47 protein-coding genes, 1 tRNA gene and 1 pseudogene (2 of these 49 cut by a window edge) are annotated in these 57,671 nt (G+C 56.8%); 22 read left to right on the plus strand and 27 right to left on the minus strand.

Annotated elements, in window-relative coordinates:
• The 4 genes from IEI95_RS16510 to IEI95_RS16525 all read left to right on the plus strand — a co-directional run.
• A protein-coding gene (locus tag IEI95_RS16510; RefSeq protein WP_194416777.1) for an L-serine ammonia-lyase crosses the window boundary here: on the plus strand, positions 1-1,148 show its 3' portion. The gene continues 256 nt to the left of window position 1, outside the view; 1,148 of the gene's 1,404 nt are visible here — the last part of the coding sequence; its start codon lies off the left edge, out of view; it ends in the stop codon at positions 1,146-1,148.
• 45 nt (positions 1,149-1,193) lie between these two features.
• Positions 1,194-1,631 carry a DUF1489 family protein gene (locus IEI95_RS16515; protein ID WP_194416778.1) on the plus strand — a complete coding sequence of 146 codons (438 nt, stop codon included), beginning with the start codon at positions 1,194-1,196 and terminating at the stop codon, positions 1,629-1,631.
• A gap of 515 nt (positions 1,632-2,146) precedes the next feature.
• Positions 2,147-2,620, plus strand: a complete 474-nt coding sequence (locus tag IEI95_RS16520; protein WP_015916294.1) for a chemotaxis protein CheW — start codon at positions 2,147-2,149, stop codon at positions 2,618-2,620.
• Positions 2,621-3,039: 419 nt separating this feature from the next.
• Positions 3,040-3,124, plus strand: a tRNA-Leu gene (locus tag IEI95_RS16525).
• Positions 3,125-3,413: 289 nt separating this feature from the next.
• On the opposite strand, the gene IEI95_RS16530 is transcribed toward IEI95_RS16525, so the two are convergent.
• Complete coding sequence (locus IEI95_RS16530) at positions 3,414-4,055, minus strand: LexA family transcriptional regulator (RefSeq protein WP_194416779.1); 642 nt, start codon at positions 4,053-4,055, stop codon at positions 3,414-3,416.
• Between the two features lie 681 nt (positions 4,056-4,736).
• On the opposite strand from IEI95_RS16530, the gene IEI95_RS16535 reads away from it, so the two are divergent.
• The 5 genes and pseudogenes from IEI95_RS16535 (at position 4,737) to IEI95_RS16555 (ending at position 10,444) form a co-directional block, all read left to right on the plus strand.
• Positions 4,737-6,701, plus strand: a complete 1,965-nt coding sequence (locus IEI95_RS16535) for a methyl-accepting chemotaxis protein (protein WP_194416780.1) — start codon at positions 4,737-4,739, stop codon at positions 6,699-6,701.
• A 377-nt stretch (positions 6,702-7,078) separates the two neighbouring features.
• A complete protein-coding gene (locus IEI95_RS16540; RefSeq protein WP_194416781.1) occupies positions 7,079-7,861 on the plus strand; it encodes a competence/damage-inducible protein A in 783 nt (260 codons plus the stop codon).
• A gap of 224 nt (positions 7,862-8,085) precedes the next feature.
• Positions 8,086-8,925, plus strand: coding sequence for a putative universal stress family protein (locus IEI95_RS16545; protein ID WP_015916291.1), 840 nt, complete (start codon positions 8,086-8,088; stop codon positions 8,923-8,925).
• Between the two features lie 344 nt (positions 8,926-9,269).
• Positions 9,270-9,766: pseudogene (gpt, locus tag IEI95_RS16550) on the plus strand (xanthine phosphoribosyltransferase).
• Positions 9,767-9,865: 99 nt separating this feature from the next.
• On the plus strand, positions 9,866-10,444 hold the full coding sequence (locus IEI95_RS16555; protein WP_156536256.1) for a hypothetical protein: 579 nt from the start codon (positions 9,866-9,868) through the stop codon (positions 10,442-10,444).
• 126 nt (positions 10,445-10,570) lie between these two features.
• On the opposite strand, the gene IEI95_RS16560 is transcribed toward IEI95_RS16555, so the two are convergent.
• Together IEI95_RS16560 and IEI95_RS16565 are read right to left on the minus strand one after the other, a co-directional pair.
• Complete coding sequence (locus IEI95_RS16560) at positions 10,571-12,472, minus strand: methyl-accepting chemotaxis protein (RefSeq protein ID WP_156536257.1); 1,902 nt, start codon at positions 12,470-12,472, stop codon at positions 10,571-10,573.
• Positions 12,473-12,880: 408 nt separating this feature from the next.
• A complete protein-coding gene (locus IEI95_RS16565; protein ID WP_156536258.1) occupies positions 12,881-13,090 on the minus strand; it encodes a hypothetical protein in 210 nt (69 codons plus the stop codon).
• Positions 13,091-13,275: 185 nt separating this feature from the next.
• Here IEI95_RS16565 and IEI95_RS16570 point away from each other — a divergent pair, with 185 nt between their 5' ends.
• Positions 13,276-17,046, plus strand: a complete 3,771-nt coding sequence (locus tag IEI95_RS16570) for a vitamin B12-dependent ribonucleotide reductase (protein ID WP_194416782.1) — start codon at positions 13,276-13,278, stop codon at positions 17,044-17,046.
• 273 nt (positions 17,047-17,319) lie between these two features.
• Complete coding sequence (locus IEI95_RS16575; RefSeq protein WP_194416783.1) at positions 17,320-17,844, plus strand: hypothetical protein; 525 nt, start codon at positions 17,320-17,322, stop codon at positions 17,842-17,844.
• A 605-nt stretch (positions 17,845-18,449) separates the two neighbouring features.
• On the opposite strand, the gene IEI95_RS16580 is transcribed toward IEI95_RS16575, so the two are convergent.
• The 8 genes from IEI95_RS16580 to IEI95_RS16615 form a co-directional block, all read right to left on the minus strand.
• Positions 18,450-19,145, minus strand: a complete 696-nt coding sequence (locus IEI95_RS16580; RefSeq protein ID WP_194416784.1) for a glycosyltransferase family protein — start codon at positions 19,143-19,145, stop codon at positions 18,450-18,452.
• A 5-nt stretch (positions 19,146-19,150) separates the two neighbouring features.
• On the minus strand, positions 19,151-20,635 hold the full coding sequence (locus tag IEI95_RS16585) for a glycosyltransferase family 2 protein (protein ID WP_156636773.1): 1,485 nt from the start codon (positions 20,633-20,635) through the stop codon (positions 19,151-19,153).
• A complete protein-coding gene (locus IEI95_RS16590; protein ID WP_015916283.1) occupies positions 20,632-21,261 on the minus strand; it encodes an HAD family hydrolase in 630 nt (209 codons plus the stop codon). Before IEI95_RS16590 ends, IEI95_RS16585 begins: the two co-directional genes overlap by 4 nt.
• A 30-nt stretch (positions 21,262-21,291) precedes the next feature.
• The gene (locus IEI95_RS16595; protein ID WP_041696699.1) at positions 21,292-21,912 is read right to left on the minus strand and encodes a phosphatidylinositol-specific phospholipase C/glycerophosphodiester phosphodiesterase family protein; all 621 of its coding nucleotides are present in this window, start codon (positions 21,910-21,912) and stop codon (positions 21,292-21,294) included.
• A 63-nt stretch (positions 21,913-21,975) separates the two neighbouring features.
• Positions 21,976-23,172: a hypothetical protein gene (locus IEI95_RS16600; protein WP_194416785.1), complete on the minus strand. Its 1,197-nt coding sequence runs from the start codon at positions 23,170-23,172 to the stop codon at positions 21,976-21,978.
• Between the two features lie 242 nt (positions 23,173-23,414).
• Positions 23,415-24,428 carry a GlxA family transcriptional regulator gene (locus IEI95_RS16605; protein WP_015916280.1) on the minus strand — a complete coding sequence of 338 codons (1,014 nt, stop codon included), beginning with the start codon at positions 24,426-24,428 and terminating at the stop codon, positions 23,415-23,417.
• A gap of 252 nt (positions 24,429-24,680) precedes the next feature.
• Entirely contained in the window at positions 24,681-24,902 is a 222-nt protein-coding gene (locus IEI95_RS16610; RefSeq protein WP_156536265.1) for a hypothetical protein, read from the minus strand.
• 79 nt (positions 24,903-24,981) lie between these two features.
• Positions 24,982-25,215, minus strand: a complete 234-nt coding sequence (locus IEI95_RS16615; RefSeq protein ID WP_156536266.1) for a hypothetical protein — start codon at positions 25,213-25,215, stop codon at positions 24,982-24,984.
• A 116-nt stretch (positions 25,216-25,331) separates the two neighbouring features.
• Here IEI95_RS16615 and IEI95_RS16620 point away from each other — a divergent pair, with 116 nt between their 5' ends.
• Both IEI95_RS16620 and IEI95_RS16625 read left to right on the plus strand, forming a co-directional pair.
• Positions 25,332-26,270 (plus strand): LysR family transcriptional regulator, encoded by a 939-nt coding sequence (locus IEI95_RS16620; protein WP_234624426.1) that lies wholly within the window; start codon positions 25,332-25,334, stop codon positions 26,268-26,270.
• Positions 26,271-26,369: 99 nt separating this feature from the next.
• A complete protein-coding gene (locus IEI95_RS16625) occupies positions 26,370-27,749 on the plus strand; it encodes a cytochrome P450 (RefSeq protein ID WP_156536268.1) in 1,380 nt (459 codons plus the stop codon).
• Between the two features lie 16 nt (positions 27,750-27,765).
• Here the strand turns inward: IEI95_RS16625 and IEI95_RS16630 are convergent, their stop codons facing one another.
• On the minus strand, positions 27,766-28,545 hold the full coding sequence (locus tag IEI95_RS16630; protein WP_234891160.1) for a formyl transferase: 780 nt from the start codon (positions 28,543-28,545) through the stop codon (positions 27,766-27,768).
• A gap of 215 nt (positions 28,546-28,760) precedes the next feature.
• Between IEI95_RS16630 and IEI95_RS16635 the strand changes: the two genes are divergently transcribed.
• The 3 genes from IEI95_RS16635 (at position 28,761) to IEI95_RS16645 (ending at position 30,071) form a co-directional block, all read left to right on the plus strand.
• Entirely contained in the window at positions 28,761-28,919 is a 159-nt protein-coding gene (locus tag IEI95_RS16635) for an entericidin domain-containing protein (RefSeq protein WP_070165145.1), read from the plus strand.
• Between the two features lie 82 nt (positions 28,920-29,001).
• On the plus strand, positions 29,002-29,154 hold the full coding sequence (locus IEI95_RS16640; RefSeq protein ID WP_156536269.1) for a hypothetical protein: 153 nt from the start codon (positions 29,002-29,004) through the stop codon (positions 29,152-29,154).
• 161 nt (positions 29,155-29,315) lie between these two features.
• Positions 29,316-30,071 (plus strand): phosphodiester glycosidase family protein, encoded by a 756-nt coding sequence (locus tag IEI95_RS16645; protein WP_156536270.1) that lies wholly within the window; start codon positions 29,316-29,318, stop codon positions 30,069-30,071.
• Between the two features lie 22 nt (positions 30,072-30,093).
• Here the strand turns inward: IEI95_RS16645 and IEI95_RS16650 are convergent, their stop codons facing one another.
• Positions 30,094-31,860: an O-linked N-acetylglucosamine transferase, SPINDLY family protein gene (locus IEI95_RS16650; RefSeq protein WP_156536271.1), complete on the minus strand. Its 1,767-nt coding sequence runs from the start codon at positions 31,858-31,860 to the stop codon at positions 30,094-30,096.
• A complete protein-coding gene (locus IEI95_RS16655; RefSeq protein WP_156536272.1) occupies positions 31,857-32,204 on the minus strand; it encodes a hypothetical protein in 348 nt (115 codons plus the stop codon). The genes IEI95_RS16650 and IEI95_RS16655 overlap by 4 nt, the downstream gene beginning before the upstream one ends.
• 407 nt (positions 32,205-32,611) lie before the next feature.
• Here IEI95_RS16655 and IEI95_RS16660 point away from each other — a divergent pair, with 407 nt between their 5' ends.
• Positions 32,612-33,634: a glycosyltransferase family 2 protein gene (locus tag IEI95_RS16660; protein ID WP_194416786.1), complete on the plus strand. Its 1,023-nt coding sequence runs from the start codon at positions 32,612-32,614 to the stop codon at positions 33,632-33,634.
• A gap of 95 nt (positions 33,635-33,729) precedes the next feature.
• On the opposite strand, the gene IEI95_RS16665 is transcribed toward IEI95_RS16660, so the two are convergent.
• The 3 genes from IEI95_RS16665 to IEI95_RS16675 all read right to left on the minus strand — a co-directional run bounded on the left by IEI95_RS16665 (position 33,730) and on the right by IEI95_RS16675 (position 36,900).
• Positions 33,730-34,794 carry a quaternary amine ABC transporter ATP-binding protein gene (locus IEI95_RS16665; RefSeq protein WP_156536274.1) on the minus strand — a complete coding sequence of 355 codons (1,065 nt, stop codon included), beginning with the start codon at positions 34,792-34,794 and terminating at the stop codon, positions 33,730-33,732.
• The gene (locus IEI95_RS16670; protein WP_194416787.1) at positions 34,787-35,701 is read right to left on the minus strand and encodes an ABC transporter permease; all 915 of its coding nucleotides are present in this window, start codon (positions 35,699-35,701) and stop codon (positions 34,787-34,789) included. Before IEI95_RS16670 ends, IEI95_RS16665 begins: the two co-directional genes overlap by 8 nt.
• Before the next feature lie 200 nt (positions 35,702-35,901).
• Positions 35,902-36,900 carry an ABC transporter substrate-binding protein gene (locus IEI95_RS16675; protein ID WP_156536276.1) on the minus strand — a complete coding sequence of 333 codons (999 nt, stop codon included), beginning with the start codon at positions 36,898-36,900 and terminating at the stop codon, positions 35,902-35,904.
• A 568-nt stretch (positions 36,901-37,468) separates the two neighbouring features.
• On the opposite strand from IEI95_RS16675, the gene IEI95_RS16680 reads away from it, so the two are divergent.
• Entirely contained in the window at positions 37,469-38,923 is a 1,455-nt protein-coding gene (locus IEI95_RS16680) for a cobyric acid synthase (protein ID WP_194416788.1), read from the plus strand.
• Here the strand turns inward: IEI95_RS16680 and IEI95_RS16685 are convergent, their stop codons facing one another.
• The 7 genes from IEI95_RS16685 to gltA all read right to left on the minus strand — a co-directional run bounded on the left by IEI95_RS16685 (position 38,924) and on the right by gltA (position 46,634).
• Complete coding sequence (locus IEI95_RS16685; protein ID WP_234894807.1) at positions 38,924-39,628, minus strand: phosphatase PAP2 family protein; 705 nt, start codon at positions 39,626-39,628, stop codon at positions 38,924-38,926.
• Between the two features lie 74 nt (positions 39,629-39,702).
• Positions 39,703-40,920, minus strand: coding sequence for a molybdopterin molybdotransferase MoeA (locus IEI95_RS16690; protein ID WP_194416789.1), 1,218 nt, complete (start codon positions 40,918-40,920; stop codon positions 39,703-39,705).
• Entirely contained in the window at positions 40,920-41,405 is a 486-nt protein-coding gene (gene moaC, locus IEI95_RS16695) for a cyclic pyranopterin monophosphate synthase MoaC (RefSeq protein ID WP_194416790.1), read from the minus strand. Before moaC ends, IEI95_RS16690 begins: the two co-directional genes overlap by 1 nt.
• Positions 41,402-42,217 (minus strand): indole-3-glycerol phosphate synthase TrpC, encoded by an 816-nt coding sequence (gene trpC / locus IEI95_RS16700; protein ID WP_194416791.1) that lies wholly within the window; start codon positions 42,215-42,217, stop codon positions 41,402-41,404. Before trpC ends, moaC begins: the two co-directional genes overlap by 4 nt.
• On the minus strand, positions 42,214-43,236 hold the full coding sequence (gene trpD / locus IEI95_RS16705; protein ID WP_194416792.1) for an anthranilate phosphoribosyltransferase: 1,023 nt from the start codon (positions 43,234-43,236) through the stop codon (positions 42,214-42,216). The genes trpC and trpD overlap by 4 nt, the downstream gene beginning before the upstream one ends.
• Before the next feature lie 21 nt (positions 43,237-43,257).
• On the minus strand, positions 43,258-45,147 hold the full coding sequence (locus IEI95_RS16710) for a peptidylprolyl isomerase (RefSeq protein ID WP_194416793.1): 1,890 nt from the start codon (positions 45,145-45,147) through the stop codon (positions 43,258-43,260).
• A 197-nt stretch (positions 45,148-45,344) separates the two neighbouring features.
• The gene (gene gltA / locus IEI95_RS16715; RefSeq protein ID WP_015916260.1) at positions 45,345-46,634 is read right to left on the minus strand and encodes a citrate synthase; all 1,290 of its coding nucleotides are present in this window, start codon (positions 46,632-46,634) and stop codon (positions 45,345-45,347) included.
• 308 nt (positions 46,635-46,942) lie between these two features.
• On the opposite strand from gltA, the gene IEI95_RS16720 reads away from it, so the two are divergent.
• The gene (locus IEI95_RS16720; protein ID WP_194416794.1) at positions 46,943-50,002 is read left to right on the plus strand and encodes a ComEC/Rec2 family competence protein; all 3,060 of its coding nucleotides are present in this window, start codon (positions 46,943-46,945) and stop codon (positions 50,000-50,002) included.
• Here the strand turns inward: IEI95_RS16720 and lexA are convergent.
• From lexA to IEI95_RS16735, 3 genes are all read right to left on the minus strand, one after another.
• Positions 49,983-50,702: a transcriptional repressor LexA gene (lexA, locus tag IEI95_RS16725; protein ID WP_060717064.1), complete on the minus strand. Its 720-nt coding sequence runs from the start codon at positions 50,700-50,702 to the stop codon at positions 49,983-49,985. The genes IEI95_RS16720 and lexA overlap by 20 nt on opposite strands.
• Before the next feature lie 380 nt (positions 50,703-51,082).
• Positions 51,083-52,006 (minus strand): pseudouridine-5'-phosphate glycosidase, encoded by a 924-nt coding sequence (locus IEI95_RS16730; RefSeq protein ID WP_015916257.1) that lies wholly within the window; start codon positions 52,004-52,006, stop codon positions 51,083-51,085.
• Positions 52,003-52,968, minus strand: a complete 966-nt coding sequence (locus tag IEI95_RS16735) for a carbohydrate kinase family protein (protein WP_156538107.1) — start codon at positions 52,966-52,968, stop codon at positions 52,003-52,005. Before IEI95_RS16735 ends, IEI95_RS16730 begins: the two co-directional genes overlap by 4 nt.
• 246 nt (positions 52,969-53,214) lie before the next feature.
• On the opposite strand from IEI95_RS16735, the gene recA reads away from it, so the two are divergent.
• The 3 genes from recA to IEI95_RS16750 form a co-directional block, all read left to right on the plus strand.
• Positions 53,215-54,303, plus strand: coding sequence for a recombinase RecA (gene recA, locus IEI95_RS16740; protein ID WP_015916255.1), 1,089 nt, complete (start codon positions 53,215-53,217; stop codon positions 54,301-54,303).
• Positions 54,304-54,472: 169 nt separating this feature from the next.
• On the plus strand, positions 54,473-57,136 hold the full coding sequence (alaS, locus tag IEI95_RS16745) for an alanine--tRNA ligase (protein ID WP_156536286.1): 2,664 nt from the start codon (positions 54,473-54,475) through the stop codon (positions 57,134-57,136).
• Between the two features lie 66 nt (positions 57,137-57,202).
• Positions 57,203-57,671 carry the 5' end (the start) of an amidase gene (locus IEI95_RS16750; protein ID WP_194416795.1) on the plus strand. The gene runs 929 nt beyond the window's last position, so 469 of the gene's 1,398 nt are visible here — the first part of the coding sequence; it begins with the start codon at positions 57,203-57,205; the stop codon falls past the right edge of the window.

The following is a 57,671-nucleotide window of genomic DNA, read 5'->3' on the forward strand; positions in this document are numbered from 1 at the left end:
ACCGGATGGCGGAGCTTGTCGCCGAGGTGCAGCGCACCGGCAAGGTCTGTCCCGCCGGGCATCCGGCTTATCAGTTCAATCCGGCCACCGATTTGGTGCTGGACAAGAAGACGCCTCTGGCAGGTCACGCCAATGGCATGCGATTTTCCGCCTTTGACAAGCAGGGCCGTCTGCTGCTGACGACGGTCTATTATTCCATCGGTGGCGGTTTCGTGGTGACCGATATCGAGCTTGCTGCCGTTCAGAAGACGAAGAAGACAGAAACTCACGCCGTCAAAGTGCCTTATCCTTTCGCCTCCGCCCGGCAGATGCTGGCCATGGCGGCATCATCCGGGCTGACGATTGCCCAGATGAAGCGCGCCAATGAGGAGGTCTCCCTGAGCCGTCAGGCGCTGGACGAAGGCCTCGACCGGCTTTGGACGGCGATGAGCGGCTGTATTGATCGTGGTTTGCGGGGTGAGGGCGAACTGCCCGGCGGGTTGAAAGTCAAGCGCCGCGCCCGTTACATCCATGACAAGCTCCAGGAAGAATGGCGCTCCAACCGGCAAAACCCCCTGCTGGCCAATGACTGGCTCTCGGTCTATGCCATGGCTGTCAACGAAGAAAATGCCGCTGGCGGCAGGGTGGTGACGGCGCCGACCAATGGGGCAGCAGGCGTCGTGCCTGCAACGATCCGCTATTACCTGCATTTTCATCCCAATGCTGATCAGGAAGGCATACGTGACTATCTTCTGACGGCGGCGGCCATCGGCGGAATCATCAAGCATAATGCCTCGATTTCCGGCGCCGAAGTCGGTTGCCAGGGAGAGGTGGGGTCGGCAGCGGCCATGGCTGCGGCCGGATTGGCAGCGGTGATGGGCGGCAGCCCGGAGCAGATCGAAAATGCCGCCGAGATTGCGCTGGAACATCATCTCGGCATGACCTGCGATCCCGTGGGGGGGCTGGTGCAGGTTCCCTGCATCGAGCGCAATGCGCTGGGCGCCGTCAAGGCGGTGACGGCGGCCTCGCTGGCCATCAAGGGCGATGGCAGCCATTTCGTGCCGCTCGACGCCTGTATCGAGACCATGCGCCAGACCGGCAACGACATGAGTGAGAAATATAAAGAGACTTCGCTCGGTGGCCTGGCCGTCAATGTAGTGGAATGTTAGCCGAGCCGCTTGACCTGCTGCCTGAAAGGTCTATCTGCAAAACCCATGGCGCTCAATCTCATCAAACTCTGTGTCGGGGCTGATAGCATCGACGACCTTAAGCACTGGGTAGCGGAACGCGCCCTGGTGGCGATATCGGCTGGCTTGGCGCCGCAAAGTTCACATGTCACCCGGATGATGCCCAAACGGGTTGAGGAATTGCTGGACGGCGGCTCGCTCTACTGGATCATCAAGGGTCAGGTTGCAGCCCGCCAGCCTCTGCTGGATATTGTCAGCGTCACTGGTGCTGATGGAATCAACCGCTGCGAACTGGTGCTTGGCCCTGAGGTCATTGAAACCACGCCAGCGCCACGCCGCCCGTTTCAGGGCTGGCGCTATCTGGACCCGAAAGATGCCCCGCGCGATCTTTCTGCCGGCGGTGCTGGCCTGGATGACATGCCCGACGATTTGAAGCGGGAACTGGCCGAACTTGGATTGCTGTAGGCCTTATCCGAACAGCCATTGAAAACGATTCGGCGTATTCCATTTTTGAATGTCTTAAGCCATTGATGTGTTTGAGATTTCGCTGAGGCGTGGACGGTTCCCCTATTTCAAGCCTTTGTATTTTCCAGCGCGATGCACTGGCATATGGATCATTTTTTAAATGGATAATTCTTTCATCGAAATCGATTTTTTTGAAATAGATAAGGCCGTTCAATCGGTTAGGTTGCATTTCTCTGTTTTGATTGCGGTATGCTGTACGGTCCTTTCAGAATTTATATTTGAATTCACTAACGGTTAAGACGCATCAACTATGTTTCTGATCAAGGAATCCAAAGTGGCCACGTGTGGCTGGCAGAGGCACAATCGAAGGCTGGCAGGATTACGGCATAGATTGCAAGTCGGGCGGTTCACGGTGCAGAGGCTTGCATTGCACGTGATTGTCTGGATCGGCAGCGATTTAAGGACGTATATGCTAAAATACTGTCCCAAACCTATGAAAGCTGGGAGAAAATTTGATGACCACATCGCATCTGGTGCAAGCGGGCTCTCTCGAGATCATTGCTTTCCGGCTTCATGCGCAGGAATTTTGCGTTAAAACCACGTCCATTCGGGAAATTCGCGGTTGGGCCACTGTTACCCCGCTCCCCCATGCGCCTTACGAAGTGCTGGGCGTGATGAACCTGCGCGGCACTGTCATTCCGATCGTCGATCTGGCCGTCAAGCTTGGCATGGCCAATTCCGAGGTCAACCAACGCAGCGCAGTGGTCGTGGCCGATGTCAATGGCGTTACAGTTGGCCTGCTGGTGGATGGCGTTTCCGACATCCTGACCATTCCAGCCGATCGCTTGCAGCCGCTGCCGCAGGCAGCTGGGCCAAGCGCTGCCTTTTCCGACGGCATCATTGCCCAGGGCGAAAGCATGATTTGCTTCCTCAACCTTGAGCGCATGTTCGGCGTTAATGACGCAGACGACTGGGGCATGGCAGTTTAATATCGAACGTTTGATAACGTCGGTATTCGACTTCCAACCTTGATGTATTTCAACAATCACCCTGGACCGATTTCGGTCTGGGGTTTTTTGTGTGACCGGGCGGACAAGACCATTCTGCTAGAGTCTGTCAGGTTCAGATTGAACCAGACAGACTCTCGCTACTCTTGTTTTCGTTTGTCTTTTCGAGAAAACCGGGTTCCACTTTTCCTAAGGCAAACTCTAGGATGATGTTGTCGGCCAGGGTGTCGGCAACCGCCGCGATGCAATCGTTTTTTGTGTCGCATCGGATTTTCCCGAAAAGACAACCGAAACATCTGCAGTCGGGGTGCATTGGGTTCCATCTAAACCTGACATACTCTAGGGAATATCTGAAACGCCCTCTTGCAATTCCGCCTCAGGTCGTTGAAAACGCTGCTTACGCGGACGTGGCGAAACTGGTAGACGCAAGGGACTTAAAATCCCTCGGAGCAATCTGTACGGGTTCGACCCCCGTCGTCCGCACCAATGATACATTTTGTCATTGAAATAATTGCGTTTTTTGGTATTTTAAAAGTTCGGAATGCACATAATGTTCCGCCCGTGTATCACATGCGACCATTAGATTTCAGCCTCTAAACTCTGGCCATCGCGGAGATGCTAAAGACTGTTGGTTTTTTTCCTGTCCGTGGCGGAGGCGACTTATGTCCTTTTTTCTCTTTCACTATAAATCAGTAAAATAGGGCGCAACATTAGGTCCCTGAGGCAGAAAGCAGAAGCGCGAAGTCCGCCGAAGGCAGATGAGTCCTACTGACTGTTAATCTCTGCGGGTAAAGATCGCTACAACGCGGCCAAGTATCTCGATCCCGGATTTCTGTATGACGACTGGATCTCCGTAGGCTGCACGATTGTCAGAAATCATCATGATTTCATTAGGTTTCGGCATAATCTTGATCCGCTTGAATGCGACTCCGTCACTGACCTTTATCGCATAGATGTCGTCTGTCGTGATCGAAGCATTTTTGGTGTCGACAAAAACCGAAGAGCCGCGTTGGATCGATGGCTCCATACTGTCTCCCACCATCTGGTATACCCGCAAGCCTGCGCCCATCCTCGAACCGACATGCGTCGGGATGACCCATGTGCCGCCGAGCTGGTCTGGAATAACCGACACCCGCCCATTGGCCGAACTCATGGTGATGGATTGAGCCATGACGTCCTGACCTTCTCTCACAGCTAGGGGATCATCAGGGTACTTGAACCTTTCCGTATACAAAGCGTTTATGAGTTCCGCGTTCTTGCGCTTGGGGCGGTTCTCGTTTCTCAGCCATTTGCTGACGACGCTTTGCGTTGCACCGACATTCTCGGCTGCCTGCCATTGCTTCCAGCCTTCTTCCTTGATGAGGCGTCGAAGTCGATCAACAACGATATCACCTGTGACTTCATCTCTTGGTTCCATCTATCACCTCCGTTTGAGCTTTAATGCCATAATTGAATAGAAAATAAAATTCTCTGATGACTTTCTGTGCTGACTTTATCAATGCCGTATGAAAGTTTGCGTCATGCCAAAGGACGCAATCAATATGATTTACGTGATCTGAAAAGAACTTTTCTGATTGGCTAAACACGAGTTCGAAGAAATTGCGGGCTCTTCCCAATCGACGGTGCGCAACGCGGTGAGGATCAGATCTGAATTAACGCAATGAATTCATTGAATTAGAATTCAGGACGCAATTAACTTTCTAGTGCAAGTGCGTCCGCACTAACCACAACTGATTGTTCCGCCATCCTTGGAATTTTCCAAGGCAAAAATAGACCACGTTTTTCCAGAAAAGACGAATAAAAACATATAGATCGCTAGTTCGGTGTGAACCTAACAGACTGTTGCCGTCATTTGATTGCTATCTTCCCTAACTGACTTTGTGTCCCATCGCGGTCTTAATCTTAAGTATAAGAAAATTAGAATTCACTAAAAATTAGATTTTACCCGGTAGTTTTCAAGGGTGCCGCCGTATCAGCCGACCGTTGCAGACCAATCATTCTGTGCGGTTTGGCGGGGACTGGAGCCGGTTCGGCGCGCCAAAAATTTACCCCCACATGTACTCGAAGGTCGAGCCACCTTGAGTTACGAGGCAATGAGATGAAAAACCTATCAATCATCGGGAAATTTCTGTCGATCATGGCGCTGTTCGGGTTATTTACCATCGGCATTGCGGCCTATTCCGGAGCGAAGCTGAAATCCATCGACGCAGCGTATAGCGGTTTGTTGGAGCAGGAATCCGCTGCTTCGCTTTACCTGGCGCGCGCCAATCGGTCGATGCAGTCTGCACGGGCCTCTTTGGCCGATATCATGTTATCGCGTACGGACGCACTCAATCAGTCCGCCGTAAAGGAATTCGAGACGGCTCGAGGTTCTTTCGTGACGTTCATGGATACAGCGACAAAGGCGCTTCCTGATAATCCCGACATCGCCGCGCTTAAAGCGGATACTCTGAAAATTCTCGATCAGACCTGTGGCAATGCCATGCAGGCGGGTAAAACCGCTACCACCGATGATGAGGTCACAAAATCCCAGTCGACTTTTCTGAAGGAATGCCAGCCTGAGTTTGCAAAGATTTCGCCGCGCTTTACCGAAGTCGTTACGACAATTAGCAAGGCTGCCGATGCAGAAAGTAACGACCTGACTGATATGACCAATAGCACGGTGATGACGACTGTGGTTGGCGTGCTGGTAGGCTTGGTTCTCGTTCTGACAATCGGCTTTTTCGCCATCCGCGCCTGGCTGGTTGTGCCGATCCGCGAACTGGCCAGCAAGATGGGCATTTTGTCCGGCGGTGATCTTTCGGCAATGGTCGAGGGAACAGATCGTCGTGATGAAGTTGGTGTCATGGCGCGTGCCGTGCAGATCTTCAAGGATAACGGGCTTGCCGCTCGTGAGCTGGAAAAACAGGCTGCGGCAGCCCGCGACATGAGCGAAGTGGAACGTCAGCGCGTTGCCGAGGCCGATGCCAAGCGCGCCGCTGAAATGGCCCAGGCAACGTCTGGTCTTGCGGAAGGCTTGAAGCGGCTTTCGGCTGGGGATCTCACGTTCCAGCTTACCCAGAATTTTGCCAGTGAATTCGAAGGTTTGCGGACTGACTTCAACAGCACGGTTGAGCAATTGCGTGACACGATGTCGTCCGTTGCCATCTCGACCAGCTCGATTGACAGCGGTTCGCGAGAAGTGAGCCAGAGCGCCAACGATCTGTCGAAGCGTACCGAACAGCAGGCAGCCTCGCTGGAAGAAACCGCAGCGGCGCTGGATCAGATCACCACCAATGTCTCCAATTCCTCCAAGCGTGCGGAAGAAGCCCGGGCGATGGCCGTCCAGGCCAACCAGTCGGCCCGGCAGTCCGGCGAAGTGGTCTCGAATGCCGTCAACGCCATGCAGCGGATCGAGCAGTCGTCCAGCCAGATCTCCAACATTATCGGCGTGATCGATGAAATCGCCTTCCAGACCAATCTTCTGGCGCTGAATGCCGGTGTGGAAGCGGCGCGTGCAGGTGAGGCTGGTAAGGGCTTTGCCGTGGTCGCCCAGGAAGTGCGCGAACTTGCCCAGCGCTCTGCCCAGGCTGCCAAGGAAATCAAGGACCTGATCCGCAATTCCGCCAGCGAAGTTGAAAACGGCGTCAAGTTGGTGACCGCAACCGGTGAAGTTCTGAAGGTGATCGAAGGCCATGTCGTCGCCATCAACGGCCAGCTTGATGCCATCGCCATTTCGGCCCGTGAGCAGTCTGTCGGCCTGTCTGAGGTGAATATCGCCGTCAACCAGATGGACCAGGTCACCCAGCAGAATGCCGCCATGGTGGAAGAAGCCACCGCTGCCAGCTCTTCACTGGCCAATGAAGCTGAAAAGCTGCGCCATCTGGTCGGCCAGTTTCAGCTTGGTTCAGGTTCCGGAGCAGTAGTCAATGCGGGCCCTTCCGGCGGCAGATCCACTGGTCCTGTTCCAGCCGGCGCCGGGCAAAGGCCTGTCGCGTCACCCGCCCGCCGCATGGTCGGTCAGGTCGCCAAGGCACTCGGCATGAATACCGCAGCCAAGCAGGAAAGCTGGGAAGAGTTTTAACACCATCTGACAGCATCGGATTTTCCGAAAACCGGTGCTTATTTCTCGGCTCTATCCTCTCATTGCTCAAGCCGCCCTGCGTTTTCTCTCACGCAGGGCGGCTTGCTGTTTGGCGGATGGAGGAACAAGACATCTGGGACGAGCGGCAAGGGCGAAAAAAGGTCTTGGCCGATAATTTCGTCTCTCTGTTTGGTCCAGTCTCGCAAAAATGACGTTACAGCGATATGCATCAAAGAAATGCATGAAAGCCGCCGCACGATTTCCGATCCGTTGCCTGGTCGTCACCTTAAATCGGACCCGATTGAGGGAATTATGCGGTTAGCCAAAGATAGTTTCAGTTCGTCAAAGCTCGTCAAAGTCCGTTAGAAGGCCCCGCCATGTCCGATTCCACCTCCGTTTCCCCGTCTCAAGTTGTCACCGCCGCCATGCTTGCCATAGGTGATGAATTGCTGTCTGGCCGCACCAAGGACAAGAATATCGGCCATCTGGCCGATGTGCTGACCCTGGCCGGTATCGACCTCAAGGAAGTGCGGATTGTCGCTGATGAGGAAGAGGCAATCGTCGAGGCGCTGAATGCGCTGCGTAGTCGCTATAACCATGTGTTCAGCTCGGGTGGCATTGGCCCGACCCATGACGATATTACCGCCGATGCCATCTCAAAAGCTTTCGGCCTGCCTTGTCTGCATGACGAAAAGGCCATGGCACTGATGGCGGAAATGTATGCTCGCCGCGGCCTGGAATTTACCGAGGCGCGCCAACGGATGGCCCGCATGCCGCAAGGCGCGGAGCATATTGCCAATCCGGTTTCCACCGCGCCGGGATTCCGGGTGGAGAATGTCTATGTCATGGCCGGTGTCCCGCAGGTGTTTCAGGCGATGCTGGAAAATGTCGTCAAAACTCTGCCCGGCGGCGTCCGTGTTCTGTCGCGGGCCATTGCCTGCCCCTATGGCGAAGGCGAGATCGGCACGGCGCTGGCCGCCGTTCAGAAGGCGCATCCGCAGACCAGTATCGGTTCTTATCCCCGCTATGACGGCGCCAAGGGCTTCCACACCGAACTCGTGGTGCGGGCGAGGGCCGAAGATGTTCTGAATGCCGCTGTTCTTGATGTCGAGGAGATGATCGCGACAATTACCGGCGGTAAAACCGTGCTGGAGGCCTGAGAATGTCCCACGTGGCTGAGACTTGAGTGGGACTCCAGATCAGCCTTGAGCGAAATCCCAATTCAGCCTTGAGCGAAATCAAGGAACCGGCGTGGTTTCGGCGCATTATCTTTTTCGGTGGTTGGGCGGGATGACGCAAGCGTGTCTTCCTGTCGCCCAGACCACGATGCAGTATGCTTTTGCTCGGACGATGTTCGGTCGGAGCAATTTGCGGGGAGATGACAATGGCTTACAAGACAATTCTGAGCGTTCTCGACAACCGCCGTACGGCAGCGCAGGTTTCTGATTTTTCCATTGCGTTGGCCGAACAGTTCGGGTCCCATGTCATCGGCGTTCATTGCGAAGCAGTCGCCGGCATGCCCCTGATCGCGCCGATGGAAATACCCGATCCGGTTGCGGTACAGGCCATGCAGGATCTGGCCCATAAGGAAACCGGGGCTATTGAGGCGATCTTCGCCGAGGTGGCGCGGCGCGAAGGCGTGTCGACCGAATGGCGCAATTTCGTGACCTCCGTCGGTTCGACAGGTTCGTTTGTTGACAGCGCCCGCTGCGCCGATCTGGTCGTGGCGGCCCAGGGAGAAAGCGGTTCGCTTTCAGATAACCGCAGCGAATTGGAAACGGCGTTGTTTGATAGCGGCAGGCCCGTGCTTCTCGTTCCTTATATCCTGAAGACGCCGCGGCCTATCAAGCGGGTGCTGATTGCCTGGAATGGGTCGCGTGAAGTGGCACGCGCCACATTCGATGCCCTCCCTTTCCTGAAACAGGCTGAAAGCGTTGAAATCTTCTCGGTGGTCGATAGCAGCGGTGACGATCTTTCACGCAGCCTGCCCGGCGCCGAAATTGCCGCGACGCTGAGCCGCCATGATATCAATGTCACCGTGACCCAGCAGGATCAGGAGCAATTGAAGGCGGCAGCGCATATCGAAAACCGCTTGTCCGACCAGAGCATCGATCTGTTGGTGATGGGCGCCTATTCCCACAAGCGCTGGTGGGAAGTGCTGTTCGGTGGCGTGACCCGCACGGTGCTTGACTCCATGACGGCACTGACTTTGCTATCACGTTAAAAGCCTTGGGCTTGCGCGCTGATAGGCGCTGAATTGAAAAATGTGTTGACGTAAGGCATTCGGTTTCCAACCGGATGCCTTACTGTTTCCGGCATCCTCTTTCCGTCTCTTGCCTTCATGGGCAGATTGCCGCTATAGCACCGAGAAAGACAAGGAGCCGAAAGGGCTTTTGCGCAAGGTCTGCTGCGCCCATGGCTCTTCCAGCCGGGCGGTTTCCGGGCCGATGCGCAAGCTGGATGGCGTCACTGTCTTCGTTTTTGCTGCGATGACGCGGCGGGCGGTTGAAACGCGAAGCGCTTCGGTTGCCTTTCCTTCTGTCTTTTCTTGATGCGCGGAGCCCTTGCATGTCTCTTCCCGATAAAGCCTTTCCCGTTGCCTGGGATCAATTCCATCGTGATGCCAGGGCGCTTGCCTGGCGCCTGGCCGGGCTTGGGCAGGAGTTTCGCGCCATTGTCTGCATCACCCGGGCGGGCTGGTGCCAGCGGCGATCATTTCGCGTGAGCTGAATATCCGCCTGATCGAGACGGTTTGCGTCGCCTCCTATCACGACTATGTCAACCAGGGCGAATTCAACCTGCTGAAGGGCATCACGCCGGAATTGCTCACCAATGGCGGCGAAGGTGTGCTTGTTATCGACGACCTCACCGATACCGGCAAGACCGCCACCGAAGTGCGCTCAATCATCCCGAAGGCGCATTTTGCCTGCGTCTATGCCAAGCCGAAAGGCGTGCCGACGGTCGATACATTTGTCACCGAGGTCAGCCAGGATACCTGGATCTATTTCCCGTGGGATATGGGCTTTACCTATCAAGAACCGATTGCAAAGGGATCCAAGGGCTAAAAGCCTTGCATCCTATGGATTTGCGCAATTGATCACGGACAAAGCGCTGGCCGAGGTTATGATGCAGAAATCAATCTGTTGTTGATAATGGATTGACTGATGCTGATTGCTTCTTTTCTTCCCGCTGTCCTGGCGCTGCTTCTGGCGCCGGGACCGACCAATACGTTGATGGGCGTTGCTGGTGCTCAAGGCGGCCTAGGGCGCGTGCTGCGTCTCCTGCCAGCGGAACTGGCGGGCTATCTGACGACCATCCTGCCGCTGGTTTATCTGGGAGATCAGCTGATGGCGCGCTGGCCTGCCGCTGCCGTCCTGCTGAAAATCGCCGCGGCGATCTGGGTGATGGTCATCGCCTTCAAGCTTTGGCAGATGCCGGGGCAGGGCAATGCGCTCAATCCCATCACAGCGGGCCGGATCTATCTGACGACCGCGCTCAATCCCAAGGCATTGGTGTTCGGTCTCGTTCTTCTTCCCGCTCCTGGCAATCCGAATTTCCTGCCTTGTCTTGGCCTGTTCTGCCTGCTGGTCAGCGCAGTGGCCTTGCTTTGGGGCTCTGCCGGGCGATTGACCCAGGCAGGGCATGGCGGCCAGGGCAGATTGCATATCCTCCAGCGTGTCGCCGCTGTCTGGCTCACTTTCGTCTCGGTTTCTCTTATCGTTGGCGTTGTGACGGCGGTTTAGTCAGCTAAATAGCCCCTTCGATCATTTGCCTGACCCAAAATGCCAAAAGCCCCTGCGCTTTTTCAAACGCAGGGGCTTTTGGATTTCGTGGCTTTTGGAGGAAGAATAAAAACTTCTGCGCTCTGATTACGCCACCGCGCGATACTCACCCCGTCTATTATCTTCCAGCCGGAACTGTTCAATCTGCACCAGCAGCTGTCGGGATTCGCTGGCCAGGACCTGGCTGGCAGCCGTGGTTTCTTCGACCATGGCGGCGTTCTGCTGGGTCATCTGGTCCATGTGGTTGACGGATGTGTTGATTTCAGCAAGCGCCGCCGACTGTTCCTGAGCGGCGCGGGCGATGCTCGCCACATGGCCATTGACATGATCAACCAGGCCGACGATTTCGTTGAGAGCTTCGCCGGTGGACAGAACCAGTGAGACGCCACCCTTGACTTCATCGGCGGAGGTGTTGATCAGCGCCTTGATTTCGCGGGCCGCATTGGCCGAACGCTGGGCCAGTTCGCGGACTTCCTGGGCAACAACGGCAAAGCCGCGTCCGGCCTCTCCGGCGCGGGCGGCTTCAACACCGGCATTCAGCGCCAGGAGATTGGTCTGGAAGGCGATTTCGTCAATCACCGAAATGATCTGGCTGATCTTTTGCGAGGATTGCTCGATCCGGCCCATCGCATCAATGGCGCTACGGACGATTTCGCCGGACTTGCCGGCGCTGTTGCGGGTCTGCTCCACCATCTGGTTGGCTTCATGGGCGCGTTCAGTGGAGGTGCGGACCGTCGTGGTGATTTCTTCAAGCGCTGCTGCTGTCTCTTCCAGGGCCGCAGCCTGCTGTTCGGTCCGGCGGGCCAATTGGTTGGCGGCTGAACTCAGTTCGCCGGAATTGTCGGTAATCGTACCCGAAGCGCCGCGAATGCTTTGCATGGCTTCGCGAAGCGTTGCCATCGCGTGGTTGACGTTGCTCTGCAATTCGGCGAAGGCGCCCTGGAAATTGCCGCGCATATCCTGGGTGAGATCGGAAGAGGAGAGGGCGGCAATCACCCGCCGCACTTCGGTGACGCCGAGATCGACATTGGCCACCAACTCGTTGACGCTGGAGGCGAAGCGTTGCAGGTCGGCATCCTCGTAGGATTTGGTGATGCGCTGCGAGAAATTACCCGCGGCTGCCGAGGCGACAATGCTGCTGATGCTGGATTGCAGATCCTTGCTCTGACTGTTAAGCGCGGCTTCCTGGGCTTCCATTTCCTGCATCTGCAATCTGTTGGCCCGGAAGATTTCCAGGGCGCGGGCCATTTCACCGATTTCGTCGCCGCGCTCTGTGCCCGGAATGGCGTCGCCCAGGGCGCCTTTGGCAATCCGGTTCATATTGTCGGTCAAAAGGCGGATCGGATTGACGATGCCGCGACGGGCAATCAGCGTGCTGACCGCAACGCCGAGAACGATGCTGATCGCAGCGGTCGACAACAGCGCGATCATCGTCAGCTGCGAGTCGGCAATGGCATTGCTGCGGGCCGCAGACAGGGTTTTGGCGGAATAGGTGCTGTAGACCTTGACCGCCGCCGTCACCGCTTTTTGTCCATCAAGTGCCTTGGAAAGCTCCTTGGCCATCACGCCGGGTTCCTTGGCGGCGTCGGTGCCTGCCACTTTCACCATCTGGCGGATCTGGTCGAAATAGGTGTTGAGTGTCGTGCGAACATCCTGCAGTTGCTTCTGCTCGTTTTCATCGGCGGTGGCCGCGATCTTTGGCAGGCGCGCCAGCATTTCGCTGGAGCGCGTTTCGGTTTCCTTGGCAAAATCAGCGGCCTTTTCCGGCGCGAAAGCCAGCTGATAGGTCATGCGGCTGATGGCGATAATGTCGACGCGCAGGTCCATGGCCTCGCGGGCCACTTCTTCACGCTGTCCGGTATTTTGAAGCGAGGCACCAAGCGAAGACAGGCCGAAGGCGCCAGCAGCGGCAATAGCGCCTGCCGCAACGCCCATCAGCACCACAAGAAGGCTGACCTTCTTCAGGATAGACAGATTACTGATGGTCATGACCAAACCTTAAGCGCAGCCCGGCGCTCTCATGGCGACTGGCGCAGCATATCTAGGCATGGACATCATTCCAGACCCTGGTCCCGATATAGTTGTCCACAAACATTAATATCCCTTTAGTTCGTTTGGTAATTAGCAAGACATATTCCCTGTGTATTAAAGGGTTTCCTGATGGAGGCGAGCACGGTCAGGGCGTTCTTGGGCACAAAAAACCTCCGATTCGTTTCGGTATAGAGGCAGGCAAGCGGCGGCAGGCCTCTGTCGTCTTGCTTGCGTGCCACGATGTGACGGTGGATAAAAAAAACCTTCACCCAGCGTTAATCATGAAGCTTTTCCGCCAAGCCTATGAATTCTCTAGGCTAGCCTCTTTCCCCGTTTTCCACAGATGCTGACCACAACATATAGGGTTCATATTTTCGATACAGACCAGCTCTTGCGCTTGCTCGCAGGCAGGGTTAATGAATTGGTTGTTGCGGCGGCGGCTGAACCGAGATGTCTACGAGGTCGGTTCAAATCAGCGAACATCATCAGGTTTGAAACGGTCATGGCTTCCACGCTTTGACCGCGCGGATATCCTTGTGAATTTTTCTGGCGCGCTGCGGCCATTTGCTCTGGCATGAAAACGCTGTTGATACTATATTTAGTGTCTAGCGGATAAGGCTGGCGCAAGATACAGAGCGGACCATCATTATGATCGGCCTCGCTCCGAAGAGAGCGAACCAACGGCAAGCCGCTTGAACGTGGTGCCGTAAAACCTATTCTGCGCCCTTTTCCGGGTGCTTGGACCAACGAGGACTAGCCAGATGCGCATCGAACGCCGTTTCACCAAGCCCGGCCAGTCGCCCTATGCGGAGATTGAATTCCGCAAGGCGGTAAGCGAAATCAAGAACCCGGATGGCTCTGTCGTCTTCCGGCTGGCCGATATCGATGTGCCCGCGCAGTTCAGCCAGGTGGCGGCCGATATTCTGGCCCAGAAATATTTCCGCAAGGCTGGCGTGCCGAAGATCTTGAAAAAGGTCGAGGAAAACGATGTTCCGTCTTTCCTGTGGCGTTCGGTTGCCGATGAAAAGGCCATGAAGGATCTGCCTGAAGACGAGCGCTACGGTTCGGAAACCGATGCGCGCCAGGTCTTTTCGCGTCTGGCCGGCACCTGGGCCTATTGGGGCTGGAAGGGCAAATATTTCACCTCAGAAGAAGACGTTCTCGCCTTCCGCGATGAGCTGGCCTATATGCTCGCCACCCAGCGCGTCGCGCCGAATTCTCCGCAATGGTTTAATACCGGCCTGCATTGGGCCTATGGCATTGATGGTCCCGGCCAGGGCCATTTCTACATCGATCCTTTCACCGGCAAGCTCACCAAGTCCAAGTCGGCCTATGAGCATCCGCAGCCGCATGCCTGCTTTATCCAGTCCGTCGAAGATGATCTCGTCAACGAAGGCGGCATTATGGATCTGTGGGTGCGCGAAGCCCGCCTGTTCAAATACGGCTCCGGCACCGGCTCGAACTTCTCCCATCTGCGCGGCGAGGGCGAAAAGCTGTCGGGCGGTGGCAAGTCTTCCGGTCTGATGAGCTTCCTGAAGATCGGCGACCGCGCCGCTGGTGCCATCAAGTCTGGCGGCACCACACGCCGTGCGGCCAAGATGGTGGTTGTGGATATCGACCATCCTGATATTGAAAACTACATCGACTGGAAGGTGAAGGAAGAGCAGAAGGTTGCAGCCCTCGTCACCGGTTCCAAGGTGGTTGCCAAGCATCTGAAGGCGATCATGAAAGCCTGCATCAATTGCTCCGGCGATAATGATGCCTGCTTCGATCCCAATGAAAACCCGGCCCTGAAGCGCGAAATCCGCGCTGCCAAGAAGGATATGGTGCCGGAAAACTACGTCAAGCGCGTCATCCAGTTCGCCCAGCAGGGCTATAAGGATCTGGAATTCAAGACCTATGACACGGATTGGGATTCGGAAGCCTATCTGACCGTCTCGGGCCAGAATTCCAATAATTCCGTTTCGCTGCGGGATGACTTCCTGCGCGCTGTGGAAGATGATGGCGACTGGAACCTTACCGCCCGCCGCGATGGCCGGGTGATGAAGACCCTGAAGGCCCGCGACCTCTGGGAAAAGATTTCCTACGCCGCCTGGGCGTCCGCCGATCCGGGCCTGCATTTCAACACCACCATGAACGACTGGCACACTTGCCCGGCGGCTGGCCCGATCCGTGCCTCCAATCCGTGCTCGGAATATATGTTCCTGGACGACACCGCCTGCAATCTGGCTTCGCTGAACCTGTTGCAGTTCAAGGATGCCGACACCAAGAAGATCGACATTGCCGATTACGAACATGCCGTTCGCCTTTGGACCGTGGTGCTTGAAGTCTCCGTAATGATGGCGCAGTTCCCTTCGCGCCAGATTGCCGAACTGTCCTATGAATACCGCACGCTCGGCCTTGGCTATGCCAATATCGGTGGCCTGCTGATGTCTACTGGCATTCCCTACGACTCGGCGGAAGGCCGCGCCATCTGCGGTGCGCTGAGCGCCATCATGACCGGCGTTTCCTATGCCACGTCGGCTGAAATCGCCTCCGAGCTTGGTCCGTTCCCCGGCTATGCTCCAAACCGCGACAACATGCTGCGCGTTATCCGCAACCATCGCCGCGCTGCCCATGGCCTGTCTGAAGGCTATGAGGGTCTTGCCGTCGATCCTGTGCCACTGGTCCATGCCGAATGCTCCGATCCGGCTCTGATTGCCCATGCCAAGGCGGCTTGGGACAAGGCGCTGGAACTGGGCGAACAACACGGCTACCGCAATGCTCAGGTCTCCGTCGTTGCTCCGACCGGCACGATCGGTCTGGTGATGGATTGTGACACCACGGGCATCGAGCCGGATTTCGCCCTGGTGAAGTTCAAGAAGCTGGCCGGTGGCGGCTATTTCAAGATCATCAACCGCGCTGTTCCCGAAGCCCTGCGCACGCTTGGCTATACGGAAAGCCAGCTTGCCGAGATCGAAGCCTATGCTGTCGGCCACGGCAATCTCAATCAGGCGCCGGGCGTCAACCCCGGTTCGCTGAAGGCCAAGGGCTTTACCGACGAGAAGATCGAGGCTGTCAACGCGGCCCTGGGCGCTGCCTTCGACATCAAGTTCGTCTTTAACCAATGGACCTTGGGCGCTGATTTCCTGAAGGAAACGCTTGGCGTCAGCGCTGAACAGCTGACCGATATGAGCTTCAACCTGCTGGAGCATCTGGGCTTTGCCAAGAAGGATATCGAGGCTGCCAATATCCATGTCTGCGGGGCGATGACGCTGGAAGGCGCGCCGTTCCTGAAGAAGGAGCATCTGGCGGTGTTCGATTGCGCCAACCCCTGCGGCAAGATCGGCAAGCGGTATCTGTCTGTCGAAAGCCATATCCGCATGATGGCAGCGGCCCAGCCGTTCATCTCGGGCGCGATTTCCAAGACCATCAACATGCCGAATGAAGCAACGGTGGAAGATTGCGGCGCAGCTTACATGCTGTCCTGGAAGCTGGCGCTGAAGGCCAATGCGCTTTACCGCGATGGCTCCAAGCTCAGCCAGCCGCTGAATTCCTCGCTGATCGAAGATGAGGATGATGAGGACGCGCTGGAAGACCTGATGTCCCAGCCGCAGGCTGCCCAGGCCGTGACCATTACCGAACGGATCGTTGAGCGGATCGTTGAGCGGATTGTCCGCGAACAGGAAAAGCTGCCGACCCGCCGCAAGGGTTATACCCAGAAGGCCAAGATCGGTGGTCACACCATCTTCTTGCGCACCGGCGAATATGACGATGGCCGTCTTGGTGAAATCTTCCTCGACATGAACAAGGAAGGTTCGGCGCTGCGTGCCTTCATCAACAACTTCGCCATCTCGGTCTCGCTCGGCCTGCAATATGGCGTGCCGCTGGAAGAATATGTCGATGCCTTCACCTTCACCAAGTTCGAACCGGCGGGCATGGTAACCGGCAATGACGCCATCAAGAACGCCACGTCGATCCTCGACTACGTGTTCCGCGAACTGGCGATCTCTTATCTGGGCCGCAACGATCTGGCCCATGTTGACACGTCCGACTTCTCCACCACGGCGCTTGGCCGCGGCGTGAAGGAAGGCAAGGCCGACGTGGTCTCCAAGGGCCTGACCCGTGGCTACAAGCCGACCCTGGTCTCCAGCAGCCAGGCCGGAACCGCCGAACCCCGTGGTGCTGCAAGTGCCGCTCCAGCCAAGGCTTCGGGCAATGTTGCCGCCTTTTCTGGCAATGCCGCCCGCAAGCTGGAAGTGACGACAGCCATTTCCACCTCCGAAGTCGTGTCCTTCAAGCGCGATTACGAGGAACGGGCCGCCGAACTGGTGGAAGACACGGTCACCGAAACCCTGTTCTCCGACGCCGCCACCGACGAAGCCGAAGCCGCCAAGGCCGAAGCCAAAAAGCTCGAAGCCGCCCGCCGCATGCGCTCCATCGCCCAAGGCTATACCGGCAACATGTGCTCCGAGTGCCAGAACTTTACGATGGTACGGAATGGGACATGCGAGAAGTGCGACACGTGTGGATCGACGAGTGGGTGCAGCTGATTAGCTGAGGTTTGAAACGAATTTGGCCCGGGTGAAAGCTCGGGCTGAAATGCAATGCGGAACGAAACAGGAATCAACCCCTGACTGAAACTTCGCATAAAAAAAGCCGACATCGACGATGCCGGCTTTCACGAATATCCAGTTAAGGCATTCGTGCGATGAGAAACAAAACTTCCCACCACTGTTGCAAGTCGGTTCTAAAGGAAGTTGGACGTCGAGTCGAGTTGATCTTAACGTTTTCCAAAGCGTAAAGCGCAGAACGGACGAACGAAATTGAAATCGTCTAATCGACCATCAGAGCACGAGTTCTCCTCGCATGTTAAAAAAGAAGTGGCGCAGCGGGCAGGGTTTGTGTGTTCCCGCTGTAAAGCAAGAACAGTCGGCGCATCGGCTGTTGATACAGAGCATTCCCTATCGGTTGGAGTGGCCGCTCACATTCATGCGGCATCTCAACTTGGACCAAGATACAATCCTCTGTTGCGAGCCGAAGAAACTGCAGACATTTCCAATGCAATTCATCTGTGTGCTTCCTGCTCAGTCTTGATCGATAAAAATGGCGGACAAGACTTTTCGCCCGAGAACCTGAGAAAAATAAAAACTGATCATGAATCGGAAATGTTCCTTGAAATCGGACGTCAACCAGAAAATAAATTCATCGATGTAGCTGGTACGCACGAGGCTTCCGGTATAGGCAACGTAACAGGATTGGAAATAAACCAGTCGGTCCGAATTTTACCAGGCACAGTTGTTCGCGCATCTGGCATTGGGCATATAATTGGCACGAAGATAGGAGGCTGAAGGTGAGTGTTTCAGTTTCTTATGGAATGAAATGTAACAGTTGCAATTCAAGAATAGGTACATTTGTTACAGTTGGTGCAGGCGCTGATTCCGAACGGTGTCCCCGTTGCTCCGGGCAACTTGTTGCCGATAGCAATTCATCTCCAATCTACTCGAATTTTTCATGTAGTTGCGGTGCTCGAATTGGATTGGCCGTCGGGTTACGAAATTGCCCGCAGTGTAACCGCACTATTTAGTGAATACGGAAATGTTTTAGGTCTGTTAGATGAATAGGCCTGAAGCATTAAGGGTAACGAAAACACCGTTAATTTGCCTCAAGCATGTGTTTTAAAGAAAATACGGTGAATTTAGTGAGTTCTAGCGGTGCAAATAGTGTTCGTGCTGTGATGTTCCTTATGGTTGCCTATCTGAAGCGTATGCTGACGAACCGGAAGACCAGCAAAATGACGGTTTGTAGAAGAACGTTTCCGTCCTACCTCTCTCTTGCGGGAGAGGACAAAAATCATGATCTTAGCGACCGTTAAGATCATGATTTTTTAGGTGAGGGATGCGCTCAGTGGTCCTTGAATGATTTGAACCCGGACATCACAAATGACCGAGCGGCTCTATCGTTCGTGAAAAATCTTTCCCACCGGCTGGCAGTTTTCAATAGTGGGTGCCAGCACGGTGTGGCCGTCAGCGATGACGCCGTTGACCATGGGGCAGATGAAAAGCACGCCTTTATAGCTCATGGTCTGGCGGTTGTTGATATTGTGAACGGCTGCACTGAGGAATATCTGGATGTTTCGGAACATGTATACGCCTGCGGAGGCGTTTTCCGAGATCACCTCTTTCTCCCGCGCTTCAACCACCACGCCGTCGGTCATCTTCAAATAGCTGTAGCAGTTTTCGCTTGAGGCAAAGACCGGCACGATTGCGCCGCATCCTTCCGTCGAAAACAGTGTCTTCGGGTCGTCAGGTCCGCTTGCGAACAATATGTCGGCCAGATCGATGATGACGGGCTCGTCTGGCGCAACGAGCGCCATTGCTGCCAGAACCGAGAACAGAGCGCCTCCGGTCAGGTCGGAGAGCGTCACTATGCGGCAGCCGGGCCATCTCAGGCGCAGATATTCAGCAAGCTCCGCGAGGTTCGCAACCTCGCGGATGACGAAGATGTAATCCTCTGGCCGAAGCCGGTTCGCCCACGCCCGGTCACCCAAGGCAGAGTCGATCAGCGGCTTTCCGCTGAGATCCACCAGCGGTCTAAAGCCATATTTCGGGGTCCACAAATCAGGCCCGGCAAGGGGTACGATGCATTTCATGCTTATCAAATCAGCCTAAGATAGGCCTCCAGATCGGGAGGCGTGCCTATACCGTGCATGGCGTCGGGAGCGACATGATAGACGCCGACCCTGGCTCCCTGTTTGATCAGGTAGTTGTAAACCGGGCAAACATAGAACTCGTTGTTAGACCGGTCATTGTGGGCGATCATATCGGTCGCGGCATCGATGAAATCGCGGGCGCGTCTGAAATAATAGATGCCAACGGTCGCGTTGTCGGAAATCGCCACCTTTTCTTTCACCTCATCGACCAAGCCATCATCGTTCACATGAGCGAACGACCATTTCGGGTCTCGATCCTTGTCCTTGAAGCAGAGAATTGAGCCATCCAGATCGCGCTCCAGTGCATCTTGAATGTAATCGGCGCAATCGAAATCGACGATCTGGTCGCAATTGGCAATCAATAATGGGGCATCGGGATCAAGATGTGTCCGCGCCGTCAAGACGGTGCAAGCAGCACCCTCGGTTACGAAGTTGATCGGCGAAAATGCGAGATCGCCATGAGCTTTCAAACCACTGACGACATCGGGTTCCGCATCCAGATGGTCCTGCCGGGCGATCAGGACGAAGCGCGCATGATCGAGGCGCAGATTGTCCATGACACGCTCGATCATCGTCTTGCCTTTCACGTCGATGAATGGCTTTGGCTTGAGATAACCGACTTGCGCAAACCGGCTGCCAAGGCCCGCCATCGGAATGACGACCTGAACCTGACGGGCGGGCTTGGTCATCGCGGCAACCTTGTCCCGGATCTCGTTCTGATAGAATTCGATGCGCTTGGGCGAGTAGAACGAGATATAGCTGTCGGATGGAATCTCGTGTTGGACGATCTTGCCACCGGCGAGAATGACCTCGTTCAGAACCGGGGAAAGATAGTATTTTCCACCAAACGGGTCGGCTTTCAGCAAATAATTCTGGGCAAATTCCACAAATAGGCTGCCGCTTCTAAAATAATAATATCCAGCAATCGCCTTGCGGCTCAGAACGCGCTTTTCCGCCGTTTCTATGACATATCCAGACTTATCCTCACGGATATAGGACCAGCGGGGGTGTACGGAATTGAAGGTCACGACACCGGCATCGGCCTGCGAGCGCGTAAAATCTCGTGCAATGCCCGCCAGATCCGCGTCGATAATCTGGTCGCCATTGCAGATCACCAGAGGATCGTCGTCCACAATATGATCGACGGCCATCAGCGCCGAGCACACAGCGCCCATGGTCGGATTGTTCAGTTTGATAACGACGGTGCTTTCGCCAGCCAGCAATTTCAAAATTGAATCGAGACTGTATTCAAGCGCATCCTGATTAAGAACGATAAAGATGAACTTCGCGGAGGCATCGCGGTTGCGGATACTGTTGACGACGAGCGAGATCATCGGCGAACCGTCGATTTCGATCAGAGGCTTGGGGAAATGAAACTCGTCCTTTGGGAAAAGATCATCCTTCGACGCGATGGGGATAAGATATCTCATGTGAGGGCCGATTCGATCTTGGTGATTTCGTTCATGATACGCTCATAGGTGACGTCGTTGGTCGATCCCACCACCAGGACATGGGCGCCTGAGGAGCGGGCGGCCTGTATGCCGTGATCGTTATCTTCCAGGATCAGGCATTCCTCCGGCTGCAATTGCAGCCGGTCGATTGCCGTCAGGTAGATTTCGGGATCGGGCTTCGCCTTGCCGACATCCTGATTGGATAGAAAGAAATCCAGGTATTTCAACAGATCAGCCTGGCGCATCATCGCCTCCACGCTCGATCTGACGGAGTTTGAGCAGACGACGATATGCTTTCCCTCCCGCTTCAGGCGCGCGAGGGCGTATTCGTGATGGAAGACCGGTTGGCATTTTTCGACGATGACCTGATAGGTCATCTTCTGTTTGAGCGTGTTGAGGAAATCGTGCAGCCTTGGCGGCAATCCCCGCGTCTTGGTCAGCATTTCCAGTTTTTTGCGTGTTGGCAGGCCGTCATAGACGGCGAGATGTTCGGTGCGGCTGATATTGAGCCCGAGAAGCGCCAGCGCGTCATTCAGCGTCTCGTAATGCCATTCCTTGGCATCGATCAGAACGCCGTCCATGTCGAAAAGCACTGCCTTGATCATAATGTCCTGTCCGTCTGGTTCATGGCTGGCTTATCCCCATTTCTCGGCGGCGAGATGCGGCAAGTCGGTGCAGATCGAGATGTCGTCACCTGTCAGATCACCCCAAACATCCCAGGCGGCGGTATGATCACGCCCGTGCAGTTCTGGAGAGACGAGCGCCACCTTCTTGCCGGCGTCGAGATGCTTCTGGATGACATCAGGAGTGATCCAGTCGGAATAGAAGGCATCCAGCCACACGCCTTGGGCCTTGTCATAAAAGGGAGGCAGCGGTTCGAGTTCGGAATGGCGGGTATAGGTTATAAAGCCATTATTGAGATAGCCGATGGCATCTGGAACAGCCATATCGAAGCAGAACAGATCGGTTATCCCGGCCCCCTCCAACGAGGCGCGGAGCGCCTTGTGCAGGCCGTCTGCCTTAATGTTCATGGCAATCGTGCCTGATCCGGCATAGCTCTTGTGCAGATCCAAAAAATAGTCGAGATCCATCACTTGGTCGCCGACGGGCATGTCATGCGCGATTTTCAGCACGCCATTCTGGTCGCGCGTGTCCGTCTCGACCCCGAATCCATTTTCAAAGGCGCGCCTGAAAGCCGTTTCACTGTTTTTTTCGACAGGTTCCAGCCACCAGCCCCTGTGCGCGAGAATTTTCATCGCTCTTTCCATTCAAACGTTGCGAAATAGGTGCTTCACCGGCCACCGCAAATTCCCCGGAAACTAGCCGGGGTTGAATTGAGGAAAGCTCTTCCTGTCGATGTGATAGACGGCAAGATAGTTGTTCTCTCGGAAAAAGTTCGGGTCCTGCGTATAGGCAAAGGCATTCGTCCATCTCATTGGATGGATCTGCTGATGCACCTTGGAGACAATCCCGGCGTTACAGAATTCCATCGCATGGGCGATGCCTTCGACCATCGTGAACGAGAAACCGCCGTAAAGAGCCATGTAGAACTGGTAGGTGATATGGTCGAATACGCTGTGGACGAGCCTTTCCACAAATTGCAGGCTGGTGTCCCAGCCAATCCACTCCAGAAAGCCCGGGATGCTCTTGGCCGAATAGACCGGAATATCCCACCACCAGGTATAGATGCCCCAATTGCCGGAAATGGCCTGAATTTTTTCATGATCGACCGCCGGTGCCAGCTTGATGGCTGAGGCGTGCATGATCTGCCTTTCGGCTGAGTGGTTTACAGTCAGTGTGCCGCCGTACCAGCGGGCTTCGGAAACAACGGCTGCGGCGGCCTCAGTCCAGCCCGTTCTATTGAGAATGAAGGTCTCTGCATCGACGCACAGAAGATAGTCGTAAAGCTTATGGGCGAGAGAAAGCGCCAGGAATTTCTTGACCGTCGGCCAGGTTCTACCCTCAGCGACGACCGACAGCGCACTGCCTGAGAAATAATCCGACAGCACAATGGATGAGTAGTTCAGGAAAGGGGAGGCCTGATGCATCTCTCTGAACTGCAGGCGATCGGCATCGGTGGAAAAGACGAAAATAATGTCGTAGTCGGCACCAATGCTCTGAAACAGCAGGTTGATACCATAGATGAAATAGGCGTCGTGAATGGGCACGATAAGAGCGGTTCTGTTCTGCGGCTTCGGTGCCTCGCCGGATTCCGCCAAGAGATGCACGCCATGTTCTCCTGGCAGGCGGAACTGTCCCTCCATTTCGAGGCGTCCGTCGACAGACCGTACGGTATCGAATCGCGTGGTGACAGCAGCGTTCTGGCTCAGAAACTCGACCGCCCCGCCTTTTACGCGCCAGGAGTTTTCATTGGTATGGGAATATCCGCGCAGCCAACCGCCGCTCTCGAAGGATATCTGCGACGCAAAAACCTCTTCGGCGCCAGCTTTACCGAAGGTCCACACACGCTCCTTCATCAGTCGCTCAAGCGACAAATCATCAAGGCCGATCGTCATTGTTGCACTCCTATCCGTAGTTACAAGGCACGGTAGGAAGGCAAACTTGTATGAAGCTGTCGGTCTTCGTTTCACTTGCCTGTGCGGTTGAAGCCGACAAGGTTTATGCGGGACCGTATGCAACCAATAGCGGGCTATAGCTTACCTTTGAGCATTTCCATGAAAATCAGAAACGCCCTCGTGTACCAAATATGGTGCACGAGGGCGTGTTGTAAAAACCGGTAGGCTGTGGCGAATTATATTTATGCGGCAACCGCCGCTTTTGCCGTTGCCAGTTTGCGTTCGGCGCGTTCCTGCTGGGGCGAGCGATTGTAGAATTCGCGGTAGCATTTGGAAAAATGCGAGGCGGAGACAAAGCCGCAGGCGACGGCGACTTCCACCACTGGCATCGAGGATTGCACCAGCAGATGCCGGGCGCGGTCAAGCCGGATTTCCAGATAGTAGCGTGCCGGTGAGCGGCCCATTTCCTGGCGGAACAGCCGTTCGATCTGGCGTCGTGACAGATCCACCTTGTCGGCGATATCAAGCAGGGACAAGGGTTCGGCCAAGCTTGCTTCCATCAATTCGATGATTTGCAAGACCTTGTTGTTCTGCACGCCAAGGCGGGCGCGTAGCGGCAGGCGCTGGCGGTCTCCGGCAGCCCGGACCCGGTCGGTCAGATGCTGTTCGCAGACCCGGTTGACGAGGCCCTCGCCAAAATCCTGGCCGATCAGGTTAAGCATCATGTCAAGCGAGGCGGTACCGCCCGCGCAGGTATAGAGATTGCTGTCGACTTCATAGAGATCGGCATAGACCTCTGCCTGGGGAAAGGCTTCAGAAAAGCCCGGCAGGTTTTCCCAATGGATCGCGCAGCGCTTGCCGTTCAAAAGTCCGGCCTGCGCCAGCACATGGGCGCCGGTGCAAAGGCTGCCGACCGCGACATTGCGATTATAGGCTTCCCGCAGCCAGGCATTGACGGATTTGTTGTTAAACTCCTCGACAAACACGCCGGAACAGACAATCGCCATATTGGGCCGGTTTTCACCGGCCAGGAAACGGCGCTCATCGGCAAGCGACGAATCGACCTCGATGCTGATGCCCGATGAAGAGGACACCTTGTTGCCGTCGACTGAACAGAGCCGCCACTCATAAGCCGCATAGCCCAGCATCCTGTTGGCAATGCGCAATGTTTCGATGGCGCCCGCAAACGGCAATAGCGTGAAATTCGGGACAAGAAAAAAGACGATATTGCGTTTTTTAACAGGCGTTTTGCTCATGATGCCACCGTGCTGAGGAGATCTGCTAGAATTGACAGTTTTTAATTCCGCCAATAGCTCAAAAACGACAATAGCACGATAGAAACCGACGACAACAATTTGACATCATTATTGCCGGACCATTTGTGGGTGTTTCATCAGTCAGCCGTCATCGGGCATGGGTCGAACACCTATAGCTAGAGGATTGAAAAAACACTCTATTTTGCTTGAATATCAGGGAAAGCAAGGCCTGGAGCAGCCTTTTTGGGCGGCTTAAACCATGTCGCGACGGGTCTGCCACGTGTCGTGTGCAGGCCAGCCAAGATCCTTGCGCATATCGAAAGGGGCTTCTGCCAGCGCCTTTTCCATGGCGCGGCGTTGCCGCCAGGACTCGAGCTGGCTGAACCACGTCGAAATCGCATGCAAAGCCGATTCGGCGAGGACGATACTGCCGGTAAATAGCCGCGAAGGGCTGGAATGAGAGATGTAGGCCATGGAAAGTTCCTTTCGTTGATCTCGCCAAAAGACTTCCTGGTCCTCAGGCGGCAGAGACATCATCTGCCTTGTTCATTGATCAATAAAGCGAATGTTTGTGATCTATCGCATCGCATATTGTGATCGGTTTGCTGTTTGGCTGTTCCGGCACGACAATCCCCACGTCTTCTCGCAGGTATTCAGGCAAGCAATTAAGATGCGCCATCGCCTTTTCACGCGCCTGGCGGAGATGGCGGCTCTCACGCCAGCGCCGAAAGGCCAGCCAGAGCCGCAGCATGGGTGGAACGCGGCTGGGTGTTGCTTCGAAGACCATGCTTTTCACTCCTCCTGATATCGGTCGGCTTCGTTGCAAACAGTGTCAGGCGGAATTGACATTCAATCAAACGAAACGATATGATCTTTATGTTGAAAAAAATTGATGGTTGTCCGATGACCCTTTCCCAGTCTCCCTCCATGCCTTCCACCGTTCTGGCAGCGGCCAGTTTGCCGCTTCTGGATAATGACGTGCTGCGCACCTTCGTGGCGATTTCCGAGGTCGGCAGTTTTACCGCTGCCGCAGACATGGTGTTTCGCACCCCCTCGGCGGTATCGATGCAGATCAAGAAGCTGGAGGATCAACTGGGCGTTTCGCTGTTTCGCCGTGACGCTCGCTCCGTCACGCTGACTCCGCATGGGGCCTTGCTGCTCAGCTATGCCAAGCGCATCCTGGCCCTGAACAATGAGGCGGTGGCACGGTTTTTGGCGCCCGAGATGAATGGTGTGGTGCGGCTGGGATCGCCTGATGATATCGGCGAACTGGTCCTGCCCGGTATTCTCACCCATCTGGCGCGCACATGGCCGCATCTGGCCATTGAGGTGACGATTGCCGGTTCTGTGGAGCTGCGCAAGGCGGTGAATGAGAAGCGGCTGGACGTAACACTGTTCAATTTCCTAAACGGCATCGCCGCCGATCCCACCATGACGGTGATGAGCGAAAAGCTGGTCTGGGCCGGAAAAAAACACGGTCAGGCCCATCTGAAAACGCCGCTGCCGCTGTCTGTCTGGGATGAGAGTTGTGTGTGGCGCAAGCGCGCCATGACCGAATTGACCCGCCAGGGCAAGGAATTCCGCATCGCTTATTTCTGCGGTCACCATGTTGGGCAATATGCGGCGATTCGGGCTGATATCGCCGTCGCGCCGCTTGCCCGCTTCCTGTTGCAGGAGGATATGGTGGAACTGACCGAGCGTGATGGATTGCCGGATCTTGGCAGTTACGAGGTCGGCCTTGCCTTGTGTGAAGATGCCTCGCCGCCGGTCAAGGCTGTTGCCGATTACGTGCGTTGCGTGCTGGGAAATCGCGGCTGTGTCGACACAGCGGTGGCCGCCTGACCGGATAAAGGCAATTTGGCGACGGGGCTTGGAACGGTCCTGTTCGATCTCTACATCCTGGATGCCGCCCAAAAAGGGTCTATGCAAAGGAGATGGCAGATGAATATGCCGGTCTTGTCCGCTACGAGTGAAGGTGTTGTTGCCAGCCGTCGTTCGCCGGTGCGGGTGATTGCTGATCTGATCCGCAATCCGCTGGATGCCCTGCCGCCGCAGATCTATGATCATAAGCTGGTCTATTCGCAGTTTGGCGATGAGGTGCGGCTGCATGTGATGGACCCTGAACTGATCCATGAGGCTCTGGTCAAAAATGCAGCGGTGCTTGGCAAGGGTGAAGACGTTCGCCGTGCACTGGGTCCGGCCTTAGGGCAGGGGTTGTTGACCGCTGATGGCGCCCATTGGAAATGGCAGCGCCAATCGGTTGCCGCTGGTTTTCAATGGGAAAAGCTGAGAGGCTTCCTGCCGGCGATGGTTGCCGCAGCCGAACGCCGCCGTGATTCCTGGCAGGCCGGCGAGACGGTCGATATCGGTCATGAAATGATGCAGACGACATTTGATATCATTGTCGAGACGATGATGACAGGGCGCGACAGGATCGATGTCGCGCGGGTCGAGCAGAGCGTTACCGATTACCTCGAACCGACGGGCTGGATGTTTGCGCTTGGTATGTTGAAGGCGCCGGAATGGATACCCTATCCCGGCAAGGGAAAGGCAAGCCGCGCCGTGGACTATTTGCGGTCCGCCATGGCCACGATGATTGCCGAGCGGCGCGCTGAAGGCGTGGAACGTGCCGACCTGATCTCGATGTTGCTATCGGCTCACGATCCGGAAACAGACCGCGAAATGAACGACGAGCAGATCATCGACAACCTGCTGACCTTCATTTCCGCAGGGCATGAAACCACCGCCCTTGGGCTTGCCTGGACATTCCATCTGCTGGCTAAGCATCCGGCTATCGAACAAAAGCTACTGGACGAGTTGGGCCGTGTGGTGGGGGATGGTCCGGTTCTGGCCGAGCATGTCGAGAAATTGACCTATACCAAGCAGGTTTTCAACGAAGCCATGCGGCTCTATCCGCCAGCGCCGGTCATTACCCGGACCGCGAACGAGGCGTTTACGTTGGGCCAACACCATATCCAGGCGGGTACTATATTGCTGGTGCCAATCCATGCCATTCACCGCCATAGCCTGATCTGGGACAGGCCGGAGGTGTTCGATCCCGACCGTTTTGCGCCCGAAGCGGTTAAAGCACGGCATCGCTACGCCTTCATGCCGTTTGGGGCAGGGCCGCGCATCTGTATCGGCAGTGCTTTTGCAACCATGGAGGCCGTTGCCATTCTGGCGGTGCTGGCCAAGACTTTTCGTCTGCGCAACAAGAGCGAGGTGACACCGGAGCCGACGATGCGCATTACCCTGAGGCCGAAGAAAAAACTGATCATGGAGATTGAGAACCGGCGGGAGGACGTGCCGGTTTCAAGCTGAACCAGAGTTCTCTTTGCTACCAGATGCCTTTGGTGAGGCCCGTCCACAGCCAGCGCCAGAGGGTCGGCGGAAAATAGAGGGCGGACGGCCCGGTCGGCGTGATAGGGCTCAGCTTGCCTTCCAGAGCATCGCCAACCGCCTGGCAGGTGATGGGAAGGGCTGCTGCCGTCAACAGCATCGGATAGGTGGAGATGAAATCACCGGAGCTAGGCTGCGCACGCACCTGGTAGAGGACCGCGCCTGTATCGGTGCCCTGATCGACCAGATGCACCGTTGCGCCGAAATTGCCGCGATCGCCTTTTGCCAGCGCCCAGTAGCCGCCCATCTGACCGCGATAGGCGGGATTGATGCCAGCATGAAGATTAAGCACGGGGCAGGGCATGCTGGCCAGAACTTTGGTCGTCATCAGCCGGGTGCTGACCAACAGGATCACGCGCGGAGAGAGCTGTTGGATCGCTTCCTGTGCCTCGGGACTGTTGATGCTGCGCACAGTAGTCACTGGGATCTGCGGATTGAAATGGGGATTGGCGGCAAAGTCCCGGCAGATCGTTTCTGTGCGTTTTTGGGCTGCCCGGCGCATGAATTTGCCGGCGGCCATGGTGGCGAGCTGACCAAGTGCTGCCACGGTTCCAACCCGCCGTTGACGGCGTCGAAAAATCTCCGCCTTGCTTTCCTGTTCTTCCAAGAGGACCTGCACGTCACCGAAACGGGCTTTCAGCGCGTTGACCACCATCCACGGGTTTGGCCCCCCGGCGGTCATCACCAGAATTGCGCCTTTGCCCTGCTGCTGCCCCATGATCAATCCCCTCAAGCGCCGCTTTAGCCCATGTTATTTATGTGCTCGCGAGCAATCTGAACCAAACTTTCATAAGTGCGGATATCATGCGGCGTAAATGTTTGGTTAAAAACGCTGAAATCTTTGGGTGCGAATGAACTTTTTTCGAGTTGCCGCGTTCATGCCAATGCGAGGCACCTGTGGTGCCCGATTATCATAATAGGGGTTTATCCAATATGAACACGAAAAAGCTCGCTGCCGTTGCTGCTCTCTTTGTTGCCGCTGCCGCATTGTCGTCATGCGGTAACACGATCCGTGGTATGGGCAAAGATACAGCCAATACCGTGAATGCCACGCAGTCGGCGGGCAATAATGTCGCCAAGGCTGCTAAATAACGCAACCTAACAGCAGTTTTGCTTCACGCCCTTCAAGGGATGAAGCAAAGCTGCTTCGGGAAAGGGAAGAGGAGTTAGGTCCATGTCCATGCATCTGGTTGCCAAAGTGAGTGCTGCTTATATTCTGGCGGTTGTCGTTTCGGCCGCTGGGCATGTCGCCTTCCAGGGTCCGCCGATTCAATTTGCGGGCCAAACTCAGGAAGTGGGCATTATGACCGCTTCTGCCCAGCAGTAAGAGTGGCGTCAACGGCGGGATACAGCTAGCTTTTTTGCTCTATTCCCTCGTGAACCTTGCGTATTGGCGTCCGTGCAAGAAGACGGACCAGAAGGGTCGCGCCTTCAAATATTTGATGTGAGAGTTCACTTTTGAGATTTTGCTCGGAAAACGCACTCCGTTTGAAAATAGTCATTTGGCTTTTTGCGTTCCTCTCACCGCTTGTCGTTTCTCTAGAGCGTGCTGAGGCAGACGAACAGAATTGTCGTGACCAGACGGAAAACGGCGTTGCTTATCGTGTCTGTCGATTTGATCCCGCCACGCGCACAATTCGCATCTTCAACCGCAATGCCGACGGCGATGTCTATGGTGGGTTCGATGCATTGCGAAGCCAGCTTTGGCAGCAAAGACTGATCCTCACCTTCGCCGTCAATGGCGGTATGTATCACTCCGATCTCAGTCCCGTTGGCCTGTTCGTGGAATATGGATCGATGCGCAAGCCAGCCGAAACCGCCGATGGCTGGGGCAACTTTTACCTGAAGCCGAATGGCGTGTTTTTTATCAAAGACGGCCATGCTGGAGTGCTTGAGACCGGGCAATTCGAAGCCCAGAAGATTGAAGCGGATTTCGCCACTCAATCCGGCCCGATGCTGGTCATTGATGGTGTTCTGCACCCGAAGTTTCTTCCCACCAGCGACAGTTTGAAAATCCGCAATGGTGTCGGTATCGACGCCAGCGGCCAAGTGGTGTTTGCGTTGAGCAAAGACCCTGTGCGTTTCTACGATATGGCTACGTTCTTTCGTGACCGGTTGGGCGCGGCCAATGCACTTTATCTGGATGGGACGATTTCAAGCCTCGCCGAGCCGATGGCTGGCCGAATCGACCGGGCCTATCCGCTCGGGCCGATCATTGCGGTGGTAGACCAGCGCCCCAACTGACGCATCTCGATCTTTGTGACTATCAGTCAGTATCCTGCCTGAACGGTTCCTGTCGGCTCGGCAGGGCTGGCACATCGATGTGATCCGGTTCCAAGCCGGCCTTTTCCCGTTCTACCATCAACTCAAAAGCGCGTTCCAGATGGCGGGTGAACCGTTGCGTGTCAAAGAGCGGCGCGTGCAGCCGATTGTCCCCAATCGTCTGCCTGAGTGCGGCAAGCCGGGGCCGATCCTGCGCCAGGTCTGCGGCCAGACGCACCATATCATCCGGTGTCTCCGCCACCAATTGTGGAACGCTGAGCGCGGTCAACAGGCTTTCAGACACCCTTGAAGCGAAATTGCTGCCCTTGAAGGTGATGACCGGCAGGCCCGCCCATAGCTTGTCCGAGGTCGTGGTGTGGCCGTTATAGGGATAGGTATCGAGACCGAGATCGGCCGCCTGCATTCGGGCAATATGCGGCGCGTAACTTTCGGCGCCAGTGAAATAAAGGCGTGAACGATCGATTCCGCACCCGGCCATAAATGCGGCCAGCCGGTCGCGCTGCTCGCGTCCGGCGCAGAGAACCCACAGAATGGATGAGGGAATGGCGTCCAGCATTCTTGCCCAGAGACGCGCGGTTTGCGGGGAAATCTTGCGAACCATGTTGAAGGAGGCCAGCACGAAGGCATTTTCCGGCAGATCGAGCAGGGAGCGGGATGTGGCCGGTGGCAGCGGGCGATAGCGATTGTCGTTTGCCTGATAGGTTTCCGGCAATCGGCAGAGCCTCTCGTGATAATGGGGTTTGGATGAGTCAGGTGTGACGATCAGGTCGGAGATGACATAATCGCAATCGATCCCATAGGCGGAGCCGGGAAAACCGAGATAGGCGACCTGCAAGCGGGCAAGGCCACTATTGATCAGATCGGCGCGGACATCTTTGGTATGGCCTTTGAGATCGACCAGAATATCAAGGTCAAAGCCGCGGATGAAATCGCGTGCCGTACCATCGTCCATGCGCAGGATGTCGTGAAGATTGGGGTAGGTCTGCCGCAGTCCCCGATCCAGCTCCCTGATATCCTCTGGGGTGTGACAGAATAGGTGGATCTCGAAGCGGGCTGCGTCGTGACCCAGCAAAACACTTTGCAACAGTCGCATGGTTGGATGTTGGTCGGAAAAATCCGACGAAAGATAACCGACACGGATTTTTTTCCCGAAATGATGGGGTAGGCTGCGGCGTGCCTGGCGCGATTGCTCCGTAAATGGCTTTCCGCTGGCCATCCGGGTTTGGCGGCCATTGATCGCCTCGTCGTCACACCACAGCATGTGCTGGTAGGGATCGTCGATGTTGAAAAATGCCGGATTGGTGCCATCGCGCATCGCGGCCACCAGCGCGTGGTCGCTGGCTTCGATTTCCTTGAGGCACAATTGTCCTCGCAGCAGCCGCCGATAGGTTCTTTGCTCTTCCGGGTCGAGTGATGCGAGGTGTTGGGATTCGAGATTTTGGGATTCTGGCACTTTGCGGATCAGGGAAAGCGCCTGCTCCCCCTGATCAATCTGCATATACAAACGCGCGGCCATCAGCAGAAACATCCGGCGATTTTGCGGCTGCACATCCGCCACCCGGGCGTAAAGCTCGGCGGCCTGGAGTTTTTCCTCCAGCTTTGCATGGCATTGCGCCGCCACCAGCATCATATTGGCGTCCGGTGGACGTTTTTTCAAAAGCGGATGCAGGCGGTCGAGGCAGGCGCGCAGATCGCCCTGCTTATAGGCCTGCAAAGCCTGGAGGAAGGCCGGGGACGGACCCACGCTCACAGCGCTGATTTCGGATAGGCACGCTCCAGGCCGCCGGAGCGTGTCAGCCCCTGGCGAAAGGCCAGGTAGACGCCATGCTGGCTGGACCTGGCAATTTCCATCAAGCGGATCTGCATCCGGGCCGGGCAGCTATTGCCAAGCCATTCGCCACAGCGCTCCAGCTTCAGGGAGTTGAGGAAGCGTTGACCGGCGGATTGTTCCAGATAGGCGAACAGGCCTTCGGCAAAGGTCTCGTCCTGCTTGGGGTTTTCCAGCATCAGGGCCAGGAAGGCCTTGTCGTCATCAGAGAATCCACCCAGCTTCATGGCGACGGTGTCTCGGTCGGTAACGGCGGTGGCGGACATGATGAAGGTCTCCTGCTGTCTTGGCTTTTGCCCGGCGTGTCTGTTGTGAGTCTCTGCCGATATTATCTGCATTGGTTCTTAAACAATCGTCGCTGGAGCAGAGCTTGCGATTTTATCAACCGAATAATTCGCGGCATTGTTTGGTGATCGACCATTTGACTCCGTTGAGCCTTGCGTGAGGCTTGCGGTTGGCTTCATCCGCTGGTTGACACAGATACTGCAACGTTTGACGGTAGGATATCGCTGTTCTTCAAAGGCGAACCAAATGCGGCAAAGCTTTGCGGATATTGTATAATTACCCATTTCGAGTCTGAGCTGGGAAAATTGTCTGAGAGCTGATCCCGCCTGAATGCTATTTTCTGCAATGGGGGCTTGTCATGGGGCCCGCATTTTTCCGGAGTGTTTCTATGGCCGAACTGACTATCTGCATGCCCAGCCATCGCCCGCTCGACGGTTCGCGCGCTGCCATCGACAGTGCGCTTGCTTTTTGCGAGGCGCGGGACGCCCTGCTGGTGGTCAGCGACAATTCCGGCGATGCCGCCAAAAAAGCCTATTTGCAGGCCCTGTCTCCCCGATTGACCTATGTGGCAAGCGAGGCACAAACGGCCTTCGCCAATATGTTCAACGCTGTCGAGGCAGCCTCCACGCCCTTCATCATGCCGATGGGCGATGATGACGAGATCCTTGCTGAAGCGGATCAGGCGCCTTTCGATCTCGATGATCTGCCCTTCGATTACGTTGGCGTGCTACCGGTAACCGAAAGCTTCCTCCAGCGGTCCGAAACTGGTTCGGTTCAGGCCTTTGCCCTGGAAGAGTATGATCCTGGCGAAAGAATGCTCGCCTATCTACAGAACAGTCCGACCAACAATGGCGGTTTCTATTCCATCCTGCGCCGCGAAGTCTGGCTTGCGACAATGGATCTGTTTCTGCGATCGCATCCGACCAAGGCAGCGACATGCGATTGGGCTGTCGCACTATCCCTGTTTTCGACTGGAAAAATGGCGCATGATCCGTCGATCCGCTATCGCTACAATGCCGCAAAATGGGCTGAAAAGGCGCAGATCGATGCGGAACGCAAGGTTATGCTGCTTGAAGCCGGACTGCCGGAGAGTGCGGTTCATTATGAAATGCTTCTGCTGTTTCTCGATGTTTTCGTGCTGATCAACCGGGTCGGCTCGCCGCTTTCCATCGACGAACGCCAGCGTCTGGGCAAATTCACGGTCAACCGGTTTCTCGGCAGCTTTATCAAGGAGGTGGCCGATTCTCCTGAACTTTACGCCGAAGGCGTCACAGGTCTGGCGGAAATGGCGCTGGAAGAAACCGATAGTTTCACCCAATTCCAGATCGCCATGCTGATGGCCGAGCGGCTGCAACCGGGTCTCAAGGACAAATACGTTGCCTTCATTCAAGCTTCTATTGCTGGAGCGTAAGGACAGGCGACGGCAATCCTGACCTATTGCATGCCGAAGTTGGAGAAAATGGCGGCAAGGCAGTGGGTTGATGTCTTGCTTGCCGCCAGGATTGCTTATTCCGCCGCCAGCGCCGGTTGGGCGCCCGGTTGCACACTTTGTGCAGGTGAGACCATGGCCGAAAGGATGATCGACAGGTCGATGGTGCCGATCTGGTGCCCCGCTTTATCGGTCACTTGCGCCTCTGTGACGCCTTGCTCGACCATGGCCCGGGCCGCCGCCTCCAGAGTCGTGCGGGCGGTGAGCTTGAACTGGCCGGACTGGCTGTGTGCTGGGGCCATCACCGTGCCGATGCGGATCACCCGACCGCGATTGACCTCGCGCACGAAGGCGGAGATGTAATCGTCCGCTGGACGCAGCACGATATCCTGACCGCTGCCCTGCTGCACCACCTCGCCATCGCGCAGAATGGCGATCTTGTCGCCCAGACGCAAAGCCTCGTCCAGATCGTGGGTGATGAACACCACGGTCTTTTGCAATTCCTGCTGCAAGTCGATCAACATGGTCTGCATATCGACCCGGATCAACGGGTCCAGCGCGGAATAGGCCTCGTCCATCAAGAGGATATCGGCATCGGTTGCCAAGGCCCGCGCCAGGCCGACGCGCTGCTGCATGCCACCGGAAAGCTGGTTCGGGTAATGATTCTCAAAGCCGGAAAGCCCGACCCGCTCGATCCAGTAATGCCCCTTGGCAAGGCTTTCCTGCCGTGGCATGCCCTGGATATCGAGGCCGTAGAGGACGTTTTCCATCACGGTTCGATGTGGCAGCAGGCCGAACTTCTGAAAGACCATCGCGGTTTTCCGGCGTCGGAAATCGCGCAGCTGCGCAGGCGACATGGCGCATATGTCGGTTCCGTCATAGAGCACTTCGCCCGCTGTCGGCTCGATCAACCGGTTGATATGGCGGATCAGCGTGGATTTGCCGGAGCCTGAAAGTCCCATGACCACGGTGATCTCGCCACCGGGCATGTCGATGCTGATGTCGCGCAGGCCGAGCACGTGGTGGTGCCTGTCATTCAACTCGGCCTTGGTGATGCCCTGGCGTACGGCGTCGATATGGGCTTTCTCATCGGGGCCGAAAATCTTGTAGAGATTGCGGATGTCTATGCCGTGACTAGCCATCCAGCACCTGTGTATGTTTCTGGAGGCGTTTGCCATAGGCTTGGCTTGCCCTGTCAAAAATGATGGCGATTGCCACAAGGGCAAAGCCGTTGAGCAGGCCGATGGTGAAGAACTGGTTGGTGATGGCCTGCAGGACGTTCTTGCCAAGCCCGCCAACACCGATCATCGAGGCGATGACCACCATGGCCAGCGACATCATGATCGTCTGGTTGATGCCCGCCATGATGTTGGGCAGCGCCAGCGGGATCTGCACATTGAACAGTTTCTGCCTCTCCGACGACCCGAAAGCATCTGCCGCTTCTATGGCTTCGCGGCTGACAAGGCGGATACCGAGATTGGTGAGCCGGATAATCGGCGCGATGGCATAGATCACCACTGCGATCAGGCCCGGCACCTTGCCGATCCCGAAAATCATCACCACAGGGATCAGATAGACGAAACTCGGCATGGTCTGCATCACGTCGAGCACCGGGTTTAAGGTTGATTGGGCGCGGTCGGACCGCGCCATCCAAATGCCCAAGGGAATGCCGATGACGACGGCGCACAGCGTGCAAACGGTCACCATGGCAAGCGTTATCATGGTATCCTGCCAGAGACCGGCCATGCCGATCAAAACCATGGCAAGAGCCGTGCCGAGTGTGATGCGCCAATTGCGGCTGACGCCATAGACAATAGCGGCCAGTGCGATGATCATCACAATCCAGGGCGTATCGACGAACAGCGCCTGAAGCCAGTTCAGGAACCATTGCAGCGGCAGGGTCAATCCGTCGAGGAAATCGCCATAGGAGCGGACGAACGTCTTGAAGCCGGTATCGACGGTCTTCTTGAAACTCCGCATCAGAGTGTCATCGACCGCCGGAAACTGGCAGAGGAGGGTGGGGATATAGCTACAGATAGCGGATGCCATATGTGCTCCTTGTCGTGCGGATCAAAGCCAATGCCGATGTGTTCGGCTTTATCGATGCGGCCTGATCATTGTATTGCGGGGGGGCGGTGGCATGGCCAAGCCGCTGCGCACATGACGTTAGAGACATGTCTATCGTCATGTGCAAGTGATTGAATTCATCACGGATGAGAGATCGCGGAAAGGCAGCCTTCCGGGCTGTGTCAAAGAGCGGCCTTGACCTTTTCAGCGACGTCAGGCGAGACCCACTGTGTCCAGACATCGGGATAGGTCTTCAGGAAATATTCGGCCGCATCGGCATTGTCCGCCTGGTTTTCGCTCATCCAGGCCAGAACCTTGCCGATGGTTTCATTGTCCCACTGGCGTTTGCCGACATAGTCCATCGTCACACCTGCCTTCTCGGCAAAGTTCTTGGTAACGACACTATAGACATCCGTGACCGGATAATCGTTGACACGGGGATCTGCACAATCGGCAACCGAGGTGCAGCGGTCCCATTCCGCCTTGTCGAAGGGAGTATCCATGCCAAGCTTGACCATATCATATTTGCCGAGAATGGCGGTCGGCGCCCAATAATAGCCAAGCCATCCCTGCTTCTTTTCAATGGCATTGGCAATCGAGCCGTCCAGCGCGGCAGACGAGCCGCTATCGACAAGCTGGAAGCCCGCATCGTCACCCTTTAGCGCCTTGTAGATATTCTCCGTGGTCACCTGGCAGGCCCAACCGGATGGGCAATTGGTAACAGCACCCTTGGACGAATCTTCCGGGGCGGGGAAAAGCTCGGGATGTTTCAGCGCGTCTTGTACGGTCTTGATGTCGGGATGCTCGTCGGTGATATATTTCGGGACCCACCAGCCCTCAACGCCGCCATCCTTTAGAATGCGTGCGGCTTTGAGCAGGCGACCGTCCTTGACGGCTTCCGCCAGCGGCTTTTGAATCGTATTGACCCAAAGCTCAGGGGCCAGATCCGGCTCGCCCTTTTCGTTCATTGAGGTAAAGGTTGGCATGGTGTCGCCGGTCACCAGATTGACGGAACAACCATAACCGCTTTCCAGAATGATCTTGTCGACATTGGCCGCGACGCCGGCTGAGGCCCAGTTCATTTCCGCAATGGAGACCGAACCGCAATCGGCAGCCTGGGCAGAACCGGCCATGCCATACAATCCGGCGGCGAGTATCGTGGAAACGATCAATGTCCTCATATCGTGGAGTTCTCCGTTTTATTGGCGCATGTTTAGCGCATGGGCGTGATTGTTTCACGCATGACAGCCGATCCCGGCCGCATATTTCGCAACCCGGGTCGGGCATATTGGATGGAAGGACCGCTCGTCGGCGAGCCTGGCGGATTGTGAAGTCCGGTCCAGTCCCAAGGCAGTCCTTGTCTGTTTACGACAACGACAAGGGTAGGGTCTTGGCCGTATAAATCAACCACCTTACAGCTTTTTGTTCGAATAAATGTCGCATAAAAGCCATTAAGCATCGTGCAAACACACATGCTTTCATGGGTAAATCCGAGCGCTCTCACATCCTGATGAACCCCCAATGGATTGAAAAAAGGCAGGAATCTGGCGCTGTCAATCATGCCGGGTCCCGCTGGCTCTGTATCCTTTTCAGGAAAAACTGTGGAAAAGCCAATCTTTGACCGCCATTGCCTTCCGGCGGGCCGCAGGTCATACCACAAACCATCGACATGAGGTCTGGTAGAAGGACGCGCGGCCAAATCTGAACACGGTTGCGCTTTGAACCAAATTGCAGGAGCTGGCAAACGTCATGACACGGATGGTTATGCTCCAGGGCACTGGCTCGGATGTCGGCAAGACGGTGCTGGTGGCGGGGCTTTGCCGGTTGGCGCGGCTGCATGGACGCGTCGTGCGTCCGTTCAAGCCGCAGAACATGTCCAACAATGCCGCCGTGGCTGATGATGGCGGAGAAATCGGCAGGGCGCAATGGCTCCAGGCGCTGGCCTGTGGCGTGCCATCTTCGGTGCATATGAACCCGGTTTTGCTGAAGCCGCAAAGTGAGACCGGCAGCCAGATCATCGTGCAGGGTCGCGTGTTTGGCCAAGCGAAGGGCCGCGATTACCAACGGCTGAAACCGCAATTGCTGGGTGCCGTGCTTGACAGTTTCGAGGAGATAAAGGCCGGGGCCGATCTGGTGATTGTCGAGGGCGCAGGCTCTCCAGCCGAAATTAATTTAAGGGCTGGGGACATAGCCAATATGGGCTTTGCCACCCGCGCCAATGTGCCGGTGGTGCTGGTTGGCGATATCGATCGCGGTGGGGTGATTGCCTCGCTGGTCGGCACCCATGCCATCTTGCCGGAGGAAGACCGCCGGATGATTTGCGGCTATATTATCAACAAGTTCCGGGGAGACCAGAGCCTGTTTGCCGACGGTATCGAAGCCATTGGCCGCTACACCGGCTGGCCGAGTTTCGGCATCGTGCCTTGGCTGAAGGCTGCTGGGCGGTTGCCGCCGGAAGACAGCGTGGCGCTGGAACGATTGAGCCGCAGTTCGACCGGCGCTTTGAAGATCGCCGTGCCGGTTTTGTCACGTATTGCCAATTTCGACGATTTCGATCCGCTGGCCTCGGAGCCTTCCGTCGATCTGGTCTATGTACGTCCCGGCGAACCCTTGCCCGCCGATGCGGCGCTGGTGATTCTGCCGGGCTCCAAGGCAACGATTGGCGATCTCGCGGACCTGCGCGCGCAGGGATGGGACAAGGACCTCGCCCTGCATCGTCGGCGTGGTGGTCGGATCATCGGCATTTGCGGAGGCTATCAGATGCTTGGCAACAGTGTTACCGATCCGCTGGGGCTGGAGGGCGCTCCCTGCCGCGTCGAAGGCCTTGGTCTGCTTGAGATCGATACCGAGATGGCGCCGGAAAAGACCGTGCGCAATAGTGCGGCTCATTCGCTGGAATATGACATGGCCCTGAGCGGCTATGAAATCCACCTTGGCCAGACCGATGGCCCGGATTGTCAGCGTCCTGCCCTGACGATCCGTGGTCGCGCCGATGGGGCGATGTCCGCTGATGGCAAGGTGATGGGCACCTATCTGCATGGGCTGTTTGCCAATGACGGATACAGGGCTGCACTCTTGCAAAGCTTCGGGATCAGCAATGGTACAGTAAATTACCGGCAGAGCGTCGAACAGGCGTTGGACGATCTGGCTCGTGAGCTGGAAAGCGTGCTGGACAAGGCCTGGCTGGACCAGTTGATCGGCTGATCACTGTTCCGGTTCAAGCGGTGTGCGGCGGCGGTTCAACGCATCGGCAATCATCCAGACGCACAGCGCCCAGGCACCGCCGACCGTCCAGCCCGCGATGATATCCGTTGGCCAATGCACGCCGAGAAACACCCGGCTGACCCCGATCAGCAGCGTCAGGAACAGGCCAGCACCAAAGGTGAAATAGCGCAATTGCCATGTCGGCTGGGCGCGGGCCAGCATGGCGCCCAGCGTCAGATAGGTAATGGCCGACATCATGGCATGGCCGCTTGGAAAGCTCATGGTTTGCACTGTGACCAGATGCGGCACCACATCGGGACGGGCGCGCGAAAACAGCAGTTTCAGACCAGATTCGGCTAAGGCTCCGAGCGAAATCGACAGTCCGACAATCACGGCATTGCGGGTTTTGCCCGCCGCAAGCAGATAGAACACCGTCAGCACGGTAACGAGGGTAATCACCGTGAAGCCGCCAAGGCTGGTAATGTCGCGGACTGAATTGACCAGCCAGGGCGGGCCGATGGTCAGGCCGGGATCGTCCTTGATCCGGAGCGCCAGCAATATGGCACGATCGAAGGCATGGCTTTCCTGATCGAAGACGTCTTCTGCAATTTTTGCAAACAGCAACCCAAGACCGGCCAATACGGTCAGACTGGCGAGAAGGCGCGGCTCGATCCGGTTACGCAGACGTTCAGGCAGAAATTTCAAGGCGTGCTCCGGGTTTGGTCGTCCGCGTGTGGCTTCAATAGATAAGGCGGCAGATGCCTTTCACCAAGAGGCGTTTACGGATGCAGCAACAGCACCATGCATTGGCCGCCTTCCCGAAGGGCCGATGCATGTGGCGGGCGCACGATCAAGGCCCCGGCCTCGGCGAAAATCCGCATCATCGAGGAATCTTGCTTCGGAAAGCTGGTCACCCAAAGCCCATCCGCCGAATCGACCCGCAATTGGGCACGCAGATAGTCCTGTCGCTGATCGTTGGCGGGAAGCGCTGTTGCCGTGCGGGCGTGCTTGAGGCGCTGCGGCAAAGTGCGATGGCCGAGCTTGGCAATCAGCGGTTCGAGAAACAGCAAGCTACAGACCATGCTGGAGACAGGATTGCCGGGCAGGCCCAGCACATGCATCGGTCCAAGCTTACCCACCATCAGCGGTTTGCCCGGGCGCATGGCGATCTTCCAGAAATCCAGCACCATGCCCGCATCGGTAAGCGCGGCCTGCACCAGGTCGTGATCGCCGACCGATGCGCCGCCGGTCGTCACCAACACATCCGCACCTGCCGCCTCCGCCTTGCGGATGGCCGCGACGATGGCGTCATGATCATCAGGCACGATGCCGAGATCCAGCACATCCGCGCCCAAATTTTCGGCAAGGGCGGCAATGGCAAATGTGTTCGAAGCGATGATCTGGCTTGGCCCCGGCGCAGTACCAGGCGTAACCAGCTCGTCGCCAGTGGCGAGAAGGGCGATCAGCGGCTTGCGATAGACCAGGGCATTTGCATGATTGCCGCTTGCGGCCAGCATCAGCTTGGCAAAATCCAAAGCCTTACCTGCCGGAATCAAAACCGTGCCTTCAGCAAAATCCTGGCCGCGAGGCCGGATATGGCGTCCTTGCACAGCAGCGAATGTGGTGCGGATACGAAGGCTCTTTTCTGCCGGTTCCGTATCTTCCTGAATGAGGACGCTATCGGCGCCCTCTGGCACCGGGGCGCCGGTAAAGATCCGCACGCATTGACCGGCGCCTACCCTGCCATCAAAGCCGTGCCCGGCCGCCGATTGGCCGACCACGGACAATTCAGTCCCCGGCGAGAGGGCATCTTCGGCCCGCAGCGCGTAGCCGTCCATGGCCGAAGCATCGAAAGGCGGCTGCGTCAGCCGAGCTGCCATATCCGCTGCGAGAATGCGATTGCGGGCTTGGCGGAGCGGCAGAATTTCGGTGTCCTGCAACGGGCTCGCAGACGCCAGCAGTCTGGCTTGGGCCTCTTCCACTGGCAGCAGCGCCATTATATGGCCTCCGGATGACGAAACGGGCCGGATTTTCCGCCGGTCTTTTCAACCACCCGAACTCCGCCGATCTCCATGGTCTTGTCGGCGGCTTTTGCCATGTCGTAAATCGTCAGGCAGGCAACCGAAACGGCAGTCAGCGCTTCCATCTCGACGCCGGTCTTGCCGGTCAGTTTGACGGTTGCTGTGACGCGCAGGCCGGGCAGGGTGGTGTCCTCGGTGATGTCGACACTGACCTTGGTCAACATCAATGGATGACAGAGAGGGATCAGGTCTGCCGTGCGCTTGGCGGCCATGATGCCGGCCAGCCGTGCCGTGCCGATCACGTCGCCCTTCTTGGCGTTGCCGTCGCGGATTAACGCCAGCGTTTCCGGTGCCATGCGGATATGACCCTCGGCTATAGCGACCCGCACGGTCTCGACCTTGTCGCCGACATCGACCATATGCGCTTCGCCCGCAGCACCGATATGGGTCAGGCCGCTCATTCGGCGGCTATGCGGTCGGACGCACCGGTCAACAAGGCCTTGGTTGCGCCAGTCACATCGTCCTTGCGCATCAGGCTTTCTCCGACCAGGAAAGTTTCGATGCCGGACTTTTGCAGGCGAAGGCAGTCTTCGTGAGTGAAAATTCCGCTTTCACCAACCAGCAACCGATCTGCAGGAACCATGGCGGCCAGCCGTTCGCTGACGGCAAGATCGACCTCGAACGTCCGCAGATTGCGATTGTTGATGCCGACGAGCGGTGAGGCGAGTTTCAGCGCCCGCAGCATTTCCTCTTCATCATGTACCTCGATCAGCACGTCCATGCCGAGCGCCAGGGATTCCCCTTCCAGATCTGCGGCTTCAGAATCCGACAAGGATGCCATGATCAGCAGGATACAATCTGCGCCCCAGGCACGCGCTTCATGCACCTGATAGGCCTCGAACATGAAATCCTTGCGCAGCGCCGGAAGTGTGCAGGCCGCCCGGGCTGCGACCAGAAAGTCCGGCGCGCCCTGAAAGCTTGGAGCGTCGGTCAGCACGGACAGACAGGCAGCCCCACCCGCCTCATAGGCTTGGGCCAGCGCAGGCGGATCGAAATCGGGACGGATCAGGCCTTTTGACGGGCTGGCCTTCTTGATTTCAGCAATCAGTCCGAAACTGCCAGCAGCCTGCTTTGCCCGCAATGCCTTGTAGAAGCCACGTGCCGGTGGCTGGTCGGCGGCGCGGGCCTTGATCTCGTCCAGCGGTACGGCATTCTTGGCTGCCGCGATTTCCTCGCGCTTATAGGCTTCGATTTTTTTCAGGATGTCACTCATGCCGAATGTTCTCCATTGGAGACGTTAATCAATGTCTCCAGCCGTTTCAGGGCAGCGCCGCTGTCCAACGATTGCGCGCCGAGCGCCATGCCGTCTGCCAGCGTGGTGGCTTTTCCGGCAATCACCAGGGCCGCGGCGGCATTGCAGAGCGCCACGTCGCGATAGGCATTTTTCTCACCTTCAAGAACAGCGCGCAAGGCCTTGGCATTATATTCGCCGTCGCCACCCTTCAGGGCGGCCAGCTCAACCTGTTCCACGCCAAAATCTCCGGGCGTCAGCTCAAAACTGCGGATCTTGCCCTGTTCGAGCGCCGCCACCTGCGTCGTTCCGGTCGTGGTGATTTCATCAAGGCCATTGCCATGCACGACCCAGATGCTCTCGCTGCCCAGGTCACGCAGGGTCTCGGCTAGCGGTATCACCCATTCAGGCGCATAGACGCCGAGCAACTGCTTTTTGACGCCAGCCGGATTGGCGAGCGGTCCCAGAAGGTTGAAAATGGTGCGCGTGCCAAGTTCCACCCTCGCCGGGCCGACATGGCGCATGGCAGAGTGATGCAGCTGGGCAAACATGAAGCCGACGCCAGCCTCCGATATGCAGCGGCCAATGACGGATGGATCGATATCCAGCTTGACGCCCAGTGCAGTCAGACTATCAGCCGCACCGGATTTCGAGCTGAGCGCCTTGTTGCCGTGCTTGGCGACCGGAACGCCCGCGCCTGCAACGATCAAAGCCGCCAGCGTCGAGATATTATAGGTGCCGGTTCCATCTCCGCCCGTTCCAACGATGTCGATGGCATCCGCGGGTGCGATGACAGGCAGCATCTTTTGACGCATGACGGTGACCGCGCCGACAATCTCCGGCACGGTTTCGCCGCGCATGCGCAGGGCAATCAGGAAGCCGCCAATCTGGGCAGGCGTTGCCTCTCCCGACATCAGGATATTGAAGGCGTCTGCCGCCTCATCCCGTGTCAGTGCTTGCCCGCTGGCGACCTTTGCGATGAATGGCTTCAGCCCGTTCATATGCTTCGCCCTCCCGGCGGTTCAGCGTGTGATGGCCTGCTGGGCCAGCGCCTGATTGATGGTGACGCCATATTTGGTCTGGAGCTGGTTGACCATCTGATCGAGAATATCGTCACCGGCGGATTTCGCCAGCGCGGTAATCTGGCTTTCCTGCTGGTCTACGACATCGCCGGTCGGCTGGGTGTTGACATCCGTAACCTTCAACAGGATCTGGGTCATCGGATCGGCACCAACCGCCGAGCCTACCGTGCCGGAAGGTCCACGGAATGCGGCCTGGACGGCGGCAGGGCCAAGCACCGGATCTTCGGTATCGCGGCGAAGACCGGCCTTGGTCTCAACGCCGATGGCCAGTTCAGTCGCGAGATCAGCCAGTGCCACTCCCGTATCCGCCTTGGCCTTCAACTGCTCCACCTTGGCGCCCAGCGCTTGTTTCTGCTGCTCGGTGGTCCAGTCGGCAACGGCCTTGTCCTTGACCTCGTCCAGCGTTCTCTCACGAGACGCATCGATGGACGTCACGTCGAACCACAGATAGCCATTTCTGCCGATATTGAGCGGCAGGGGCTCTGCACCCGCTTCGGTTTCGAAGACTGATTTCAACAGATTGGCTTTTTCCGGCAGATTTTCTGCGGCCTTGCCGGTCTTGTCCTGTCCCTGAGCATCGATACCTTCAACCTTGATGGCTTTCAGGCCAGCCTTGGTGGCGGCTTCCTCGAGGCTCGAACCGGAGGCGCGCATATCCTCAAACCGGTCATGCACGTCATTGATCTGCTGGGCTGCGGCATTGGCGGCAAGATCAGCGCGAATCTGATCTTTGACTTCGTCCAGCGTCTTCGTGTGGCTTGGCTTGATGTTGCTGACCCGCAGAATAACCGGGCCGAAGGCGCCTTCAACGACAGGTGTCGTATCGCTGTCCTTTGCGACTGCGAATGCGGCATCTGCCAGTTTCTGGTCGGGAATATCCGCCCGGGTGAAATCACCCAGCAGCACATCTGTCGCCGTCTTGCCCTGGTCGGCCACCAACTGATCGAAGGTCTTGCCATTCTTCAGCGTCTGAGCAGCGGTTTCGGCCAGTTCCTTGGTCGGGAACGTCAATTGTTCCAGCGTCCGCGTGCCGGCCACTTCGAATTTCTTGAGGTTGGCGTCGTATTCCTGCTTCACCTGCTCGTCGGTCACGGCTTTCGGATCGGCGATATCGGCAGGCTCCAGTTTTACATAGGAAAAGCTGCGATATTCCGGCGCGCGGTAGCGCGATTTCATCGTGTTGAACCAGGTTTTCAGAACCGTGTCGTCCGGTGCCTTGATCGGGTCGATATTGGCAGTGGTCAGCAGCAGGTAGTCAATGCTGCGGCTTTCCTGGCGATAGAGCTTCAGCGCATCAACCAACACCTTCGGGGGGACAAACCCTTCCGCCGTCGCATCGACGATCTGGCTGCGAACCGCGACCTTGGAGCGCTCGGTGATATAATCCTGCTCGCGAATGCCGGAATTGCGCAGCCGTGAGGTGAACAATTGCCGGTCGAACTGGCCATTGGTGTTCTTGAAGGCCGGATCGTCACCGATCAACTGCGCCAGGCGGTCCTGGGAAAGGCCGAGATTCATGTCCGAGGCCAGCTGATCGAGGGCCGCACCCGCGACAAGCTGCTGGTAGACCTGCGACTCGATGCCGAGCGAACGGGCCTGCTCGCTTGTCAATTGCGTGCCGAAACGGCGGCTGAGATCGGAGATCTGTCGCTGATAGGCGAGGCGGAATTCGTTGGAATTGACGCTCTGGCTGCCGACCTTGATGACCTTGTCCGACGTGTCGCTCATGATCGAGCTGGAAATGCCCCAAATCGCGAAGGACGCGACAAGCAAAAGAAGAAGCCCTTTTGCCACCCAGGTGCCGGCAGCTTTTCTCAGGATCACGAGCATCGGAACGAAAACCTCATCAATATTCTTCGCCGGATGCGAAGCAGTCGCCGTTGCTTAAAGCAATCCCTGAACAAATTGAAGGCTTTCTTGATGGAAAACCCCAATGCCATGGCATGAAACCTGTCATTTGCAGGCTGGCCCACGAAAAAGCCCGGCGAATTGATCGCCGGGCTTTGCATAAGGCAGGATATTGCCGATCAGCGCTTGGCGACGGGCAGGTAGTCGCGCTTGGGTGCGCCGGTGTAAAGCTGGCGCGGACGACCGATGCGCTGCTGCGGATCTTCGATCATTTCGTTCCACTGCGCAATCCAGCCGACGGTGCGGGCGAGCGCGAACAGAACGGTGAACATTTCCGTCGGGAAGCCGAGAGCACGAAGCGTAATGCCGGAATAGAAATCGACATTCGGGTAGAGCTTCTTCTCGATGAAATATTCGTCGCTCAAGGCGATCTTTTCCAGCTCGAGCGCCACCTGCATCAGCGGATCGCCGGCATTGCCTGTGGCTTCCAGCACTTCATACATGGTCTTCTGCATGATCTTGGCGCGCGGGTCGTAGTTCTTGTAGACCCGGTGACCGAAGCCCATCAGGCGGAACGGATCGTTCTTGTCCTTGGCGCGGGCGATATATTCCGGAATCCGGTCAACCGTGCCGATTTCGCGGAGCATGTTCAGGGCCGCTTCGTTGGCGCCGCCATGGGCAGGGCCCCAAAGGCAGGCGATACCGGCCGCGATGCAGGCAAACGGATTGGCACCCGAAGAGCCAGCCAGGCGCACCGTGGAGGTGGAGGCGTTCTGCTCGTGATCTGCATGCAGGATGAAGATCCGATCCATGGCGCGGGCCAGAACCGGGTTGACCTTGTATTCCTCGCAAGGCACGGCAAAGCACATGTTGAGGAAGTTGGCGGCGTAATCCAGATCGTTCTTGGGATAAACGAAAGGCTGGCCGATGTGATACTTGTAAGCCATGGCGGCGATGGTCGGCATCTTGGCGATCATCCGCAGGCTGGCAACCATGCGCTGGTGCGGATCAGTGATGTCGGTCGAGTCGTGGTAGAAAGCCGACAATGCGCCGACCGTACCGACCATGACTGCCATCGGATGGGCGTCGCGACGATAGCCTGAGAAGAATTTCGACATCTGCTCATGCACCATAGTGTGATGCGTGACGCGGTGATCGAAGTCTTTTTTCTGAGCAACTGTCGGCAGTTCGCCATAGAGCAGCAGGTAGCAGACTTCCAGGAAGTCGCCTTTTTCAGCCAGCTGTTCGATGGGGTAGCCGCGGTGCAGCAGCACGCCTTCGTCGCCGTCGATATAGGTGATTTTCGATTCGCATGATGCCGTGGAGGTAAATCCGGGATCATAGGTAAACTTGCCGGTATGCTTATAAAGAGCGCCGATGTCGATAACATCGGGGCCGATCGTGCCGCTTCGCACGTCAAGATCGACGGCCTTGTCCTCAATCTTCAAGTTTGCGCTTTGTTCCGTCATGGTGATCCTCCGGATATAGGCGGGAGACGCAGCTTTCGCCTCGTCCCAGGTTAAGCGTTGCAATTAGCTATATGATCCAGAGGTTAATGCCAAGCTATCCAAAGGACAAAGTGTGCATTGCAATAAATCGGCACTTGCATTGCAGGCATGCGTTATTGCCAGAACTGCTTTTCTTGGTTTACACCCCCTTTCTCCTACAGCTTTTGATTGATAGTCTGCCGTTAGCGGCAAGGTAAGTTTTGTTGCCGAATTATCATAAAAGCAATTTTCAGGGGCCTCGCCGCTCGTTTTCAGCGCTTTGAAGGCGTGTGGCATTGCAGGGCACCGGGGCGACGGCAGGATCGATGCCGGATACGGCGGAATGGGAACTGGTCAGGCAAAAAGAGGCGCGTCCGGCGCGCGGCTTGCCATGGGATAGTCGCTCTTCCAAAACCCTGTTTGACGAGGTTCTACGGCGTCCGCACATAGACCCGGAGGACGAGGCGGAAGCCCCTGATTTCGAGGGCCACTTCAGCGCATCGCCGCTTCTGGTCTCCCGCTGGCAGCGCCTTCTGCGTGCTCTCCACCGGGATGTTCTGCAGGAGCTTGCCTATGGTCGGACATTTCTGTTTTTACCCGTTCTGCTTGGTCTCGGTGCGATCTGGTGGCTTACCCGTCCGCAGGACCTTCCCCGTCTGCCGATCTTCCTGACTTTTTGTGCAGCCGGAGTGGTCTGGCTGCGGGTTCGTTACCGTCATCCTGTCCTGGCCGCCGTCTGCGGCATTGCAACTCTCGGTCTTGCTGGCATGTTGCTAGCCGATGTGCAAACCGCGCGTCTGGACACGATCATCATCGACAGTGCAGTGACGACGGTGGTGCGCGGCAAAGTGGTTTCGGTAGAACCAAATGCGGACGGCAATCAAAGATATGTGATTGCACTGCATCAAACGCGCTACCCTAGTCTCAAGCGTATGCCACAGCAGGTCGCGCTTCTGGCCCGCGGCAAGCATGTTCCCTTCAACCCCGGCGACTGGATTGAGGGCAGGGCGCGGCTCTCCCCGCCGTCCGGACCGGCTTTGCCGGGCTTGAACGATTTTGCCTTTGCCTCCTATTTTGCGGGCACCGGGGCAATCGGCTATTTTTACCAGCCACCCAAGCCATTTCTGCCGGGACCAGAGATAGCGCCACCGGATTTTTGGGAGCGTGCCGGAATCAAGCTGGATGAAACGACACAGGAATTGCGCAATGGCATTTCTGATCGTATCAGGGCCATCGTGCCGGGCGACGCGGGTGCGTTTGCCGTGGCGATTGTGACCGGCGAGCGGCGCGGCCTTTCGGAGGAGGCCAATAACGATCTTCGCGTTTCCGGCCTTGCCCATATCATCTCGATTTCCGGTCTGCATATGGCACTGGCCGGTGGGCTGTTCTTCGTGGGGATCCGGCGGCTCCTGAGCCTTGTGCCTGGCATGGCGGAGGCCCGCTCGATCAAGAAGATTGCCGCAGCAGGGGCGATAGCCACCACGACCGGCTATTTTCTCATTTCCGGCTACGACATTGCCGCCCAGCGCGCTTATCTGATGATGGTTATCATGCTGTCGGCGGCTTTCTTCGACCGACCTGTGCTCAGCCTGCGCAATGCCGCGCTGGCGGCTATCCTTGTGATTCTCCTCTCGCCGTCCCAGGTCATGGGACCGAGCTTGCAAATGTCCTTTGCAGCCACCTTTGCCCTGATCGCCGGCTTCGACCTTTGGCGCCAGCGCCCAAGAATGCCTCCCATCCTGCCGGCGATCCCGGCGCTGACAGTGCTGAAGCCGTTGATGACGCTGGTCAGCGGCATTCTGATGACCTCAGCACTTGGCGGTTTTTCCACAGCGATGTTTTCAGCGGCGCATTTCCACCGGGTCGGATTGCATGGGTTGGAGGCAAATCTCCTGGCGGCTCCCCTTATGTCGATGCTTGTCATGCCAGCGGCGATGATCGGCGTGCTGCTCATGCCGTTCGGTCTGGACCAATGGCCGATCCAGTTGATGGGGCTTGGCCTTGAGGGCGTGTTGATGATTGCCAGCAAGGTCGCGAGCTGGGGGACTGGCTTCACCTTCGGCCGGTTCGAGTGGTGGTTTCTGCCGGTCTCGGCAGCCGGCCTGCTGATACTGACCCTGATGAAGACGCGGCTGAGGCTGATTGGTGTGGCGATGATGCTGACGGCGTTTGGCTATGAGGCGATAAAAACCGATCCGCCACTTCCCGATCTCGCTATAACCGAAGATGGCCAACTGTTCGCTCTCTTTCGGACCGACGACCGCGATGTTTTGACCGTTGCCACCAACAAGAAGCGTCCGCCGAGTTTCGTTTTCAACCAATGGCGCTCAGTGCTCGACATTGCCGATCCGATTGCGCCTGAAATATTGCCCAAGCTGGCCGCTGTCGAAATGGAAACAAGCCAACAGGGCGCGGGGAAAGGCGAGGACAAGGCGCGGGAAGCAACGCGGGCCGGAAAAACAAAGACGGGTGGCCAAAAAACCAAGGGAAGAGAGCCGGTAGAGCCGCAACAGGCGATGGCGGAGATGACGACGGCAAAGGATAGGGCCGATAAAAAACCTGATCTTTTCCATTGCCGAACTGATGCTTTTTGTCTCGCGAGGCTCAGCAATGGTTGGACAGTCAGCCTGGTGCAGAACCGCGACTACAGCCAGGCCGCTTGCGCCCTGTCCGACCTGATCGTTTCGACTGAGGCCGGTCGTGATGCCGAATGTAAGGCGCCGATAGCATCCACTATTCCCTCAGAAAAAACCGAAACCACCGTTACCCGGGAGCCTACGGAAGACGCGACTGGGGCGGACGTTGAAATTGAACGGATCATGGCCGATGGTAACATGCTGCCATCTGACAACAGCAGCCCGTCCGTTCGCTCCCAAACGATCAGCCGAACGCAGGCGGGAGACATTTCTGCAGCCAGTGCAACGACGGTACCGGGGCAGGGTATTGCAGTGCCCACGGATAGCCAACTGAAGGGCGGCGCCTCAAACTCGGACCAGAATTCCCCGTCCCTAATAGAATCGGGCGAACCTCTGGCCTTCTTGCAAACTGAGAAGGCCGTTAGCGCTGGACCGATGCTGTCACGTCCCCCGAAAGTCCTGACTCGTAACGATCTGCGACGGTTCGGTGCAATGGAGATCACGCTTGGTGATCCCGCCACCCGAACGCTGCATATCGTTACGGCATTTCAAAATCAGTATCGGCCCTGGACCCGCCATCGCTATTTCGACTGGCGCAGCAATCGTTATGATCGACCGAATGGTCCGGTCCACGACAATGTTCCATCTGCTGCCAGCGACGACCTCCAGTCAGGCGCCGGAGATGTCAGCGAGCTTAGTGATAGCGACGAATAAGACCGACAAGCTTGCCCTGAATTTTTACCCGGTCCGGTCCGAAAATCCGTGTCTCATAGGCCGGATTGGCAGCTTCCAGCGCGATGGACGCCCCACGGCGGCGGAAGCGTTTCAAGGTGGCTTCCTCATCGTCTACCAGAGCAACGACGATATCACCCGGATTAGCCGTGGTCGCATTGCGGATGATCACCGTGTCACCATCGAGAATGCCGGCTTCGATCATCGAATCGCCTTTGACCTCAAGGGCGTAATGTTCGCCGCTGCCCAGCATTTCCATCGGCACGGAAATGTCATGGGTGTTGTTCTGGATAGCGGAGATCGGCACGCCTGCCGCGATACGGCCCATGACAGGTATGGATGAGGAATTGCGTACTTCCTCGACCGGTTTGGCCGGAGCGGATGGCACTGCCTGCAACTTGCCTCGGCTGCCTTCGATGACGGATGGCGAAAATCCCGTACGCCGAGGCGGTATGCTGGAGGTCATGGCCTCCGGCAGTTTGATCACTTCCAGCGCCCGAGCTCGATTTGGCAAGCGACGAATGAAGCCGCGCTCTTCCAAAGCGGTGATCAGCCGGTGAATGCCGGATTTGGAGGCGAGGTCCAGAGCGTCCTTCATCTCATCGAAGGAGGGCGGCACCCCAGACTCCTTCATGCGCTCGTGTATAAACAGCAAAAGTTCCTGTTGCTTGCGAGTCAGCATTGGGACCTACCCTTTGAATTATGAAACAAATACAGAACATACGCTATCTGTTCCAGTTGTGTTCCGCAAGTCCTTCTTGCAAATTTCCTTTGAAGACGCAGCGAGAAGACGGCTTTGAAGAGGGGCCGGACGAGAATCATCCTCTGAATACGGGAGGTTGAGAGCCTCGTATCGCCCAGGAAGTCTTTACCGTCTTGTCCTGATGCCTGCCGTTGGGCACAGGTAGAAAGAGAGAGAAAATGAATACTAACAAATTGCAGAATGAAATTTGATGGCAAGCCTTTGCAGCACGGATATCCGACGATAAAACAACGACAATAATCTGTCGTCGAGCCTGATCGGGGACATTGTCGCCCCCAATCTGGCTTGATATCAGTGGCTTACAGCATCGCGACGGCAATTTCCGCTGCAAGACGCGCGTTGTTTTCCACCAACGCGATATTGGTGGTCAGGCTGCGGCCGTCGGTGAGGTGATAGATTGCGTCGAGCAGGAAAGGCGTCACGGCTTTGCCAGTGATTTCCTCGCGTTCAGCCGCGGCCAGCGCCCGACCAATATAGATTTCCATTTCCTCGCGCGCGATTTCCTCTGCTTCCGGCACGGGATTGGCGATCAACATGCCACCATCAATGCCCAATTGGTCGCGTACCTTCTGGAAATTGGCAATTGCCGCCGGGCTTTCCAGTTTGAGTGGGCTTTTCAAACCTGATTCCCGCGACCAGAAGGCTGGAAATTCGTCGCTGTCGTAAGTCACGACAGGTACGCCACGGGTTTCCAGGACTTCCAATGTCTTGGGAATATCAAGAATAGCTTTTGCTCCGGCGCAGACGACGATGACAGGGGTGCGGGCCAGTTCTTCCAGGTCCGCTGAAATGTCAAAGCTTTCTTCTGCGCCACGATGCACGCCGCCGATGCCGCCGGTGGCAAAAACCGAAATATTGGCGCGGGCGGCAGCGATCATCGTCGCGGCTACCGTGGTAGCGCCGGTGCGGCGTTCGGCAATGGCGTAGGCGAGATCGGCACGAGAGACCTTCAGGACATCAGTCATTTGCGCCAGTTTTTGCAACTGATCTTCTTCCAGCCCGATATGTAAAACGCCTTCAATCACGGCGATGGTCGCCGGGACCGCACCACCGTCGCGAATGATTGCCTCCACGCTTTGCGCCATCTCGACATTTTTCGGATAGGGCATGCCATGGGTGATAATGGTGGATTCCAGAGCGACAATAGGCGCATTGCGCGTCTTGGCCGCAGCCACTTCGCGGGCGTATACGATGGGCAGGAGCGGAGAAATCGAACGGGTCATGATCGGGAACTCGTTTGGCGGGAAAGGGCGCGCGGCTCGCCAACAAGGTCAAGGCGCGCGGCGAGGCGATCTGCGGTGAGGTCCTCGTCTGTTGCCCTGTCAGATAGCAGGGTCAGGCCAGCCAAGGCAACACCGTGGCGCAGCGCCAGCGGCAAGGAACTGTCATTCACTCTTTGCGAAAGCACCCCCGCACAAAGCGAATCGCCAGCTCCGGTCACGTCGGCCAGTGCGTCCAGTGGCGGCGGGGTCAAGGCATAGTCACCGCTTGGATCAAAGGCCACGACCGGTCCCGCACCATTGGTGACAACGCCGCCATGGAGGCCTTTGGCGCGAAGCAGATCCGGCCAATCAGAAGGGTCATCCGGTTTTGTTCCAGCCAGAACCGCTGCTTCAGCGCTGTTGAGAAACAGCATATCGAATCTATCGAGGCAGTCGGCGTATCGCACCACTTTGGCCGGTGAAATGCCGATCCCGGCCAAAGGTTTGGCAAGCTCACGCGCCATGGCCGCAATCGCCTCCAGCGTCTCTTGCGGCAGGTTGGCATCAACCAGCACAAGGCGTGTGGTTTCGAAAGCCTCGCGAACGGCGCGTACTTTCAGCCGGCGTGGCGAGAACAAGCGGTAGAGCTCCATATCGGCCAAGCCGATCACCAGATTGCCGTCTTTTTCCAAAATAGCAGTGTAGCTTGGGGTGCTCCGATCCAAAAAGGTGAAGGGCCGGTCGTCGACGCCAGCCGCTTCGGCGGCGACCGCCACCCGTTGGCCAAGCGCATCGCCGCCGCGGGGGCTGATCATGGCAACATTCAATCCAAGTCGTGCCAGGGCGCGCGCCGCGTTGAAGCCGCCGCCGCCCGGTTCTTCCAGCCATCGCCCCGGATTGCTGGCGCCAGCAATGGTTTCCGCATCGATGCGTCCGCGCCGATCGATATGCGCGCCGCCCAGAACGAGAATGTCGAGACTCATACCTGCCAGCCTCCTGGAAACAGTGGAAATTCGAATCGCGAAGGCGTCATTCCGAAGGGGGCGATGGGCTGAAAACCATCTTCTCTTAACGGCCAATGCTATGGAAACATTAAGAGAACACCCGTCAGATTAAAAAATAAACACAAAGACTTGGGCAAGACTTGCAAAAATGGAACAAACCATGTACGTAGTTCGTGTCTGCTGTTCCGTTGCCTACGCGGCTTCAATAACCTAAAGGTGGTTCAAATGTCACAAAATTCTTTGCGGCTCGTAGAGGACAAAACGGTGGATAAAAGCAAGGCATTGGAAGCGGCCCTGTCGCAGATCGAGCGATCGTTCGGCAAGGGCTCGATCATGAAGCTCGGCGCGAACGAGAAAATCGTGGAGGTTGAAACCGTATCGACAGGCTCTCTCAGCCTCGATATCGCGCTCGGCATTGGTGGTCTTCCCAAAGGCCGTATCATTGAAATTTATGGACCGGAAAGCTCCGGTAAAACGACGCTTGCGTTGCAAACCATTGCCGAGGCCCAGAAAAAAGGCGGCGTTTGCGCTTTTGTCGATGCCGAGCATGCGCTGGATCCGGTTTATGCCCGCAAACTGGGTGTTGATCTCCAGAATTTGCTGATCTCACAGCCAGATACCGGCGAGCAGGCACTGGAAATCACCGATACGCTGGTGCGTTCGGGGGCGATCGATGTGCTGGTGATCGATTCGGTCGCGGCCTTGACACCGAAAGCTGAAATAGAAGGCGAAATGGGCGATAGCCTGCCGGGCATGCAGGCACGGTTGATGAGCCAGGCGCTGCGCAAGCTGACGGGCTCGATCTCGCGTTCGAACTGCATGGTGGTTTTCATCAACCAGATTCGTATGAAGATTGGCGTGATGTTCGGTTCCCCGGAAACAACGACCGGTGGTAACGCGTTGAAATTCTACGCTTCGGTTCGTCTCGATATTCGCCGTATCGGCGCGGTCAAGGACCGGGAAGAGATCGTTGGCAACCAGACCCGCGTCAAAGTGGTCAAGAACAAGATGGCGCCGCCCTTCAAGCAGGTGGAATTCGACATCATGTATGGCGAAGGCGTGTCGAAGACCGGTGAATTGGTCGATCTGGGCGTCAAGGCTGGGATTGTTGAGAAGGCCGGTGCGTGGTTTTCCTATAATAGCCAGCGCTTGGGGCAGGGCCGGGAAAATGCCAAGATCTTTCTTCGCGACAACCCAGCGGTTGCCGATGAAATCGAAACAGCACTTCGCCAGAATGCCGGTCTGATCGCCGAGCGTTTTCTTGAAAATGGCGGTCCGGACGCCAATGACAGCGTCGGTCTTGACGACGCCTGATCGATCAGGACCGCTTATCTGGCAGTTGGACCTGTTCATTGTTGCGGGCTGGGGATTTACATCTCCGGCCCTTTTCTTTCGATAGGCTGGACAGGCGTCATGGCGGACGATAAAAGCCGTTGTTTTCTGACGTCTGTCCGGCAACGGACACTTATTCCAAGGGCATCCCATGAGCGGCGTAAATGACATTCGGTCGACCTTCCTCGATTACTTCAAGACCAATGGTCATGAAGTCGTTGCGTCGAGCCCGCTCGTGCCCCGCAATGACCCGACCTTGATGTTCACCAATGCCGGCATGGTGCAATTCAAGAATGTCTTCACCGGACTGGAGCATCGGCCTTATTCCCGTGCGACCACGGCGCAAAAATGCGTTCGGGCCGGGGGCAAGCATAACGATCTTGACAATGTCGGTTACACGGCGCGCCATCACACGTTTTTCGAAATGCTGGGCAATTTTTCCTTTGGCGATTATTTCAAGGAAAATGCCATCGAATTGGCCTGGAACCTGATTACCCGGGAATTCGGCATTGATCGCAACAAGCTTTGTGTCACCGTCTATCACACCGATGATGAGGCCTTCGGCTTGTGGAAGAAAATTGCGGGTCTGCCGGAAGAGAAGATCATCCGGATTGGCACCAGCGACAATTTCTGGGCAATGGGTGATACCGGTCCCTGCGGTCCGTGCTCCGAAATTTTTTATGACCACGGCGACCATATCTGGGGCGGACCTCCAGGTTCCGCCGATGAGGATGGCGACCGGTTCATCGAGATCTGGAACCTGGTTTTCATGCAATATGAACAGGTGACCAAGGAGCAACGGGTTGATCTGCCGCGTCCGTCCATTGATACGGGCATGGGCCTGGAGCGGGTTGCCGCCCTGTTGCAGGGCAAGCACGACAATTACGATATCGACCTGTTCCGCGCGCTGATCGATGCTTCCGTTGATCTCACCGGTGTTCCGGCTGAAGGTGAGCGTCGGGCCAGCCACCGGGTGATTGCCGATCATCTGAGGTCTTCTGCGTTCCTGATTGCAGACGGTGTATTGCCGTCGAACGAAGGCCGCGGCTATGTTCTGCGCCGGATCATGCGCCGAGCCATGCGGCACGCGGAACTGCTCGGTTCTCGCGATCCGATGATTTACAAGCTTCTGCCTGTGCTTGTGCAGCAGATGGGGCGCGCCTACCCGGAACTGGTCCGCGCCGAGGCGTTGATTTCCGAAACCTTGAAGCTCGAGGAAAACCGTTTCCGCAAGACGCTGGAGCGTGGCCTTTCGCTGCTGTCTGACGCCACGGCCACCCTGAACAAGGGTGATAGCATTGACGGCGAGACCGCGTTCAAGCTTTACGACACCTACGGTTTTCCGCTGGATTTGACGCAGGATGCGCTGCGCGCCCGTGGCATTGGCGTCGATATCACCGGCTTTAACGATGCTATGCAGCGTCAGAAGGCCGAAGCCCGTGCCAGTTGGTCCGGCTCCGGCGACAAGGCGATGGAAACTGTCTGGTTCGAGTTGAAGGACAAGCACGGCGCAACCGAGTTTCTCGGTTATTCCGCCGAAAGCGCCGAGGGCGAAATTCAGGCGCTGGTGCGTGATGGTGCGGTGATCGAGCAAGCTACTGCGGGCGAGAATGTTCAGGTCGTGGTCAACCAGACGCCGTTCTATGGCGAATCTGGTGGCCAGGTTGGCGATACAGGTGAGATCGTTGGCGATGGGTTCGTTCTTGAGGTGCGCGATACCTTGAAGAAGGGCGAGGGGCTGTTTGTCCACGTTGCCACTGTTCGTGAAGGGACTGTTCGCGCCGGTACGGTCGTCGCGCTCAATGTTGATCATGCTCGTCGCTCCAGGCTACGGGCCAACCACTCCGCGACACATCTGCTGCATGAGGCGTTGCGCGATGTGCTGGGCAGCCATGTGGCACAGAAGGGCTCGCTAGTTGCGCCGGAGCGTCTTCGCTTCGATATTTCTCATCCAAAGCCTGTGACGGCGGAGGAGTTGAAGATCGTAGAAGACATGGCCAATGAAATTATTGTCCAGAATGCTGCTGTCACCACCCGCTTGATGGCGGTGGATGATGCGATTGCCGAGGGTGCCATGGCGCTGTTTGGCGAGAAGTATGGCGATGAAGTGCGTGTCGTGTCGATGGGGACGGCGGTGCGCGGTCCCAAGGCGGGCAGGCCCTATTCCATTGAGCTTTGCGGTGGAACGCATGTCTCGGCGACAGGTGATATCGGCTTGGTGCGGCTGGTGGCGGAAAGCGCTGTTGGTGCAGGCGTCCGCCGGATCGAGGCACTGACTGGCGAATCCGCCCGTGCCTATCTGGCCGAACAGGACGAGCGTGTCAAAGCTCTGGCATCCGCCTTGAAAGTCCAACCCGTCGATGTCGTTTCTCGCGTCGAAGCTTTGGTGGACGAGCGCCGCAAGCTGGAACGCGAATTGGCTGATGCCAAGCGGAAGCTTGCCATGGGCGGCGGTTCAACCGGCGCTGCCGACGTGCCGCGCGAGTTAGGTGGGATCAAATTTATCGGCAAGCAACTCGCTGGGATTGATCCTAAGGATCTCAAGGGCATGGCCGACGAGGCCAAATCTGTACTCGGGTCTGGCGTTGTCCTGCTGATCGCAGTTGCCGAGGATGGCAAAGCCAGTGCTGTCGCGAGTGTGACGGGTGATCTGACCAGCAAGGTTTCCGCCGTCGATTTGGTCCGTATTGCCTCGTCCGCCCTTGGTGGTAAGGGTGGCGGTGGACGGCCTGATATGGCCCAGGCAGGTGGCCCTGATGGTGCCAAGGCCGACGATGCCATCGAAGCCGTTGCCAAGGCCATTGAGGCGGCCTAATCCTAGGCTTTAAGATAGTCGGCTTCCTCTTTTCGGTCCGACGCTGTCGCTCGGAGCTTGCGGTTTATGGTTGTGGAGGATCAAGGGGCAACGCTCGGCTTGTCTGTCGCTTATGCGGAACGTTGCCTGGAGAACCTCCGGATTTTCGGGCAGCTTAATGCGTTCCTCTGCCTCAATCCATTGGTGTTGGATGAGGCTAAATCGGTGGACCGTCGGCATGAAGAGGGTGAGTACCTTCCGCTACGGGGCATGATTGTTGCCGTCAAGGACAATATTGAAACCGCTGGGCTGAACACGACCGGCGGGGCCGTCGCCCTTAAAGACTATGTGCCGCGTCGTGATGCCTTTGCACTGCGCCGGTTGAAGCAGCATGGCGCGGTGGTGATTGGCAAGACCAATCTGGATGAACTGGCGGGTGCGGGAAGCACATTAAGCTCGCTTGGCGGCCAGTCACTCAATCCATACGATCCCTCCCGTACGCCAGCCGGATCTTCCGGTGGCTCGGCCATTGCTGTGGCGATTGGGGCCTGTACGG

It is taken from the genome of Agrobacterium vitis (assembly GCF_014926405.1).
GTDB classification, from domain to species: Bacteria; Pseudomonadota; Alphaproteobacteria; order Rhizobiales; family Rhizobiaceae; genus Allorhizobium; species Allorhizobium vitis_H.

What these genes read in the sequence shown, in the direction of transcription:
- IEI95_RS16515 (WP_194416778.1), top strand. Translation starts at nt 1,194, where the DNA reads ATGGCGCTCAATCTCATCAAACTCTGTGTCGGGGCTGATAGCATCGAC.
- IEI95_RS16520 (WP_015916294.1), top strand. Translation starts at nt 2,147, where the DNA reads ATGACCACATCGCATCTGGTGCAAGCGGGCTCTCTCGAGATCATTGCT.
- IEI95_RS16530 (WP_194416779.1), bottom strand. Translation starts at nt 4,055, where the DNA reads ATGGAACCAAGAGATGAAGTCACAGGTGATATCGTTGTTGATCGACTT.
- IEI95_RS16535 (WP_194416780.1), top strand. Translation starts at nt 4,737, where the DNA reads ATGAAAAACCTATCAATCATCGGGAAATTTCTGTCGATCATGGCGCTG.
- IEI95_RS16540 (WP_194416781.1), top strand. Translation starts at nt 7,079, where the DNA reads ATGTCCGATTCCACCTCCGTTTCCCCGTCTCAAGTTGTCACCGCCGCC.
- IEI95_RS16545 (WP_015916291.1), top strand. Translation starts at nt 8,086, where the DNA reads ATGGCTTACAAGACAATTCTGAGCGTTCTCGACAACCGCCGTACGGCA.
- IEI95_RS16555 (WP_156536256.1), top strand. Translation starts at nt 9,866, where the DNA reads ATGCTGATTGCTTCTTTTCTTCCCGCTGTCCTGGCGCTGCTTCTGGCG.
- IEI95_RS16560 (WP_156536257.1), bottom strand. Translation starts at nt 12,472, where the DNA reads ATGACCATCAGTAATCTGTCTATCCTGAAGAAGGTCAGCCTTCTTGTG.
- IEI95_RS16565 (WP_156536258.1), bottom strand. Translation starts at nt 13,090, where the DNA reads ATGCCAGAGCAAATGGCCGCAGCGCGCCAGAAAAATTCACAAGGATAT.
- IEI95_RS16570 (WP_194416782.1), top strand. Translation starts at nt 13,276, where the DNA reads ATGCGCATCGAACGCCGTTTCACCAAGCCCGGCCAGTCGCCCTATGCG.
- IEI95_RS16580 (WP_194416784.1), bottom strand. Translation starts at nt 19,145, where the DNA reads ATGAAATGCATCGTACCCCTTGCCGGGCCTGATTTGTGGACCCCGAAA.
- IEI95_RS16585 (WP_156636773.1), bottom strand. Translation starts at nt 20,635, where the DNA reads ATGAGATATCTTATCCCCATCGCGTCGAAGGATGATCTTTTCCCAAAG.
- IEI95_RS16590 (WP_015916283.1), bottom strand. Translation starts at nt 21,261, where the DNA reads ATGATCAAGGCAGTGCTTTTCGACATGGACGGCGTTCTGATCGATGCC.
- IEI95_RS16595 (WP_041696699.1), bottom strand. Translation starts at nt 21,912, where the DNA reads ATGAAAATTCTCGCGCACAGGGGCTGGTGGCTGGAACCTGTCGAAAAA.
- IEI95_RS16600 (WP_194416785.1), bottom strand. Translation starts at nt 23,172, where the DNA reads ATGACGATCGGCCTTGATGATTTGTCGCTTGAGCGACTGATGAAGGAG.
- IEI95_RS16605 (WP_015916280.1), bottom strand. Translation starts at nt 24,428, where the DNA reads ATGAGCAAAACGCCTGTTAAAAAACGCAATATCGTCTTTTTTCTTGTC.
- IEI95_RS16610 (WP_156536265.1), bottom strand. Translation starts at nt 24,902, where the DNA reads ATGGCCTACATCTCTCATTCCAGCCCTTCGCGGCTATTTACCGGCAGT.
- IEI95_RS16615 (WP_156536266.1), bottom strand. Translation starts at nt 25,215, where the DNA reads ATGGTCTTCGAAGCAACACCCAGCCGCGTTCCACCCATGCTGCGGCTC.
- IEI95_RS16620 (WP_234624426.1), top strand. Translation starts at nt 25,332, where the DNA reads ATGACCCTTTCCCAGTCTCCCTCCATGCCTTCCACCGTTCTGGCAGCG.
- IEI95_RS16625 (WP_156536268.1), top strand. Translation starts at nt 26,370, where the DNA reads ATGAATATGCCGGTCTTGTCCGCTACGAGTGAAGGTGTTGTTGCCAGC.
- IEI95_RS16630 (WP_234891160.1), bottom strand. Translation starts at nt 28,545, where the DNA reads ATGGGGCAGCAGCAGGGCAAAGGCGCAATTCTGGTGATGACCGCCGGG.
- IEI95_RS16635 (WP_070165145.1), top strand. Translation starts at nt 28,761, where the DNA reads ATGAACACGAAAAAGCTCGCTGCCGTTGCTGCTCTCTTTGTTGCCGCT.
- IEI95_RS16640 (WP_156536269.1), top strand. Translation starts at nt 29,002, where the DNA reads ATGTCCATGCATCTGGTTGCCAAAGTGAGTGCTGCTTATATTCTGGCG.
- IEI95_RS16655 (WP_156536272.1), bottom strand. Translation starts at nt 32,204, where the DNA reads ATGTCCGCCACCGCCGTTACCGACCGAGACACCGTCGCCATGAAGCTG.
- IEI95_RS16660 (WP_194416786.1), top strand. Translation starts at nt 32,612, where the DNA reads ATGGCCGAACTGACTATCTGCATGCCCAGCCATCGCCCGCTCGACGGT.
- IEI95_RS16665 (WP_156536274.1), bottom strand. Translation starts at nt 34,794, where the DNA reads ATGGCTAGTCACGGCATAGACATCCGCAATCTCTACAAGATTTTCGGC.
- IEI95_RS16670 (WP_194416787.1), bottom strand. Translation starts at nt 35,701, where the DNA reads ATGGCATCCGCTATCTGTAGCTATATCCCCACCCTCCTCTGCCAGTTT.
- IEI95_RS16675 (WP_156536276.1), bottom strand. Translation starts at nt 36,900, where the DNA reads ATGAGGACATTGATCGTTTCCACGATACTCGCCGCCGGATTGTATGGC.
- IEI95_RS16680 (WP_194416788.1), top strand. Translation starts at nt 37,469, where the DNA reads ATGACACGGATGGTTATGCTCCAGGGCACTGGCTCGGATGTCGGCAAG.
- IEI95_RS16690 (WP_194416789.1), bottom strand. Translation starts at nt 40,920, where the DNA reads ATGGCGCTGCTGCCAGTGGAAGAGGCCCAAGCCAGACTGCTGGCGTCT.
- moaC (WP_194416790.1), bottom strand. Translation starts at nt 41,405, where the DNA reads ATGAGCGGCCTGACCCATATCGGTGCTGCGGGCGAAGCGCATATGGTC.
- trpC (WP_194416791.1), bottom strand. Translation starts at nt 42,217, where the DNA reads ATGAGTGACATCCTGAAAAAAATCGAAGCCTATAAGCGCGAGGAAATC.
- trpD (WP_194416792.1), bottom strand. Translation starts at nt 43,236, where the DNA reads ATGAACGGGCTGAAGCCATTCATCGCAAAGGTCGCCAGCGGGCAAGCA.
- IEI95_RS16710 (WP_194416793.1), bottom strand. Translation starts at nt 45,147, where the DNA reads ATGCTCGTGATCCTGAGAAAAGCTGCCGGCACCTGGGTGGCAAAAGGG.
- gltA (WP_015916260.1), bottom strand. Translation starts at nt 46,634, where the DNA reads ATGACGGAACAAAGCGCAAACTTGAAGATTGAGGACAAGGCCGTCGAT.
- lexA (WP_060717064.1), bottom strand. Translation starts at nt 50,702, where the DNA reads ATGCTGACTCGCAAGCAACAGGAACTTTTGCTGTTTATACACGAGCGC.
- IEI95_RS16730 (WP_015916257.1), bottom strand. Translation starts at nt 52,006, where the DNA reads ATGACCCGTTCGATTTCTCCGCTCCTGCCCATCGTATACGCCCGCGAA.
- IEI95_RS16735 (WP_156538107.1), bottom strand. Translation starts at nt 52,968, where the DNA reads ATGAGTCTCGACATTCTCGTTCTGGGCGGCGCGCATATCGATCGGCGC.
- recA (WP_015916255.1), top strand. Translation starts at nt 53,215, where the DNA reads ATGTCACAAAATTCTTTGCGGCTCGTAGAGGACAAAACGGTGGATAAA.
- alaS (WP_156536286.1), top strand. Translation starts at nt 54,473, where the DNA reads ATGAGCGGCGTAAATGACATTCGGTCGACCTTCCTCGATTACTTCAAG.